50 protein-coding genes, 2 tRNA genes and 1 riboswitch (2 of these 53 only partly in view) are annotated in these 57,671 nt (G+C 39.0%); of the genes, 29 read left to right on the top strand and 23 right to left on the bottom strand.

The features are described 5' to 3' along the window. The 4 genes from GM921_RS10155 to GM921_RS10140 form a co-directional block, all read right to left on the bottom strand. On the bottom strand, positions 1-760 hold the 5' portion of the coding sequence (locus GM921_RS10155) for a beta-ketoacyl-ACP synthase III (RefSeq protein ID WP_182922534.1). It extends 236 nt beyond the left edge of the window; only the first 760 of its 996 coding nucleotides appear in the window; the start codon lies at positions 758-760; the stop codon falls past the left edge of the window. A 15-nt stretch (positions 761-775) separates the two neighbouring features. Continuing rightward, positions 776-1,714, bottom strand: a complete 939-nt coding sequence (plsX, locus tag GM921_RS10150) for a phosphate acyltransferase PlsX (RefSeq protein ID WP_182922533.1) — start codon at positions 1,712-1,714, stop codon at positions 776-778. Positions 1,715-1,811: 97 nt separating this feature from the next. After that, the gene (rpmF, locus tag GM921_RS10145; protein WP_173272963.1) at positions 1,812-2,003 is read right to left on the bottom strand and encodes a 50S ribosomal protein L32; all 192 of its coding nucleotides are present in this window, start codon (positions 2,001-2,003) and stop codon (positions 1,812-1,814) included. A 17-nt stretch (positions 2,004-2,020) separates the two neighbouring features. Then, on the bottom strand, positions 2,021-2,554 hold the full coding sequence (locus GM921_RS10140) for a YceD family protein (protein ID WP_182922532.1): 534 nt from the start codon (positions 2,552-2,554) through the stop codon (positions 2,021-2,023). 132 nt (positions 2,555-2,686) lie between these two features. On the opposite strand from GM921_RS10140, the gene GM921_RS10135 reads away from it, so the two are divergent. Then, positions 2,687-2,878, top strand: coding sequence for a hypothetical protein (locus GM921_RS10135; RefSeq protein WP_182922531.1), 192 nt, complete (start codon positions 2,687-2,689; stop codon positions 2,876-2,878). A 6-nt stretch (positions 2,879-2,884) separates the two neighbouring features. Here GM921_RS10135 and GM921_RS10130 read toward each other — a convergent pair whose 3' ends face one another. After that, complete coding sequence (locus GM921_RS10130) at positions 2,885-3,724, bottom strand: sulfurtransferase (RefSeq protein WP_182922530.1); 840 nt, start codon at positions 3,722-3,724, stop codon at positions 2,885-2,887. Between the two features lie 2 nt (positions 3,725-3,726). Next, entirely contained in the window at positions 3,727-4,806 is a 1,080-nt protein-coding gene (gene pdxA, locus GM921_RS10125) for a 4-hydroxythreonine-4-phosphate dehydrogenase PdxA (protein ID WP_182922529.1), read from the bottom strand. A gap of 165 nt (positions 4,807-4,971) precedes the next feature. Here pdxA and rsmA point away from each other — a divergent pair, with 165 nt between their 5' ends. From rsmA to GM921_RS10105, 4 genes are read left to right on the top strand one after another with little or no spacing between them, the layout of a single operon-like run. Continuing rightward, positions 4,972-5,757, top strand: coding sequence for a 16S rRNA (adenine(1518)-N(6)/adenine(1519)-N(6))-dimethyltransferase RsmA (gene rsmA / locus GM921_RS10120; protein ID WP_182922528.1), 786 nt, complete (start codon positions 4,972-4,974; stop codon positions 5,755-5,757). 2 nt (positions 5,758-5,759) lie between these two features. Beyond that, complete coding sequence (locus GM921_RS10115; protein WP_182922527.1) at positions 5,760-6,689, top strand: 2-hydroxyacid dehydrogenase; 930 nt, start codon at positions 5,760-5,762, stop codon at positions 6,687-6,689. A 40-nt stretch (positions 6,690-6,729) separates the two neighbouring features. Beyond that, on the top strand, positions 6,730-7,206 hold the full coding sequence (locus GM921_RS10110) for an OsmC family protein (protein ID WP_182922526.1): 477 nt from the start codon (positions 6,730-6,732) through the stop codon (positions 7,204-7,206). 6 nt (positions 7,207-7,212) lie between these two features. Beyond that, positions 7,213-7,743, top strand: coding sequence for a hypothetical protein (locus tag GM921_RS10105; RefSeq protein WP_182922525.1), 531 nt, complete (start codon positions 7,213-7,215; stop codon positions 7,741-7,743). A gap of 117 nt (positions 7,744-7,860) precedes the next feature. On the opposite strand, the gene GM921_RS10100 is transcribed toward GM921_RS10105, so the two are convergent. Next, positions 7,861-9,735 carry a M1 family metallopeptidase gene (locus GM921_RS10100; protein ID WP_182922524.1) on the bottom strand — a complete coding sequence of 625 codons (1,875 nt, stop codon included), beginning with the start codon at positions 9,733-9,735 and terminating at the stop codon, positions 7,861-7,863. 226 nt (positions 9,736-9,961) lie between these two features. On the opposite strand from GM921_RS10100, the gene greA reads away from it, so the two are divergent. Both greA and GM921_RS10090 read left to right on the top strand, forming a co-directional pair. Then, a complete protein-coding gene (gene greA / locus GM921_RS10095) occupies positions 9,962-10,435 on the top strand; it encodes a transcription elongation factor GreA (RefSeq protein WP_182922523.1) in 474 nt (157 codons plus the stop codon). An 81-nt stretch (positions 10,436-10,516) separates the two neighbouring features. Then, positions 10,517-10,906, top strand: coding sequence for an HIT family protein (locus GM921_RS10090; protein WP_182922522.1), 390 nt, complete (start codon positions 10,517-10,519; stop codon positions 10,904-10,906). A 60-nt stretch (positions 10,907-10,966) separates the two neighbouring features. Here the strand turns inward: GM921_RS10090 and GM921_RS10085 are convergent, their stop codons facing one another. The 3 genes from GM921_RS10085 to rsgA form a co-directional block, all read right to left on the bottom strand. Further along, positions 10,967-11,293, bottom strand: a complete 327-nt coding sequence (locus GM921_RS10085; RefSeq protein WP_182922521.1) for a nucleotide pyrophosphohydrolase — start codon at positions 11,291-11,293, stop codon at positions 10,967-10,969. Positions 11,294-11,303: 10 nt separating this feature from the next. Further along, positions 11,304-11,762 (bottom strand): D-aminoacyl-tRNA deacylase, encoded by a 459-nt coding sequence (dtd, locus tag GM921_RS10080; RefSeq protein WP_182922520.1) that lies wholly within the window; start codon positions 11,760-11,762, stop codon positions 11,304-11,306. 67 nt (positions 11,763-11,829) lie between these two features. Further along, positions 11,830-12,750, bottom strand: coding sequence for a ribosome small subunit-dependent GTPase A (rsgA, locus tag GM921_RS10075; RefSeq protein ID WP_182923908.1), 921 nt, complete (start codon positions 12,748-12,750; stop codon positions 11,830-11,832). A 1,447-nt stretch (positions 12,751-14,197) separates the two neighbouring features. Between rsgA and thrA the strand changes: the two genes are divergently transcribed. The 4 genes from thrA (at position 14,198) to thrC (ending at position 19,463) form a co-directional block, all read left to right on the top strand. Then, the gene (thrA, locus tag GM921_RS10070) at positions 14,198-16,654 is read left to right on the top strand and encodes a bifunctional aspartate kinase/homoserine dehydrogenase I (protein WP_182922519.1); all 2,457 of its coding nucleotides are present in this window, start codon (positions 14,198-14,200) and stop codon (positions 16,652-16,654) included. Positions 16,655-16,657: 3 nt separating this feature from the next. Continuing rightward, the gene (locus tag GM921_RS10065; RefSeq protein ID WP_182922518.1) at positions 16,658-17,131 is read left to right on the top strand and encodes a DinB family protein; all 474 of its coding nucleotides are present in this window, start codon (positions 16,658-16,660) and stop codon (positions 17,129-17,131) included. 3 nt (positions 17,132-17,134) lie between these two features. Beyond that, the gene (locus GM921_RS10060; RefSeq protein ID WP_182922517.1) at positions 17,135-18,064 is read left to right on the top strand and encodes a homoserine kinase; all 930 of its coding nucleotides are present in this window, start codon (positions 17,135-17,137) and stop codon (positions 18,062-18,064) included. A 91-nt stretch (positions 18,065-18,155) separates the two neighbouring features. Further along, positions 18,156-19,463, top strand: coding sequence for a threonine synthase (thrC, locus tag GM921_RS10055; protein WP_182922516.1), 1,308 nt, complete (start codon positions 18,156-18,158; stop codon positions 19,461-19,463). An 87-nt stretch (positions 19,464-19,550) separates the two neighbouring features. Here the strand turns inward: thrC and metF are convergent, their stop codons facing one another. From metF to murQ, 5 genes are all read right to left on the bottom strand, one after another. Further along, positions 19,551-20,504, bottom strand: a complete 954-nt coding sequence (gene metF, locus GM921_RS10050) for a methylenetetrahydrofolate reductase [NAD(P)H] (protein WP_182922515.1) — start codon at positions 20,502-20,504, stop codon at positions 19,551-19,553. Positions 20,505-20,559: 55 nt separating this feature from the next. Beyond that, complete coding sequence (metH, locus tag GM921_RS10045) at positions 20,560-24,264, bottom strand: methionine synthase (protein ID WP_182922514.1); 3,705 nt, start codon at positions 24,262-24,264, stop codon at positions 20,560-20,562. A gap of 126 nt (positions 24,265-24,390) precedes the next feature. After that, positions 24,391-24,494: riboswitch (SAM riboswitch) on the bottom strand. Positions 24,495-24,611: 117 nt separating this feature from the next. After that, entirely contained in the window at positions 24,612-25,349 is a 738-nt protein-coding gene (locus GM921_RS10040) for a Bax inhibitor-1/YccA family protein (protein WP_182922513.1), read from the bottom strand. Between the two features lie 37 nt (positions 25,350-25,386). Beyond that, a complete protein-coding gene (locus GM921_RS10035; RefSeq protein WP_182922512.1) occupies positions 25,387-25,953 on the bottom strand; it encodes a hypothetical protein in 567 nt (188 codons plus the stop codon). A 108-nt stretch (positions 25,954-26,061) separates the two neighbouring features. Further along, positions 26,062-26,868, bottom strand: coding sequence for an N-acetylmuramic acid 6-phosphate etherase (murQ, locus tag GM921_RS10030; RefSeq protein WP_182922511.1), 807 nt, complete (start codon positions 26,866-26,868; stop codon positions 26,062-26,064). A 272-nt stretch (positions 26,869-27,140) separates the two neighbouring features. Between murQ and GM921_RS10025 the strand changes: the two genes are divergently transcribed. Together GM921_RS10025 and GM921_RS10020 are read left to right on the top strand one after the other, a co-directional pair. Next, the gene (locus GM921_RS10025) at positions 27,141-28,745 is read left to right on the top strand and encodes a S41 family peptidase (RefSeq protein WP_182922510.1); all 1,605 of its coding nucleotides are present in this window, start codon (positions 27,141-27,143) and stop codon (positions 28,743-28,745) included. Between the two features lie 205 nt (positions 28,746-28,950). Then, a complete protein-coding gene (locus GM921_RS10020) occupies positions 28,951-30,081 on the top strand; it encodes a histidine decarboxylase (RefSeq protein WP_182922509.1) in 1,131 nt (376 codons plus the stop codon). 1 nt (position 30,082) lies between these two features. Here GM921_RS10020 and GM921_RS10015 read toward each other — a convergent pair whose 3' ends face one another. The 3 genes from GM921_RS10015 to era form a co-directional block, all read right to left on the bottom strand. Next, positions 30,083-30,601, bottom strand: a complete 519-nt coding sequence (locus tag GM921_RS10015) for a GNAT family N-acetyltransferase (protein WP_202985649.1) — start codon at positions 30,599-30,601, stop codon at positions 30,083-30,085. A gap of 267 nt (positions 30,602-30,868) precedes the next feature. Next, positions 30,869-32,170 (bottom strand): ribosome biogenesis GTPase Der, encoded by a 1,302-nt coding sequence (der, locus tag GM921_RS10010; protein WP_182922508.1) that lies wholly within the window; start codon positions 32,168-32,170, stop codon positions 30,869-30,871. A gap of 224 nt (positions 32,171-32,394) precedes the next feature. Then, on the bottom strand, positions 32,395-33,285 hold the full coding sequence (gene era / locus GM921_RS10005; protein WP_182922507.1) for a GTPase Era: 891 nt from the start codon (positions 33,283-33,285) through the stop codon (positions 32,395-32,397). A 109-nt stretch (positions 33,286-33,394) separates the two neighbouring features. Here era and GM921_RS10000 point away from each other — a divergent pair. From GM921_RS10000 to GM921_RS09950, 11 genes are all read left to right on the top strand, one after another. Next, positions 33,395-33,470: transfer RNA gene (locus GM921_RS10000), tRNA-Met, on the top strand. A 30-nt stretch (positions 33,471-33,500) separates the two neighbouring features. Further along, positions 33,501-33,572 (top strand) — tRNA-Glu (locus GM921_RS09995). A gap of 252 nt (positions 33,573-33,824) precedes the next feature. Beyond that, positions 33,825-35,054, top strand: coding sequence for a site-specific integrase (locus GM921_RS09990; protein WP_182922506.1), 1,230 nt, complete (start codon positions 33,825-33,827; stop codon positions 35,052-35,054). 122 nt (positions 35,055-35,176) lie between these two features. Further along, the gene (locus GM921_RS09985; RefSeq protein ID WP_182922505.1) at positions 35,177-35,473 is read left to right on the top strand and encodes a helix-turn-helix domain-containing protein; all 297 of its coding nucleotides are present in this window, start codon (positions 35,177-35,179) and stop codon (positions 35,471-35,473) included. Beyond that, positions 35,466-35,735, top strand: coding sequence for a hypothetical protein (locus GM921_RS09980; protein WP_182922504.1), 270 nt, complete (start codon positions 35,466-35,468; stop codon positions 35,733-35,735). Before GM921_RS09985 ends, GM921_RS09980 begins: the two co-directional genes overlap by 8 nt. A 130-nt stretch (positions 35,736-35,865) precedes the next feature. After that, on the top strand, positions 35,866-36,270 hold the full coding sequence (locus tag GM921_RS09975) for a mobilization protein (protein ID WP_182922503.1): 405 nt from the start codon (positions 35,866-35,868) through the stop codon (positions 36,268-36,270). Beyond that, positions 36,255-37,445 carry a relaxase/mobilization nuclease domain-containing protein gene (locus GM921_RS09970; protein WP_182922502.1) on the top strand — a complete coding sequence of 397 codons (1,191 nt, stop codon included), beginning with the start codon at positions 36,255-36,257 and terminating at the stop codon, positions 37,443-37,445. The genes GM921_RS09975 and GM921_RS09970 overlap by 16 nt, the downstream gene beginning before the upstream one ends. Positions 37,446-37,447: 2 nt before the next feature. Beyond that, on the top strand, positions 37,448-39,466 hold the full coding sequence (mobC, locus tag GM921_RS09965) for a conjugal transfer protein MobC (RefSeq protein ID WP_182922501.1): 2,019 nt from the start codon (positions 37,448-37,450) through the stop codon (positions 39,464-39,466). A 664-nt stretch (positions 39,467-40,130) separates the two neighbouring features. Continuing rightward, the gene (locus GM921_RS09960) at positions 40,131-43,526 is read left to right on the top strand and encodes a hypothetical protein (protein ID WP_182922500.1); all 3,396 of its coding nucleotides are present in this window, start codon (positions 40,131-40,133) and stop codon (positions 43,524-43,526) included. Positions 43,527-43,536: 10 nt separating this feature from the next. Next, complete coding sequence (locus GM921_RS09955) at positions 43,537-46,782, top strand: DUF6443 domain-containing protein (protein WP_182922499.1); 3,246 nt, start codon at positions 43,537-43,539, stop codon at positions 46,780-46,782. Position 46,783: 1 nt separating this feature from the next. Continuing rightward, positions 46,784-47,236, top strand: a complete 453-nt coding sequence (locus tag GM921_RS09950; protein WP_182922498.1) for a hypothetical protein — start codon at positions 46,784-46,786, stop codon at positions 47,234-47,236. A 90-nt stretch (positions 47,237-47,326) separates the two neighbouring features. Here GM921_RS09950 and GM921_RS09945 read toward each other — a convergent pair whose 3' ends face one another. Then, positions 47,327-47,836, bottom strand: a complete 510-nt coding sequence (locus tag GM921_RS09945; protein ID WP_182922497.1) for a helix-turn-helix domain-containing protein — start codon at positions 47,834-47,836, stop codon at positions 47,327-47,329. A gap of 656 nt (positions 47,837-48,492) precedes the next feature. On the opposite strand from GM921_RS09945, the gene GM921_RS09940 reads away from it, so the two are divergent. From GM921_RS09940 to GM921_RS09930, 3 genes are read left to right on the top strand one after another with little or no spacing between them, the layout of a single operon-like run. Further along, positions 48,493-49,548, top strand: a complete 1,056-nt coding sequence (locus GM921_RS09940; protein WP_182922496.1) for a TlpA family protein disulfide reductase — start codon at positions 48,493-48,495, stop codon at positions 49,546-49,548. Next, a complete protein-coding gene (locus tag GM921_RS09935; protein ID WP_235969818.1) occupies positions 49,541-52,759 on the top strand; it encodes a SusC/RagA family TonB-linked outer membrane protein in 3,219 nt (1,072 codons plus the stop codon). Before GM921_RS09940 ends, GM921_RS09935 begins: the two co-directional genes overlap by 8 nt. A gap of 17 nt (positions 52,760-52,776) precedes the next feature. Continuing rightward, positions 52,777-54,126, top strand: a complete 1,350-nt coding sequence (locus tag GM921_RS09930) for a RagB/SusD family nutrient uptake outer membrane protein (RefSeq protein WP_182922494.1) — start codon at positions 52,777-52,779, stop codon at positions 54,124-54,126. Between the two features lie 31 nt (positions 54,127-54,157). Here GM921_RS09930 and GM921_RS09925 read toward each other — a convergent pair whose 3' ends face one another. From GM921_RS09925 to GM921_RS09910, 4 genes are all read right to left on the bottom strand, one after another. After that, positions 54,158-54,520, bottom strand: coding sequence for a hypothetical protein (locus GM921_RS09925; RefSeq protein WP_182922493.1), 363 nt, complete (start codon positions 54,518-54,520; stop codon positions 54,158-54,160). A 128-nt stretch (positions 54,521-54,648) separates the two neighbouring features. After that, positions 54,649-55,083, bottom strand: coding sequence for a MauE/DoxX family redox-associated membrane protein (locus GM921_RS09920; protein WP_182922492.1), 435 nt, complete (start codon positions 55,081-55,083; stop codon positions 54,649-54,651). An 86-nt stretch (positions 55,084-55,169) separates the two neighbouring features. Then, on the bottom strand, positions 55,170-55,730 hold the full coding sequence (locus tag GM921_RS09915) for a Crp/Fnr family transcriptional regulator (protein WP_182922491.1): 561 nt from the start codon (positions 55,728-55,730) through the stop codon (positions 55,170-55,172). Between the two features lie 62 nt (positions 55,731-55,792). Beyond that, complete coding sequence (locus GM921_RS09910; RefSeq protein WP_182922490.1) at positions 55,793-56,200, bottom strand: hypothetical protein; 408 nt, start codon at positions 56,198-56,200, stop codon at positions 55,793-55,795. A gap of 208 nt (positions 56,201-56,408) precedes the next feature. Here GM921_RS09910 and GM921_RS09905 point away from each other — a divergent pair, with 208 nt between their 5' ends. Together GM921_RS09905 and GM921_RS09900 are read left to right on the top strand one after the other, a co-directional pair. After that, the gene (locus GM921_RS09905; RefSeq protein WP_182922489.1) at positions 56,409-57,314 is read left to right on the top strand and encodes a LytTR family DNA-binding domain-containing protein; all 906 of its coding nucleotides are present in this window, start codon (positions 56,409-56,411) and stop codon (positions 57,312-57,314) included. 225 nt (positions 57,315-57,539) lie between these two features. Beyond that, positions 57,540-57,671: the 5' end (the start) of a helix-turn-helix domain-containing protein gene (locus tag GM921_RS09900; RefSeq protein WP_182922488.1), read on the top strand. Its footprint extends 204 nt past the window's final position; only the first 132 of its 336 coding nucleotides appear in the window; the start codon lies at positions 57,540-57,542; its stop codon lies beyond the right edge, outside the window.

Below are 57,671 nucleotides of genomic sequence, written 5' to 3'. Positions count from 1 at the left end.
CTAACCATGCAACATCATCAGAAGTTAAGTTATTACGCTCCATAATTTCTGCAGCAACATCTGCCATGTTAGTAACAGCAAATTTAAATACCGCTGGTCCTTCTTGATGAACCACATGCTCATTATTAGTAACAGTCTCTACAGTAGCAGGACGAGCTGAACCACCAGCTTTTTGGCCTAAATAATTTCTTCCAGAACCATCGCTGCGTAAAATAGAATCCTGAACACCTAATCCTTCTTCATTTGGCTCTAATAATACTGCACCACAACCATCACCAAAAATAATACAAGTAGTACGATCTTGGTAATTGATAATAGATGACATTTTATCGCCACCAACAACTAATACTTTTTTGTGTTTACCTGATTCTATAAATTGAGATCCGGTTGATAAACCGAAAATAAAACCAGAGCAAGCTGCTTGTAAATCATATCCCCAAGCATTTTTTGCGCCTATTTTATCAGCTAAAACATTTGCAGAGGCTGGAAAAGGGTAATCTGGAGTAGTTGTACAAAAGATAATTAATTCAATTTCTTCTGCTCCAATTCCTCTCTTTTTAAGTAATCCGTTTACTGCTTCAACAGCCATATCAGATGTGCCTAAACCTTCTCCTTTTAATATTCTTCGCTCTTTAATGCCTGTTCTTGATGTAATCCATTCGTCTGATGTTTCAACAATGGTTTCCAGTTCCTTATTTGTCATTATGTAATCTGGAACGTAACCATGAACGGCAGTAATAGCAGCGTGAATTTTGTTCATTTTATTTGATTTTAATTATTGGAATGCGGCTTGTATTTTTCCGACCAAGTTAGATGTAATCATATCTCTCGATTGGAAAATCATATTTTTTATCGCTTCAGGACTAGAAATTCCATGACCAATTAATACTGGTGCATTTACTCCTAAAACTGGACTTCCACCATAGTTTTCGTAATTAAAACGATCAAAAAACTCATCTTTTAATCCTTTTTTAATGGTTAGTACATAGAATGATTCTGCTAATTTAAGCATTATATTTCCTGTAAAACCATCACATACAATTACATCGGCTTTGTCATTAAATAAATCTCGACCTTCAACGTTTCCTACAAAATTAAATAATTTAGTTTCCTTCATTAATCGATGGCTAGATAAAGCAATCATGTTACCCTTCTCGTCTTCTTCGCCAATATTCATTAAAGCTACTTTTGGATTAGAGATTTGCATAACATTTTCAGCATACAAACTGCCTAATACACCAAAATCCATTAAGTTATCTGGCTTACAATCTGCATTAGCGCCTACATCTAATAATAATCCAGTACCACCTTTTAATTTGGGTACAATGGTACATAAGCAAGGTCTAGAAATTCCTGCTATTGGTTTTACACTAAATACAGCGCCAACTAGCATAGCACCAGAGTTTCCCGCACTTGCGAATGAATCTAATTTGCCTTCTTTTAATAGTTGAAAGCCTACAGAAATGCTTGAATTTGGCTTTTGAAGAATAGCCTTTGTGGGATGTTCGCCCATACCAATAACTTCTTCGGTATGTACGTATTCAAAGTGATCGGGGTTGAATCCGTTCTCTTGAAGTAGAGGTTTAATCTGCTGAGTATCTCCAATAAGCACTAAATGCTGATCGGGAGCTAGGGATTGATGAGCTGCTATTGCTCCCAAAACAATTGCTTTGGGAGCATAGTCTCCGCCCATAATATCGAGACCTATTTTCATAGTAAAAAAATCTTTTGTGTTTAAGCTAAATCGCTTTGCTATTATTAGTCTAAGTTAAACTTAAACCAATGTAAAACACAAAAATTTTCTTAGAAAATTAACCTATTGAAGTGTTTTCTATAACTAATTTACCGTTGTAGTACAAGTTACCATCAACATTGTAAGCATGGTGAGGAACGTGTATAGCACCAGTAGTTTGGCATGTTGCCAAAGAAGGAGCTACAGCTTTATAGTGAGTTCTTCTTTTATCTCTTCTTTGTTTAGAAATTTTGCGTTTTGGATGTGCCATTGTGCTTTATTTAAGTATTATTTTAATTTTTTTAATGCTTCCCAACGAGGGTCGTCATTTTGTTCTTCTTCTTTTTCTGCCGTTCCGCTTGCCAATTTATCTAAAGTTGCAATCATTTCTGGATCGCATTTTTGACCTTGACCTGCTTGTTCACAGTTATTTATATAAGGTACCGATACGTTGATGAATTCGTAAATCATTTCCGAAACATCTAACGCACTTTCCTTTTTATTTAGCATAATGATTTCTAAATCATCACTTTCTAAATCGTCTTCAGCAAACTTTACAATTTGCCTTTCATTAACTTCAATTGGTTGTGAAAACTCAGCTAAACATTTATCACAATTAAGTTGTATTGTTCCCAAAATATGGAAATGCAAAATCAACATTGTTTCTTGTTTATCTAATTCAACTTCAACTTTAAGTGCTCCATCTTTTACCAAAGAGTACTCAAATGCATCAAGAAAGCTTTTATCAACTTCAAATTCAAATTGATGTTTGCCCAATTTTAAGCCTGTAAACGGGATTGAAAATTGTTTTAATGCCTTCAATTGTAACTAAATTTTAGCCTGCAAAGGTAGAAAATATTTTTATTAAATGAAATGTTTTTTTAGAATTAAAACTTTGCAAGTCTTTACAACTTTATCGCTTTTTAGTTGTTTTATGTTAAAAATATATTCAAAATGGAAAAGCAAGAAAAAATCGATTTGTTGACAATTATTAATGAGCAAGTGAGTTCTTCTATTCTTGGTGGTGAAGAAGCAGATTACACCGCTCTAGAAAATGAAGGTTTAATTAAAATTGATAGAAGTTCCGTACAATGGTGGGCTGTTATAACGGCTTCTGGACGGCAATTTTTAGAGGAGAATTGGTAATAGACATTATTTTTCTGCCAAAACCATGTCTTTGTTATTTCTGCTCCATTCGCTCCAAGAGCCTATGTATAATTTCGGGATTTCTAATCCTGCGTAATCCATTGCTAAAAGCATATGGCAAGCTGTTACGCCCGAACCACAATGTACAATTACATCTTCTAACTTAACATTAGCTAGTGCGTGAGTGTATTTTTCTTTTAAAATAGATGGAGCTAAGAATAAACCGTTTTCGTCTAAATTTTCTGTAAATGGAATATTTATAGCATTTGGAATATGACCTGCAATTAAATCTATAGGCTCTGTTAAACCTGCAAATCGATTTGCATCTCTTACATCAACAATAGTTTTATTGCTAGTTTTACTTGCGATTTCAACTTCGTTAATATCTACTAATGGCAAATTCCAATTAGTTATTTTATAATCTTCTGCGTTTTTAGGTTCTTCTACTTTTGAACTTGTAGGAAAACCAGCATTAATCGCAGCATTAAATCCGCCATTTAAAACTTGAACTTTTTCATGTCTAATCGCTTTTAACATCCACCAAAAACGAGCGGCGGCGTTACTGCTATTTTTATCATCGTAAATAATAACATGAGTGGTTTTATCAATTCCGAAACATTTTAGAACATCAGCAAACTGTTCAACTGTTGGCAAAGGATGTCTTCCGCCAACGGCGAAATCTTGAATATTTGCTAAATCAGTATTTAAATCAATGTATAATGCACCAGCTAAATGATTTTCGTCGTATCTCGTTTTTGAGCCAGCGCTTGCATCAATCAATACAAAATCATTTGAATTTAAGTTGATTAATTCTCTTGGCTGTATGATTGGAGATAGCTTTTGCATTCTTAATTCGCATCATCCTTCACATCACTCGCTGTTTCTATTAATTTTCCGCCGGTGCGTAATTGGTTACTTAATAGGTTTTCTTGTTCTTTGCGATGTTTTACAATATGAACAGCAGCAAAAATGGCTTCCATAAATGAAGTTGGATCGGCTAAGTTTTTACCAGCAATATCATATCCAGTTCCATGATCTGGAGAAGTGCGCACAAATTTTAAACCTGCAGTATAATTTACGCCAGTACTAAATGCGATGGTTTTAAAAGGAATTAAACCTTGATCGTGGTACATGGCTAAAACCGCATCGAATTGTTTGTAAGTGCCATTGCCAAAAAAGCCATCAGCAGGGTATGGACCAAAACAAATGATGCCTTTATCAAATGCTTCTTGGATCGCTGGCGAAATAATTTCTGCTTCTTCTTTACCTAATAATCCGTTATCACTAGCATGAGGATTTAAACCTAAAACTGCAATTTTTGGCTTTTCAATCCAGAAATCTTTCTTCAAACTATCGTTAATGAGTTGAAGTTTTTTAACAATTTTTTCATGACTAATCGCCGTTGGTACTTCTAAAACAGGGATATGACCAGTAACTACACCGACACGTAAAGTTTCACTAATTAAAAACATTAGTACATCGTTACTTTCGCTGCGTTCTTGTAAATATTCGGTATGACCAGGAAAACTAAAATTCTCTGACTGTATATTATTTTTATTAATTGGCGCAGTAACTAAAGCATCAATTGCGCCGCTTACTAAATCATCAGTTGCTTTTTGTAGAGATAATAAAGCATATTTTCCGCCAATTTCATTAGCTATACCTAAGTCAATTTTTACATCTTCTTCCCAACAATTAATCATGTTTGCTTTACGTGGATTTGCATCTGCAGCTTTGTTGATTACATTAAAAACGAAATCACTCATTTGTAAAGCCTTTCTATGAAAAGACGCCACTTTTGTATGTCCGTAAACTATTGGAGTACAATAATCTAGCATTTTACTTTCGGCCAAAGTTTTTAAAATAACCTCTAGCCCAATGCCATTTATATCGCCAATACTTATACCTATTTTAACTTTATCGCTCATGCTGTATTAAAAGAATTTAGCGCAAATTAACGATTTTGAATTAAACAGTTATAAAAATAATAGAGAAGTTCAATAGTATCATTTGTTGGCTAGCTCATTAGGTATAGCGCAAATGACTAATTGCGAATGAACTGATGAACAGATAAAAACCTTAACTTTGCGGCAATGAGTTTAGTAAAAGCGAAAAAACATTTAGGTCAGCACTTTTTAACCGACAAAAAAATTGCCGAGAAAATTGTAAATGGCCTTATTCATACCGATCAGTACCATCAAGTTTTGGAAGTTGGACCTGGAATGGGTATTCTTTCCGATATCCTATTGGCGAGAGAAGATTTAGAAACTTTTTTGATTGATATTGATGTAGAATCTGTCGCTTTTTTAGCAGCTAAATATCCCCAGTTGGGAGAACGATTAATTAGCGGAGATTTTTTAAAACTAGACTTAACTTCAGTTTTCCCAGGTAAATTCGCTGTAATAGGCAACTTTCCGTATAATATTTCATCTCAGATTTTATTTAAAATTTTAGAGCATAAAGATAACGTAGTAGAAATGGTGGGGATGTTTCAAAAAGAAGTTGCAGAACGTTGTGCATCAAAATCTGGGACCAAAGAATACGGAATTTTAAGCGTTTTGATACAAGCTTATTACGATATCGAATATCTATTTACAGTAAAACCAGGCACTTTTAATCCGCCGCCAAAAGTAAATTCTGGTGTTATTCGCTTAAGTAGAAATAACATGGAAACTTTGCCATGTGATGAAAAGCTGTTTTGGCGTACGGTAAAAGGTGGATTTAATCAACGTCGTAAAACTTTACGTAACGCATTATCTGGCACAATTGCTAAAGATAAAATGGATAATCATCCGTTTTTTGATAAACGTGCTGAGCAATTAAGTGTGGAAGACTTCATAACCTTAACTCAACATCTTAGTTTTTTAACAGGTCAGTAACAATGAGCAAAAAGATTTTAATTATAGATGATCTCCACCCTATGTTTAAGGAACAAGCCATTGCTTTAGGTTTTGAAGTAGATGATTTGCCTCTAATTACGAGAGCTGAAACATTAGCTGTTATAAAAAATTATACGGGTATCGCTGTTCGTACTAAATTTAGAATTGATAAGGAATTATTTGATTTAGCGCCGAATTTAAAGTTTGTGGCCAGGGCAGGGGCGGGTTTAGATAATATTGATGAAGCTGATGCGGCCGAAAGAAATATCCAATTAATTAATGCGCCTGAAGGAAATAGAGATGCAGTTGGCGAACATGCTATTGGTCTTTTACTTTCGTTAATGAATAATTTTCGCAAAGCGGATACAGAAATTAGAAACGGAATTTGGGATAGAGAAGATAATCGTGGTTACGAATTAAAAGGCAAAACCATTGGAATTATTGGTTATGGCTTTATGGGGCGAAGTTTTGCTAAAAAACTTTCGGGTTTTGAAGTAAATGTAATTGCTTACGATAAATATAAAACTGGCTTTAGCGATGCTTATGCTCGAGAAGTGAGTATGGAAGAAATTGTAAAGCAAAGTGATGTTTTGAGCTTACATGTTCCGTTAACAAAGGAAACCAAGCAAATGGTTAACGAAGAATATTTATATCATTTCAAAAAACCAATCTTTTTTATCAATACGGCAAGGGGTGAAATTGTAAATACATCAGCTGTGCTGGATAAAATAAAAAACGGCAAAATTTTAGGCGCTGGTTTAGATGTATTAGAAACTGAAAAATTTCCAGCGTTGGGCGAGCAACCTTGGTTTGATGATTTGAAAAAATCGGGCAAGGTAATTTTAACTCCCCACGTTGGCGGATGGACCTTTGATTCGTATCGTAAAATTTCTGAAGTTTTGGCTCAAAAACTATCGGAAATCAAATTATAAATCCCTAAATTGCTCATAAGAACAAAACATCAAATATCTTATGGCAAAAGAACATCAATATAAAACCAATTTGGTTTGGGCAGGTAACAAAGGTTCGGGAACAATGGATTATCGCTCTTACGACCGCGATTTTGTAGTGTCTATTGAAAATAAAGCACCAATTTCTGGTTCGTCGGATTCAGTATTTCTAGGTGATAAAACAAAATACAATCCAGAAGATTTATTGCTTTCTTCAGTTTCTTCTTGTCACATGTTATGGTATTTACATTTATGTTCTAAAAACGACATCGTTGTAATGGAATATAAAGACAACGCGATTGGCATTATGGAAGAAAACGCCGATGGTAGTGGTCAGTTTAAAGAAGTTTTATTGCAGCCTGAAGTGGTGATTTCTAAAAAAGAGCAAAAAGATTTAGCCAACTCACTTCATGAAGAAGCGAATAAAATGTGCTTTATTGCTAATTCATTAAATTTTCCAGTTAAGCATAAGCCAAGCTGTACGGCTATTAACGAGTAATTTAGTATGACCATAAGAACCTTTTGGACAATCTTTATTAAGATTTTAGGTATTTGGTTAGTGATTGAAAGTATAACAGTTATACAACAATTCTTATCAACGCTTTCAACTTTGCGATTTAACAATGAGAATAATTTTTATGGAACCATAATAGCTCTTTTGTTGTTAACCATTATAATTTATATCCTTGTTTTGAGGTTACTTCTTTTCAAAACCTCATGGCTCATAGATAAAATGCATCTTGAAAACGGGTTTTTGGAAGAAAAGATTGAACTTAATATCAAAAGTACAACGGTTCTGTCTATTGCAACTATAGTTATTGGTGGGCTTATATTCGTTGATAGCTTACCACAGCTTTGCAAACAGATATTTATGTATTTTCAACAGAGAAATGTATTTGGAGAAAGCCCAACTTCTGGTTGGATCATATTTCAATTTGTAAAAACCAGTATCGGTTATTTACTTATGACTAACAGTAAACTTATAGCTAAGTTTATAGATAAACAAAGTAGGGAACAAAACGACTCAGTCGAATAGTTTTTATCAAAGTCGTTATTGAGAGTTTAGCGAAGCAATGACGGCAGGAAAAAGAAAGCCACAGATTAGCAGATTTAAGTTCATTAATCTGCTAATCTGTGGCTTATTATTTGATAACTATTTCCCTTGCCAAGTATTATCTTTAGGAGTAGCATCCATAAAAATGCCTCCATCAAGTGCAACAGATTGTACTTTTTTCTTGCTGCTAAAACTTACCGTAGCCATTTTCTGATTTGCTTTCCACACCGCTGGTGTTTGGTGCAACGTTTGTTTAGAGCCATCAGCGTAAGTAATATTTACATCAAAAGGAATGGCAAAACCACCTTCATTTTTAATGGAAACAACATTTTTTCCAGCAGTTGCTGATACTTTAGTTAAAGCTAAATCGATATAATTATTGCTGAAAAACCAATTGTTAAAAAACCAGTTTAAGTTTTGTTTAGCACCACTATTCATCGAGTTAAAGTAATCCCATGGAATTGGATGTTTGCCATTCCAATTATCCATATAAGTGTGTAAAGCAGTTTTAAATAAATCATCGCCTAACATATCTTTTAACGCTAAGTAAGATAAAGAAGCTTTTCCATATGAGTTATTGCCATAGCCAGCACCAGATAATTGGCTCGACATAGAAATTATAGGCTGATCTTCTTCGGCAGATTTATCGTTAATGTAACGCTGAACTCTAAAGGATTTATAGAACTTGTCAGCAGCATCTTTACCATGTTCGGCAATGCCGATTAAATATTCTAATGTAGTTGCCCAGCCTTCATCCATAAACGCATAACGAGTTTCGTTTATCCCCATATAAAATGGGAAGTAAGTATGTGCAATTTCATGATCTTGTACTAGCTGCGCAAAAGTTGCATCGCCAGTTTGTGAATCATTTACCATTCCAGGGTATTCCATGTCAGCAAAACCTTGGAAAGCAGTCATTTTAGAGAACGGATAAGGAACTCCTGGCCAGTTATTAGAGAACCAAGCCAATGCATAATTGTTGTTTTTTACAGAGTTGACAAAATCTGTTCCTTTAACATCGTATGCTGCCTGAGTACTTACTCTGCGGTTGGTTTTATTATCTACAATTACACTTCCAGCATCCCATAAATAGGTGCTACTTAAGCCAAAACAAACGTCAACGATGTTGTTTACAGAGAATTTCCAAGTATTCCAGTCGTTTTGTAACGTAACTTTACCGCTTTTCATTTCTTGTTCGGTAGCCACATGGATTACTTCATCACTGGTGTATGATTTTTTTAATCGAGCTGCAAATTCTGGTTGTAAAACCTCATCAGGATTTAATAAATCGCCTGTGGCATAAACTACAAAGTTTTTAGGGGCCTTTATAGAGAAAACATAATCGTTAAAATCGTTATAAAACTCTTGACGATCGGTGTGTGGCAATCTATCCCATCCATTATAATCATCGTAAACCGAAACACGAGGATAACTATATGCCACGTACATAGTTGTTGGATCTATTTGTCCCTCACGGCCGCTTTCTTTTGATAACGGATAATTCCAGTCGATATTTAATAATGCTTTTTGACCAGGTAATAGTGGAGATTTTAACCTCACATCTCCGGTTGTACCCCAACCTTTAGTGTTTACATTATATACTTCGCCGTTAATTTTTAGGGAAGTAATTGTTAATCCGGCAGATAAAAAATCTTCGCTCACTCCGCCGCCTCTTGGTGAAGTTGGCTTGTGTAAATTATTTACAAAACGAATAGTAATCGTCTTTAAGGTGTCTCTACTGTTGTTCGAATAATCAATACTTTCTGTTCCACTTACAATTTTTGTATCGGTATTAACGGTGATTTCCATGTTGTATTTACCATGGTTTTGCCAGTAATTTTTACCAGGTTTCCCATCCAAAGAACGAGTGCCTTTTTGATAGGCAGCCTTAATATTTCTGGGCATGTATAAGTCTTGCGCAAACAGCGTAGTCGCACAAATAAACAATACTAACGTGAGAATAAATTTTTTCATGAGATTTTATTTTAAGCTAAATTAATGAAAATAATAGGCAGCGTATAAACATCACCTTATTTTTACGCGAACTAACTATTGTTATGGAAATGTTTTTTAAACCAAAATATTTGCTTTTGTAAAAATTGCCTTATATCTTCGTTTTAATCAAAGCAAGACTATGTAGGCTAATGGCCGATGTAGTCTTGTTTGTTTTTTAGAGGATTTGATAAAAAAACAATTAAGTATGTCAGACGTAACTTATTATACTCAAGAGGGTTTAGATAAACTGAAAGAGGAATTACATAGATTAAAAACTTCAGACAGAGCTGCAATATCAAAAGCTATTGCAGAAGCTAGAGATAAAGGCGATTTGTCTGAAAACGCAGAATATGATGCAGCAAAAGAAGCACAAGGTTTACATGAGGCGAAAATTGCTAAAATGTCCGCTGCGCTATCTACAGCAAGGTTAATTGACGAAAGTAAGCTAGATTTATCTAAGGTTTTAGCTTTATCTATTGTTAAAATTAAAAATGTAAAGAACGGCGCAACCATGACTTATCAATTGGTTGCAGAAAGCGAAGCTGATTTAAAAACGGGAAAGATTTCAGTAAAATCTCCAATTGCGCAAGGTTTATTAGGTAAATCTGTTGGTGATACTACCGAAATTCAAGTGCCTGCTGGTAAAATGGAATTTGAAATACTAGAAATATCAAGATAAAATAGTGCTACGGGTTGCATGTTGTGGGTTACGGGTTTGGATTCGTAAAATAGCACACTCAACCCCACAATTCATAACTGCATGACTATATTTTCAAAAATTGTAAGCGGAGAAATTCCTGCACATATTGTAGCAGAAACGACGGATTTTATGGCGTTTTTAGATGTAAATCCATTAGTGATGGGGCATGTATTGGTTATTCCAAAAAAGGAAATTGATTATATTTTCGATATGGAAGATGAACTATATACTGGCTTAACGCTGTTTGCAAAACAAGTAGCAAAAGCTGTTAAAATTGCATTTCCATGTAAAAAAGTAGGTGTAGCAGTTATTGGATTGGAAGTTCCGCATACGCACATTCATTTAATACCAATGAATAATGTGAGCGATATGAATTTTGCTAAAGAAAAACTGAAACCAAGTCAAGAAGAACTTGCAGAAGCTGCGATTAAAATTAAAGCGAAGCTTTAATTTTGTTACGAGTTATGAGTTGCAAGTTGCCAGTTTGGATGTAGACCCAACAACCCATAACTATTTCAACTTCTCGTTATTCTCATGTCTATCTGCATCACGAATAGTTTTCTTCTCTAAATTTTTAATCAGTGCATCGTTTAAATCTATGCCAGTTTGGTTGGCAAGGCAGATTAAAACAAATAAAACATCAGCCATTTCATCTGCTAAGTTTACTTCTTCGTCGCTCTTTTTAAAAGACTGCTCACCATATTTTCTCGACATAATACGAGCAACTTCACCAACTTCTTCCATCAAAATAGCTGTATTCGTTAACTCATTAAAATAACGAATTCCAGTAGATTTAATCCAGTTGTCTACGGTTTCTTGTGCTTGTTCGATGGTCATATTATTTATGTTAGTGGTTATCTTTATCTTTCGTGTCCATTATAATTGTAACTGGCCCATCATTTACTAAGCTAATTTTCATATCGGCACCAAAAATGCCGCATGCTATTTCCTTATTTAGTAAAGCTGATAAAGTTCTAATCATTTCTTCATACATCGGAATAGCTTTATCAGGTCTGGCAGCCCTTGTAAATCCAGGTCTGTTTCCTTTTTTAGTAGCTGCAAATAATGTAAACTGACTAATTAATAAAATATTACCATCAATATCAGCTAATGCTTTATTCATCAATCCATTTTCATCTCCAAAAACTCGCATGTTAGCAATTTTTTGTGCCAACCATTCTAAATCTTCTTGTGTATCTGCATCCTCAATACCTAATAGCACTAAAAATCCAGTATCAATTGCTCCAGTAATTTTGTCATCTACTGTACAGCTTGCTTGTGTAACTCTTTGTAAAACTGCTCTCATATATAAAGTTCATTAGCTCATTATGTTCATTAGTTTGGATTTGATTCGAACTAACAACTCGCAATCTCTAGGCTCTCGTATCATTACCATGAAAAATGCTTAGATAACTTTCGTATCTGCTTATCTCAATTTCGCCATTTTCTACTGCTTTAATTACTGCGCAGCCTGGTTCGTTTACGTGTCTGCAATTGTTAAAACGACATTGGTTTAAACGTTCCCGCATCTCTACAAAATAATGGCTTAATTCTTCAGGTTTAATATCGAAAATACCTAATTCTCTAATTCCGGGGGTATCAATTAAATAACCGCCAAAAGGTAAGGTGTGCATTTCTGCAAAAGTTGTAGTGTGTTGACCTTTATCGCTCCAATCAGAAATTTCGCCTGTTTTAATGTCGAAGCCAGGGAGTAAGGCATTAATTAAACTCGATTTCCCAACGCCTGAATGCCCCGAAAATAAAGTGGTTTTATCTTTTAGTAAGTCTTTAATTTGTTCAACATTTGTACCCTTTAAGGCCGAAACCTCATAACATGGATATCCAATTCGTTCGTAAATTGCTTTGTACTCTGCTAAAATTTCTAAACCTTGTTTACTAAATAAATCGAGTTTGTTAAATATTAGGCAAGTTGGGATGCTGTATGCTTCGGAAGTAACTAAAAAGCGATCTATAAAACCTAAAGATGTGCGTGGGGATGCCAACGTAACAATTAGAAAGGCTTGATCTAAATTGGCGGCAATAATTTGTGCTTGCTTACTTAAATTAATGGATTTACGGATGATGTAGTTCTTCCGTTCTTCTAATTTATCAATCACGCCGGTTGCTGCATTGGGTTCTAATTCAAAGCCAACTTTATCGCCAACGGCAATTGGATTAGTGGTTTGTATGCCCTGTATCCTGAATTTACCTTTAATTCGGCAATCGTAATTTTTGCCATCCTCGGCATAAACTTGGTACCAACTCCCTGTAGATTTTATAACTAATCCTTGCATATTATGCCATAAAGGTAGTAATATCATTACATGCATAAAAATGATTATATAATATGTGTGTGAAATGGGAATGATGCAATGTATTTCTACTGTTGTTGGTTTTAGTTTAGACGAAATTGTGAAAGGAAATAAGGCTTGCTAAAGGAAATGTGGTGGTGCAGGTGTTAAAAGTGGGAGTAACTATGGTATAATAGGGAATGAAGTTGATATTATCGGAAGTACTGGTGATAAAAGACGGAGTACTATTGATATAAATGGGAGTAACATTGCTAAAAGATGGAGTTAAGTTGATCTTTGTAGAAGTGCAGGTGATAAAAGTCGGAGCAACTTAGATATAAGTGGGAGTGAAGTATGCATAAGACGGAGTAATGTTTATAAAAGCGGGAGTAATATTGGTTGTTCTATAGAAGTGGGTACTAGGTTTATTTTTCAGCTCGCCGCCGCTGTGGCTCTTTCGTTTTTCATGAGTGTTTATTTTAGGGGTATTCAAGAATGCTTCACAGTATCTCTTGATAGAAAAGAAACAAAAGATCAAGGCTTAGTATCATCTCTCGGATTAAGCTATCAAAACTTTTAGGGCAACAGAATAAGGTCCCGATGAAGGATCGGAACTGCATTCTGTTTTGGGTTGTGGTTTTTGGAAGGTATTGCGCAAGTTTAAACAAGTTGATTTATTGTTTTTAATTGTTTGTTTGAGCTCGTAGCGAAAAGCTACTCGGTTTAATGCTTTCTCCTTCGGGATGCTACAAGGCCGGTCCTCGTTCTTGGGAGTGGGTTGTAGTTTGGGATTGGTTGTTAGGCGGTCGTCTTTGCGAGGCTTGTTTTTTTTAAGCCGTGGCAATCTCCTTTATGTTATTTAATAAAATAAACGTCCTAACCGTCCTTCCCAACTTGATTGGGAATCGTAATGCAATAGGAGGTTTTTTACGCATTATGATTTCCATTTTCATGGAAAGGACGGGTAGGGTTTCTACTTGTGTTAGGTTTAGGTTTTTTGGGTAATGTCAGGAACAGGCTTTTGTTTTTAAACCCGATAGTAACGAAAATACTTTTTTGTGTTGCTGGTCCTTCGACTACGCTCAGGATGGCGGTACAAAAAAGATTGTAGTGCATAGCGGGGCAGAACTAATCCGATGGAATACTGTAAAACCTTTTCAAAAAGATATTGAAATCTGCTTATTGTTGCAAATTTTGCAACTCATTAATGGATTTCATAAAAAAATCAAATTATTTTAAAATAACACTTGACATTGTAAAAAATATTCCTCTACTTAGCGGTGTAGAAAATACACTAAGAAAGAAATGATTTTTAACAACACGATTATTACCATTATTACATCAACAACAGGCCAGTGCCTGATGGGGAAACGCTAGTGGTATAATTTAAACACTCAACATACAAAGCGCTCCCGACAAAATCGGGAGCGCTTTTTTTTTACTTATAATTATGAACATCTTAAAATTTGGCGGTACATCTGTAGGTTCGGTAGAAAGCATTACTGCTTTATTGAACATTTTAGCGAAAGAAAATGAGCAGCAAGAAAAACCGATAGTGGTTTTATCGGCAATGAGTGGCGTAACTAATTTGCTTACGGCAATGGCTGATAAAGCTGCTTTGGGGCAAGATTATAGTGAAGAGCTAAAGGCATTGGAGCAGCGCCATTTTGATGTGATTAGAGCTTTGTTGCCTGCATCGGCTCAGAACCCGGTTTTAACAAAGTTGAAATTGTATTTTAATGAGTTAGAAGAATTGTTGCAGGCTGTTTATAATTTGCAAGAATTGAGCTTACAGGCTAAAGATTTAGTGTTGAGTTATGGCGAACGCTGCTCGACCTTTATGGTTTGCCACATTGCAAAACAAAAGTTTCCGGAAGCGGTTTTTGCAGATGCAACTCAATTTGTGAAAACCGATGGCAATTTTGGGCAAGCAAAAGTAAATACGCAATTAACTGATTTCTTGGTTAAAGATTTTTATGAAACCAATGCGGGTAAGATGCTTTTTGTTACTGGTTTTATTGCGAGTAATGATGCAAATCGTGTAACTACTTTGGGTAGGGGTGGTAGCGATTATACGGCTGCAATTTTAGGTTCGGCGCTAAATGCTAGCGAAATACAAATTTGGACTGATGTAAATGGAATGATGACTGCCGACCCTAGAATGGTGAAAAAAGCATTTTCATTACCAGAATTAAGTTATATCGAAGCAATGGAGTTGTCGTACTTTGGGGCAAAAGTTATTTATCCGCCTACAATGACGCCTGCTTTTTTAAAGCAAATACCGATTGTAATTAAAAACACTTTTGATGTGGATTTTGAAGGAACTTACATTCGTCATGGTGCAAAAACATCGGCTTTGCCTATAAAAGGTATCTCATCTATTGATGAAATAAGTATTGTAAACTTGGCTGGAAGCGGCATGGTTGGTAAGGCAGGTTTTAGCGGCAGATTGTTTTCTTTGCTATCGCGAGAGCAGATTAATGTAGTGCTGATTACTCAATCATCGTCTGAACATAGTATCACTTTTGCTGTAAAACCTTCGGATGCTGTTAAGGCAGTAAAACTGATTTCGAAAGAGTTTGATTTGGAATTACAGGCTAAAAAGCTAGATAAACCTGAAGTAGAAAATGGTTTGGCGGTTTTAGCTATTGTTGGTGAAAACATGAAACATACACCTGGTATTTCGGGCAAATTGTTTCATGCATTGGGTAGAAATGGTGTGAATGTTCATGCGATTGCGCAAGGATCATCGGAATATAATATCTCGGTAATTATTGCGAAAGCGGATTTATCTAAAGCGGTAAATGCGGTGCATGATGCGTTTTATACTTCGCTGAATAAAACCCTGCATATATTCTGTTTGGGAACTGGAAATATTGGTAAAACATTATTTAAACAATTGCAGATTCAAATGCCTTTCTTGGCTAAAAACAACGATTTGCAGGTGAAAGTAATGGGTGTGAGTAATACTCGAAAAATGCTTTTATCGCCCAATGGCATAGCTTTAGAGAACTGGGAAGACACACTAAATACACAAGGTGAAACTGCTAATTTGGAAGGATTTATTGCACAAATGAAGGCTATGAACTTACCAAACTGTATGTTTGTAGATAATACTGCTAGTCCGCAACCTGTACCTTTTTACCAAGGTGTTTTCGAAGCCAGTATTTCTGTAGTTACGTGTAATAAAATTGGTAACTCGGCTAGTTTTGCGCAATACGAGACGTTTAAAAATACAGCTCGCAAATTTGGTGTAGACTTTTATTACGAAACCAATGTGGGTGCGGGCTTGCCTATCATCAGAACGCTAAAAGATTTGATGATGAGTGGCGATAAAATTGCTCGAATTGAAGCTATCCTTTCGGGAACAATTTCTTACATCTTTAATCACTTTAAAGGCGATGCAGTTTTCCATGAAATTGTAAAGGAAGCACAAGAAAAAGGCTATACTGAACCAGATCCTCGTGATGATTTGAATGGAAAAGATTTTATGCGGAAGATGTTAATTTTAGCTCGTGATGCAGGTTATGCTTTCGAAGAAGCCGATGTAAGTATTCAGAATATGTTGCCAGATGCTTGTTTACAAGCGCCAACTGTTGAAAAGTTTTACAAACAATTGGAATTAAATGCAGACTATTTTACAAAGTTGAAGGAAGAAGCGGAAGCGAGCAAAAAGGTATTGAGGTACATAGGCAAATTGGAAGATGGTAAAGCGTCTATCACTTTACAAATGGTAGATGAAAACCATCCATTTTATATGCTTTCTGGTAGTGATAATATTATCTCGTTTACTACTGATAGATATAAAGAACGTCCGTTGGTAGTGAAAGGTCCAGGTGCTGGTGCTGAAGTTACTGCGGCGGGAGTTTTTGCTGATATTATAAATGTTGGTGCTTTAAACGCATAAAATATGAGTTTAGTAGAAAAAGCAAAGGATGAAATATTGCTGATAGTTGATAAGGCTTTGCTTGATTTTGAAACTATTAGTGATGAAGATTGGAATGCTAAACCAAACCCAGTTAAATGGTCTCGAAAAGAATTGTTGGGACATTTGATTGATAGCGCTTCTAATAATTTAAGGAGATTGATAGTTGGTCAATATGAACAAGGAACAAAGATTGTTTATCAGCAAGATGAATGGGTAAGCTATCAGAATTATCAGGAGATGGATATTGAGGATATTAAAACGCTCTGGAAATTATTAAATGATCAAGTTGCGAGAGTGATTGGTAGAGTTCCTCAAAGTAAATTGGATAATACTTGCGATACGGGAAAAGGGAAGGTAGAGGTTCACTCACTGGTTTACTTTATTGAAGATTATATAGTTCATTTAAACTATCATTTAAAACAAATAAACGACGTCAATTTTAACGCTCACAAATAAAAAATGAAAGAAATAAAAGTATTTGCCCCTGCTACCGTTGCCAATGTGGTTTGTGGATTTGATGTTTTAGGTTTTGCCGTAAATGAACCTGGAGATGAAGTTGTAATGCGTTTGGTAGATGAGCCTGGGGTTCGTTTATTAAAAATTACTGGAGATGATGGTCGGTTGCCATTAGATTCTGCAAAAAACACGGTGAGTGCGAGTGTGCAACATTATCTAAAGCACTTAAATAGGGAAGATGTTGGCGTAGAAATCGAATTGCATAAAAAGATGCCAATTGGTAGCGGATTAGGTTCTAGTTCGGCGAGTACAGTTGCGGGATTGTATGCGATTAATCAGCTAATGGGTAATTTGCTAACTGCAAAAGAACTCGTTCCATTTGCAATGAAAGGTGAAGAATTGGCTTGTGGTTATGGTCATGCAGATAATGTAGCGCCTGCATTAATGGGTGGATTTGTTTTGGTTCGCAGTTACGAACCATTGGATTTAATCGCTTTGCCAACGCCTAAAAATTTATTTGCTGCTATTGTTTATCCAGAGGTAGAAGTGCCTACAAAAGATGCCCGACAAATGATACGTGCTAAGGTTTTATTAAAGGATGCAGTTACCCAATGGGGAAATGTGGCTGGTTTGGTAAGTGGATTGTTTTTGAATGATATCGATTTAGTTGGTAGAAGTATGAAAGATGTTTTAATAGAACCAACTCGTTCTATTTTAATTCCTGGATTTGAAACTTTGAGAGCATTAGCCATGGAAAACGGAGCGGTAGGTTTCGGTATTTCTGGCTCTGGTCCATCTGTTTTTGCTTTGGCTAAAGATGAGGCAACTGCCCGAAAAATAACTGACGCTCAACAAAAACATTTAACCCAATTAAATATTAATAGTAATGCTTATGTGTCTTCGGTTAATGCTGAAGGACCAAGAGTATTGTAATTGAGGTTGCGGGCTGAGGGTGTAAAGGTTGAGGGATAAAGCTCCCAAACCTTCCAACCTTCCAACCTTCCAATCTTCCAACCTTTTTAAAATGAAATTATACAGTACCAACAACAAAGATCTACGTGTTTCCTTTCAAGAAGCGGTTTTTAATAGTATGCCACAAGACAAAGGATTATACATGCCAGTGGAAATTCCTGAATTGGAAAAAGAGTTTATAGCTAATATCGAAAAATATTCGTTGCGAGAGATTGCTTATAAAATTGCATCAACTTTGTTAAAGGATGAAATACCAGCAGCTGATTTAAAAGCTTTAATTGAAGATGCGGCAAACTTTGATGCACCTGTTGTAAAATTGGCTGAACAAACTTTTGTGTTGGAATTATTTCATGGTCCATCTTTAGCTTTTAAAGATTTTGGCGCTCGATTTATGAGTCGGGTAATGGCATATTTCTTAAAGGATGGGGAACAGTTATTGGATGTTTTAGTTGCCACATCTGGCGATACTGGAGGTGCTGTTGCTTTAGGGTTTTTAGGTGTACCGAATACTAGAGTTACTATTTTATTCCCGAAAGGAAAAGTGAGCGAAGTACAACGATTACAGTTAACAACCAATGGTAAAAACATTAGAGCAATAGCTGTTGATGGAACGTTTGATGATTGTCAGGCTTTAGTGAAACAAGCTTTTGCTGATGAAGAATTGAACTTGAAATTCAGATTAACTTCTGCTAACTCGATTAATATTGCACGATTAATTCCGCAAACTTTTTATTATTTCAATGCGTATGCACAATTAAAAAGACAAGGTTTTAGTGATGTTGTTTTTTCTGTGCCTAGCGGAAACTTTGGGAACATTGGTGCGGGATTATTAGCCTACAAAATGGGCTTGCCAGTTCATCAATTTATTGCAGCAACCAATGCAAATGATACCGTTCCACGTTTTTTAGAAACAGGTGTTTACGAAACTAAACCATCTGTACAAACCTACGCCAACGCAATGGATGTTGGTGCGCCAAGTAATTGGGTACGCATTATGGATTTGTTTAAGGAAGATAGGAAAGTGCTTCAAGAATTGGTAAAAGCATATCGTTTTACGGACGATGAAACCTTAGCAGGAATAGCAGAGATCTTTGAGAAATTTAACTATGTTGCTTGTCCACATACGGCGATTGCTTATTTAGCGACTAAAGCTTACGCTGAAAAAAATCCAAATGATGAAAGCGCAAAAGTGTTTTTATCTACTGCTCATGTGTGTAAGTTTCCAGAAGTATTTTCAAAAGAAATGTTGGCGAAAATTGAATTGCCAGAACAAGTGAAATCACTTAAAAACAACCCGGAATTATATGATGAGTTGGGTAAGGATTTTGAAGGGTTTAAAGGGTATTTATTAGGGGAATAGGTTTTGTCTTGTCATTCAGAGCGTAGCGAAGAATCTCTTAACAACAAAGCTAGAGATTCTTCGCTACGCTCTGAATGACAAATTGAATTAAAACACTGCTTGCGCAATTCTTTTAGTTGGTTCTGGATTACTCATGGTATAAAAGTGCAATACCGGAGCGCCAATTTTAACTAACTCTTTGCATTGTTGAATCATAAATTCTATACCAACTTCTTTAACTTCAGCTTCGCTTTTACAAGCGTGAACAGCTTCGCTTAAATCTTCAGGTAAATCGATATGAAATACTTTTGGTAAACTGATTAATTGTTTAGAAGAAGTGATTGGTTTTAACCCTGGAATAATTGGTACGTTAATTCCATTCTCACGACATTTTTTCACGAACTCTACGTATTTAGAATTATCAAAGAACATTTGAGTTACAATAAATTCTGCACCCATATCTACTTTCTTTTTCAAATATTTGAAATCGGTTTTAAGGTTTGGTGCCTCAAAATGTTTCTCCGGATATCCAGCAACGCCGACACAAAAATCTGTTTTAAAAGCATCGTGATCTTCGTGTAAATATCGACCATTGTTCATATGCATTACCTGTTCTAAAAGATCTGTCGCGTAAGCATGACCACCAGGTGTTGGTATAAAACTTGAATCTGCATGACGAGCATCTCCACGTAAAACTAAAACATTGTCAATTCCTAAAAACTGCAAATCGATTAACGCATTCTCAGTTTCTTCTTTTGTAAAACCACCACAAATTAAGTGAGGAACGGCATCTACCTTGTATTTATTAATAATTGCAGCACAAATTGCAACTGTTCCAGGTCTTTTTCTGTAAGATATTTTCTCTAATAAACCAGTTTCATGTTGCTTATAAATGTAATCCTCACGGTGATAAGTAACATCAATAAATGGCGGATTGAATTCCATCAATGGATCAATAGCATTGTAGATAGCCTGAATACTTTTTCCTTTTACTGGTGGTAAAAGTTCAAATGAGAATAAGGTTTTACCCTTCGCGTTTTTTATATGGTCTGTAATCTTCATGCTGGTTGATTAGTTTGTTGGTTGTTGGTTTTTTGGATGGTTGAGCTAATGTATCTTAGTATGCCAAATTCGGACTTAACCATCTTTCCACTTCTTCTAAAGACATGTTTTTTCTGATGGCATAATCTTCTACTTGATCTTTGGTAATTTTTCCTAATCCGAAATAACGAGATTGTGGATGCGAGAAATAAAAACCACTTACTGCTGCGGTTGGATACATCGCATAACTTTCGGTAATGTTTAATCCAATCTTGTTTTCTGCATCTAAAAGCGCAAATAATGTTCCTTTTTCTGTATGCTCCGGACAAGCTGGATAACCTGGCGCAGGGCGAATACCTACATATTCTTCTTTGATCAATTCTTCGTTTGTAAACTTTTCTTCCTTGGCATAAGCCCAATATTCTTTACGAACCAATTCATGTAGCTTTTCTGCAAATGCTTCAGCTAATCTATCTGCTAGAGCTTTGGCCATAATGCTATTGTAATCATCGTAGTTTTTCTCAAATTCTGCTACTAATTCATCGCATCCAATACCTGTTGTTGCGGCAAAACCACCAAAATAGTCTTGTATGCCACTATCTTTTGGCGCAATAAAATCTGAAAGCGCATAATAAGGTTGGCCATCTGTTTTTTCGGCTTGTTGCCTTAAAGTATGGATAACTACTTTATCGGCATTGCCATTTTTAAGTTTGTCATCTGCTTTTAGCGTGCTACTTTCTATCGCCAATTCAATATCATCATCATTGATAGTTTGTGCTGGCCAAAAACCGATTACTGCTTTTGCTGTCAGTAATTTTTCAGTCACTATTCGTTTCAATAAAGCTTGCGCATCAGCAAATAGTTTTTTAGCTTCAATGCCAACAACTTTATCATCAAAAATTTTAGGATAACTGCCTCGTAACTCCCAAGTATGGAAAAAAGGCGTCCAATCGATATACGGCACCAATTCTTCTAAGGGATAATTTTCTATGACTTTAGTGCCGGTAAAAATTGGTGCTGGTGCAACTTGAGTTAAATCTAGTTGAAATTTATTTGCTCTAGCTTCTTCAATGGTTTTATAGCGTTTATCAGAACGTTTATTTAAGTGTGCTTCACGAGCTTTATCATATTCGGCTCTAATGCCAGCTACATATTCGTCTTTTGTTTCCGGATTCATTAACGTGCTGCAAACCGTAACACTTCTCGATGCATCTAAAACGTGAATTGCTGGCCCAGAATAATTTGGAGCAACCTTTACAGCTGCGTGAATGCGGGAAGTAGTAGCTCCACCAATAATTAATGGAATGGTAAAGTTTTCACGTTCCATTTCTTTGGCAAAGTGAACCATTTCGTCCAATGATGGTGTAATTAATCCACTTAATCCAATAATATCGGCATTAATTTCTTTGGCTTTTTTAATGATGTCCTGTGCAGGAACCATTACGCCCATATCCACAATTTCGAAGTTATTACAGGCTAAAACAACACCCACAATATTTTTTCCAATATCATGTACATCGCCTTTTACAGTTGCCATTAATACTCGTCCGGCAGATGAATTTTGGTCTTGATCTGGATTGTCTAACTTCTCTTGCGCAATAAAAGGTAGGAGATAAGCAACCGCCTTTTTCATTACCCTTGCAGATTTTACTACCTGCGGCAAAAACATTTTTCCAGCACCAAATAAATCACCTACAATGTTCATCCCATCCATCAACGGGCCTTCAATTACCTGAATTGGGCGAGGATATTTTTGTCGAGCTTCTTCAACATCATCGTCCAAATATTCTACAATTCCTTTTACCAAAGAATGAGATAATCGCTCTTCAACCGTTCCTTTGCGCCATTCTTCATCGCGAACAATTTCTTTTCCCTTACTTTTTATGGTATCGGCATATTCTACTAAACGTTCGGTTGCATCATCTCTACGGTTCAACAAAACATCTTCTACACGTTCTAATAATTCTGGCGGAATTTCTTGATACACCTCCAACATCCCTGCATTCACAATTCCCATATCTAAACCAGCCTGAATAGCGTGGTACAAAAATGCGGAGTGCATCGCTTCACGAACGGTATTATTTCCTCTAAATGAGAATGAAATATTAGAAACACCACCACTTACCTTGGCATAAGGCAAATTTTGTTTGATCCATCGTGTGGCATTTATAAAATCGACTGCGTAATTGTTGTGTTCTTCTAATCCTGTTGCTACGGTTAAAATGTTGGGGTCGAAAATAATATCTTGAGGAGGGAAACCAAGTTCATCAACCAAAATATCATAACTCCTTTTACAGATTTCCGTTCTACGTTCGTAATTATCAGCTTGTCCTTTTTCATCAAAAGCCATTACCACAACCGCAGCGCCATATTGCATAATTTTGCGGGCACTTTCTCTAAATTTTTCTTCTCCTTCTTTTAAGGATATAGAGTTTACAATTCCCTTTCCTTGCAAACATTTTAAGCCATCTTCGATTACTGTCCATTTAGATGAATCGACCATGATTGGCAATTTCGAAATATCAGGTTCTGATGCAATTAAATTCAAAAACTTGGTCATTGCAGCTTCCGAATCAATCATACCCTCATCCATGTTTACATCGATGATTTGCGCACCACCTTCAACTTGTTGCAAGGCAACAGCAAGGGCAGCTTCATAATCGCCCCCTAAAATTAACTTAGAAAACTTTGGAGATCCCGTGATGTTGGTTCTTTCACCAATGTTTACAAATATACTTTCGGGAGTGATAGTTACAGGTTCTAGTCCGCTTAAGCGCAGATATGGCTCAATAGTTGGAATTTTTCTTGGTTCAGCTTTTCTAGCTTTTTCGGCAATGCAACCAATATGTTCTGGCGTAGTACCACAACAACCACCTACAATATTTACAAATCCAGAGGCGATAAAATCATCCACCAAATGTGCAGTTTCATGAGGTAATTCATCGTAAGCGCCAAACTCATTTGGCAAACCAGCATTTGGATAAGCAGAAATATAACAACCTGCTTTTTCTGATAATTCTTCAATATGTGGGCGCATTTCTTTTGCTCCCAACGCACAGTTAAAACCAATGCTTAATGGATTGGCATGCATCACTGAGTTTAAAAAAGCTTCTGCGGTTTGACCAGATAAAGTTCTTCCCGAAGCATCGGTAATGGTGCCAGAAATCATAATTTCTAGTTTACGCCCAACTACTTCTTCATATTTTTTGATGGCAACAATTGCTGCTTTACAATTTAAGGTATCAAAAATGGTTTCAATTAATAATACATCAGATCCACCATCTACTAAACCACGAACTTGCTCGTAATAAGCAGCTTCTAATTCATCAAAATAAATTGCTCGATAACCTGGATCATTTACATCTGGCGACATAGAAAGCGTACGGTTGGTTGGACCAACAGCACCAGCTACAAAACATTTCCTATCAGGATTTGCAGCCATAAACTCTGTTACAGCTTCTTTAGCAACTCTCGCACCTTCAAAACTTAATTCGTACGACAAATCTTCCATTTGGTAATCGGCCATGGAAATACGTTGCGTACTAAAGGTGTTGGTTTCTATAATATCAGCGCCAGCTTTTAAATATTCTAGGTGAATGTCTTTAATAATATCAGGGCGTGTGATGTTCAGCAAATCGTTATTGCCTTTTACATCGCATGGATGATCCTTAAAACGCTCTCCTCTGAAATCTTCTTCAGTTAAAATATAGCGTTGAATCATGGTGCCCATTGCACCATCTATAATTAAAATACGTTTCTTTAGTTCTTCTCTAATACTCATTCTTTTTTTGAGATATGAGATGTGAGGTATGTGATGTGAGATTGGGTTAGACGCGTAGTCTCAAATCTCATATCTATTGTCTCAAATCTCCTAAAAGCTTACTCTAAAGTATGGAGTTGGTCCTTAAACTTATCTTCTCTCGCCACTGCTGAGATTAGAAATTAGCACCTTGTTGGCACAGGTTGCTAAGACTTCGTTGGGTCTAGTCCCTCCGTCTTTCTTAATAAGCGATACAAAAATGCAACAAACCATTATCAATTCCAAATAATTGAGGTGTTTGCCGAATTAAATAACAAAAGCCCTACAAATATGCGGGGCTTTTGAAATAATATTTTGAAAATCGATATTTACTTTCTTCCGCCAAAAATGCGAAGTAGTGAAAGAAATAGGTTGATAAATGTGATATACAATGATAATGCTCCCATTAATGCAAGCTTGTTACTGCTTTCTAAAGCTAGCTCATTGCCTTGTTCATCTAATCCCTCACCAATTCTTTTAATTTCTTGAACTTTATATGCAGTTAATGCAGTAAATATTGCTACTCCAACGAAACCCAAAACATAATTTAAGGTATCGCTACCAATAAACATATTAACGATACTGATAATGACTAAACCAATAACGCCTGCCATTAAAATAGATCTAAATTGACTTAAATCAACGTTTGTAGTATAACCCATTACAGCCATAACCGCAAAAATTGATGCTGCTGCAGCAAAACAAATTGCTATTGATGATAAGGTGTAGATGAGTAGAATGAAACTCAACATTACTCCTGTTAATATAGAATAGAGGATGAAAATCCCAACTAGAGCAGGAAATGAAAGCCTATTCATTGCTGCGCCCATTAAAATAACAAGTCCAAGTGGAGCAAATATAGCGATGTAACCAAAAATAGTAAATCCGCTTTCGCCTACTAAGTATTGTAATAATGATGGAGTACTAGCTAAAAAATAAGCAGCAACAGTAGATATGGCTAAAGCCACAAACATCCACAAGAAAACATTAGCAAAGAATTTTTTAGAAACAGAGCGTTCTTGTACGAAAACACTGTCGTTTTGATATTGATAATTTTGTTGTTCCATTTTGATTGATAAATAATTCTAGGTTAAAAATAAGCGTTTAATTTAATCTTTTTGTCAAGAGTTCTTCAACTTTTTTAAAGAACTGTCGTGGTTTTAGTTTTCTCCAATGCAATTCATCCAGCTCGCCACCAAAATTGATGTAATAATCTATGCTGTTATCACGAAACTCACGAATTACGTGTTCATTAAAATTAACACCCGCAATCCAGCCATCTTCTACATCTTGGAACCATTCTTCGTAATAACTATCATCAGAAGCATGAAAATTCAACACATTTTCTCCTATTAGGATAAATTTATTAATTCCTTCATCAACTATTAGTTCCAAAATTTCTCTTTTCAATAGCATGATGTCGTTATTAATGGCATCGTTCCATTCGCCCATCAATTCTATAATTGCATATTGTTTATCATAATCAACAAACAGTACTTTTATGTAAAGGGTATTGGAGCCAAAAGTATCCCATTGGGGATGAATTAAGAAGTTGTAAAGTTGTTTATCGTAATAAAACTCAGAATATTCGGTATTAAAAAATGGCGAACGCTCATCTTCTGCAGCAATATAATCGTCTCTCCAGAGATAAAAAGGTTCAATTTCGTGCATCAGATAAATTTTGGATTTTAGATTGACGATTTTAGATTTTGTGCAATTGCAAATTTAAAATCGTACTAATAATTAATGCAGGCGTAAATTGTAAATCTAAAATCGTAATTATAATTTGCTCGCCTCAACAGCTTTGCGCACACTTCCATATTTGTTTAACAAATCTGCAGCTTGGTCGTGGTCAATGTGTAATTCATCCATTACCATTTGGGTACCACGATCTACCAATTTATGGTTAGTTAATTGCATATCTACCATCTTATTGCCTTTAACGTGTCCCATTCTAATCATTACCGTAGTGCTCAACATGTTTAAAACCAATTTCTGAGCAGTTCCAGATTTCATTCTTGTAGAGCCGGTTAAAAACTCAGGACCTACAACAACTTCCACAGGAAAATCTGATTCGGCTACAATTGGTCCACCTTCATTACACACAACGCAACCAGTTAAAATCCCGTGTTTACGAGCAGTATTTAAACCTCCAACTACGTATGGCGTAGTTCCAGAAGCAGCTAAACCTACTAAAGAGTCATTTTCATTTATTTGATATTCTTGCAAATCTATCCAAGCCTGTGTGGTATGATCTTCTGCAAACTCAACTGCTTTGCGTATCGCAGTATCGCCGCCGGCAATAATACCAACCACAGTATCAAAAGAAACGCCAAAAGTAGGGGGGCATTCCGATGCATCAACAACTCCTAAACGACCACTTGTACCTGCGCCTATGTAAAACAATCTTCCGCCTTTTATCATTCTCTCGGCAACAGCCGATGCTAATTTTTCTATTTGAGGCAAAGCTTTTTCAACCGCTAACGGTACCGTTTTGTCTTCGTTATTCATGTTTGTCAAAATTTCTAAAACAGACATTTTATCAATGTCGTGGTATTTAGATTCTTGCTCGGTTACTCTATTCATGGATTTCGATTATATGTTAAAGTTCGTCAATTTATCAATTAACAGGAAATATTATGCATAAAACCCTGCAATTTTAGAGAGAAGATTACGCTCATCCAAATATTTGAGATAAAAAAATCAAAAAACTAAAAATTTTAATCTTTGTTATTTAATAACAGGCTTATTCTCATCTGTTTGTAATTTGTAATAAGGTGCCCATTATTTTGATATTCATATAGTTATGTGCTTGATATAATGATGGTGGTTTCATAACTTTGTAAAGTCGCTCCGTGATGAAAAAAAATACGCGTTTTAACATCCTTATTGCCTTAACCTATTCAGTCACTTTAATAGGTGGGATGTATTTGGGGTTTAAATTTTTAAAAGATCAAGGATTTAAAGTCGAAAAAAGCACTCGCTATGCTAATAATAACCAAAAGGTAGAAGATATTATCCATATCATTAACAAAAATTACGTTGATGATGTGAATGCGGATAGTCTACATCACTTACCCATAGATAGTTTATTGCACCAATTAGATCCGCATAGCATGTATTTGCCAGCGACTAAAGCATTTGAGCTTGCTGAAACTTTAGAAGGTAACTTTGAAGGAATTGGGGTAGAATATTATATTCTTAACGATACGTTGCTAGTAACCAATGTGCTTAAAGATGGCCCTGCGTTTTTTGCTGGTGTTAAGCAAGGCGATAAAATATTAAAAGTAGATAGCAACATTGTAAGTGGCAGAGGATTGCCACGTTCGGAAATGATTGGTAAAATTAGAGGTAAAAAAGGTACGCCAGTACAAATTACCTTATTGCATTATGGGGCTAGTTCGCCTGCTGTTTTAACTATAAAAAGAGGTAAGGTAGAGGTGAGTAGCATTGATGCTGCGTATATGTTAAATACAGAAACCGCCTACATTCGCATTAGTAAGTTTGGTGCAAATACCGATGAAGATTTTGTTGATGCAGTAAAATTGCTTAAAACCAAGGGGATGAAAAAGCTGGTGCTTGATCTTAGAGATAATGGTGGCGGATATTTGAATGCGGCAACGGGTTTAGCCAATCAGTTTTTGCCAGAAAATAAATTGATAGTTTACACACAAGGTAAGCACGAACCTCGTACAGATTATTTTGCAACTGGTGGTGGCGAATTTGAACAAGGAAAATTAGCAGTATTAATTAATGAGAACTCTGCTTCTGCAAGTGAAATTTTTGCAGGAGCGATACAAGATTTAGATAGGGGAGTTATTGTAGGTAGACGTTCATTTGGCAAAGGATTGGTACAAGAGCAATTCCCTTTTGAAGATGGTTCTGCCTTAAACTTAACCATTGCCAGATATTATACGCCACTTGGACGAAGCATACAGAAATCGTACAAAAAAGGATATGCTGCTTACCAACATGAGTTAGAAGATCGCTTAAATGATGGCGAGTTGACAGCTAAAAATGTAAAAACTAAAGATAGTTTACAGAAAACTGTTGCATTTGTAACACAAGGTGGAAAAAAGGTTTTTGGCGGCGGCGGTATACAGCCTGATGTGTATGTAAAATTGGATACAACAGGTTACAATAAATTTTATGCTACGCTAATTAATAAAAAGATATTAATTGATTTTGTATTCGATGTATTGTCCGATAGATATACACCTGCCTATTTAGCTCAAACGTTAAATACGTTTAGCATTAACGATAACGACTATAGAGATTTCTTGAAATACATTCAGTCTAAAAATGTTACCATTGATGTAAAACAGTTAATTGCATCAAAACCTATTATTTATAACGACCTAAAAGTGATGTTATGTAAATATCATTTAGGAGATGTTGGTTATTACAAAGCTCACAATTTAACCGATAACGTGGTTAAGCAAGCATTGGCGAGTCTACAATAGCCTAAATTGCTTGGATAATCTTCCTACTGGACTAATCTTCATCGTATTTTCTTACTATTTAATTTTAAACGGTAGCTTAAAATAGATTGAAATAGAAATATTATTTTTACATGTATTATGTAAACAACATTATATTCTTATTTAATTTATAATATTGGAATTTTATTTTATATAAGATAGTTTTGCAGCTCAATAATTTTAGATTATGGAATTGAATACACTATCTCCAAACGACAAGAAAACCTTAGATTTTTTATTAGCTCATGTTCAGTTAAACACGGCCAATTTTATGGGTTATCCTGTATCAAAAGATTTTGATTTTACGGAATTATTACCGTTTCTAAACTACCCAATGAATAACCTAGGTGATCCATTTGTAGCTTGTACCTATGATGTTGGTTCTAGAGAAATGGAAAAAGAAGTGATTGCATTTTTTGCTTCTTTATTTAGAGCAGAATTAGATGATTGGTGGGGTTATGTAACTAATGGTGGTTCGGAAGGTAATTTATACGGTTTGTATTTAGCTAGAGAGCTTCACCCAAAGGGGATGGTTTACTATTCTGAAGCTACACATTATAGTGTCCAAAAAAATCTGCATTTGTTAAATATGCCAAATATTGTAATCAGTACGCAGGAAAACGGAGAAATCAATTACGATGATTTAGAAGATACCATGCGCATGAACCGACATATGCCTGTAATTATTATGGCTAATATTGGTACAACAATGACGGAAGCGCGGGATGATATTGCAAAAATTAAAGTAATCTTAAAAAAACTGGCTATTAAAAACTATTATATCCATGCAGATGGAGCTTTATCTGGTAGTTATAGTGCTTTTATTGAACCTCGTCCTGCTTTTGATTTTGCCGATGGAGCGGATAGTATTGCGATTAGTGGTCATAAGTTCTTTGGCTCTCCAATGCCTTGTGGGGTTGTGGTAGTTAAAAAATCTAATAGAGATCGGATTGCACGTTCTGTAGCCTATATTGGAAGTGTAGATACAACGATAACTGGTTCAAGAAATGGGCATAGTCCTTTGTTTTTATGGTACACGCTTAAAAAATATGGAATTGAAGGATTGCGTAAAAGAGCATTGCATAGCCTGGATGTAGCTGCGTATGCGGAAGAAAAACTCAAGGGAATTGGTATTTCTGCATGGCGAAACCCTAATACCATTACAGTTAATTTTCCGGTGCCAAGTTTAGCAATTAGACAGAAGTTGCAACTGGCTTCAGAAAATGGTTGGTCGCATATTATTTGTATGCCAAATATAGAAAAGGTACAAATTGATCAATTAGTACTAGAAATGAAAGCAGAGTTAGTTGCTTTGTAGTTTATGCCTCTATTTCGAAAAGGTTTAAGCTAATGCCTTCGTAATGTTTAGGTAAACCACTGTTTGGAGCAATTTTAATTAGTCCAACATGGTTAAAACCACAGCCTGTATAATAGGCTAATAATTTTTCGTTATCTGCCCAAGTATCCATGCGTATGAATTGAATGTTGTTGGTTTTTGTATATTCCTTAGCCCAATCAATAATTACGTTTACAAAACCATATCCTCTAAAATCAGGATGGGTAACGATGCGATGAATGTAAATTGCAGAATCAGCATTTCGTTCTTCCCAAATTTGAGGATCGCTAAAAGTAACGGCAAAAATACAAGCAATCTGTCCATCAACCAAGATTTTGTATTGTCTGTTTTCTTCAACTTCTTGTGTAACCAATTCGAGACTAAAGCCTTGCCAATGGTGATGAAAAACTTTCTTTTGATGCGCAATAGCCATAGCGTAAAACTCGAAAATGGTATTGATATCTGCTGATGTGCTATGTATAACTTGTATGGAATTTTGCATGGTATAGTAGCTATGAAATGCAAATTTAGTTAATTAAACCTGATGGGAGTGAGCATGATCCCGATTTTTCATCGGGAGAATAAAACGGACAGCAGGGCTGAAGTAACGATGAAATACTGGCCTTGCTTTTCAAATGAGATTGCTTCGTCGTTCCTCCTCGCAAAGACGGCAAGGGGTTTAGATTTCTCAATAGCAAAAAGCTCATTTCGAAATGACGAAAGGTACTCCAGACTTCCGACTCCGGACTTTTCTGACTTTCCCGACTCTCTATTTCTGTCTAAAATAAATCTGTATCGGTACGCCAGAAAAATCGAAATGCTCACGTAATTTATTCTCTATAAAGCGCTTATACGGTTCTTTTATGTATTGCGGTAGGTTACAGAAAAAGGCAAACATAGGCGAAGAAGCGTTAATTTGCGTAATGTATTTTACCTTAATGTACTTTCCTTTTAACGCTGGTGGCGGATAATTTTCGATAATTGGCAACATTACATCATTCAGTTTTGATGTAGGGATTTTCTTACTACGATTTTTATGAACTTCTAAAGCTTTTTCAATTGCTTGGAAAATACGTTGCTTGTTCAATACCGAAATAAACACAATTGGCACATCGGTAAATGGTTGTAATTTGGTGCGAATTTGATTTTCGAATTCTTGAATGGTTTTATTGTTTTTCTCAATTAAATCCCATTTGTTTACCAAAATCACAATTCCTTTTTTGTTCTTTTCTGCTAAATGGAAAATGTTTACATCTTGAGCTTCTAATCCAGTTTCTGCATCAATCATCAACATCACTACATCTGCTTCTTCTAAAGCTTTAATGGTACGCATTACCGAATAAAATTCGATGTTCTCTTTAACCTTGGTTTTTTTACGTAAACCAGCGGTATCAATAAACATAAATTCATGACCAAATTGGTTGTAATGAATGTGAATTGAATCGCGAGTAGTACCTGCAATCGGCGTTACAATATTTCTATCTTTTCCAATTAAAGCATTAATTAAAGAAGATTTACCAACGTTAGGACGACCAACAATAGTAATTTTAGGCAAAGCATTTTCTTCTTCGACTACATCTTCAAAGTGAGTGATTACTTGATCTAACAATTCTCCAGTTCCAGAACCTGTCATTGAAGAAATGGTATAGATTTCGCCTAACCCAAAACCATAAAATACGGTCGCATCATTTTCTAGCTGATGATTATCAACTTTGTTTACAACAACAAATACTGGTTTTTTACTACGACGAAGTAATTGTGCAATCTCATCATCTAAATCAGTAATTCCTGTAGTTACATCAACCATGAATACAAGTACAGTTGCTTCTTCAATAGCAATAACAACCTGTTCGCGAATAGCTGCTTCAAAAACATCTTCAGAATTTGCAACATAACCACCGGTATCGATAACCGTAAATTCTCTGTTGGTCCATTCGGCTTTGCCGTAATGTCTATCGCGAGTTACACCGCTAAAATCATCTACAATAGCTTTGCGACTTTCTGTTAAGCGGTTAAAAAGGGTAGATTTGCCTACGTTTGGTCTTCCGACAATTGCGATAATGTTACTCATTTCTATTTATGATTGTAGATTTACGATTGTAGATTTGATCCTCACAAAGGTAAAAGGTATTATAAAATTTATCAATAGCCATTGACTATCAACTATTAACCCCATTTGAAAGGGAGTGCAAAGGTACGGTTTATTATCGTAACAAACCACCTAAATTAGTTTTTGTACTGTTGTGTTTAGTTATGGACTAATGAACTAATGATGTCATCGAGCTAATGAACTAATTAACTATCGTAGCCAAAGCTTTTTAAATAATTCTTTTTACTTCTCCAGTCTGGCAAAACCTTAACAAATGTTTCTAAAAATACTTTGCTGTCTAAAAACTTCTCAATGTCTTTTCTAGCTTCCATACCTACTTTTTTAAGCATTGCACCACCAGTACCAATCAATATGTTTTTTTGTGAATCTCTTTCTACTATAATTTCTGCAGTGATGCGAACCATAGGTCCACTTTTGCTTTGTTCTTCTTTAAAAGCAGTTACAATTACTTCTGTACTATAAGGAATTTCCTTTTTATAGTTAAAAAAGATTTTCTCACGAATAATTTCTGAAACAAAGAACCGCTGACTACGATCTGTTAGTTCTTCTTTATCGTAATAAGCAGGGTGTTCTGGAATATTTTCCAAAATCATTGGTAAAATTCCCTCTAAATTATATTGATGTAAGGCAGAAATAGCGTAGATATGTTTCGGATTTAATTTCTCTTGCCAATATGCAAACTTCTCATCTACTTGCTCTTGCGTAGCGTTATCTATTTTATTTAAAAGCACAACCAAAGGGATGGTTGTGTTGGTGATTTTTTCTAGCACATCATTTTCATCATGTTTTTCATGAATGTCAGTAACGAACAGAATTAAATCAGCATCGCTAAGCGCTCCGTTCACTGCACTCATCATCGAATCTTGCAGTCCATAAAGCGGTTTTATGATGCCGGGTGTGTCTGAAAATACAATTTGAAACTCATCTTCGTTCACAATTCCTAAAATACGGTGACGTGTAGTTTGCGCTTTTGGCGTAATGATAGAAAGCTTTTCACCCACTAGGGCATTCATGAGGGTGGATTTGCCCACATTGGGCTTACCGATTATACTTACAAAACCTGCTTTATGCGACATAAAAATATTTTTTAAAATAAATTTGCACCACAAAGAAACGAATTATATCTTTGCATTCCAATTCGGGGGAAGAGTTAAGGATTTAACGAAAACCTCAAATTGTATAGAGTGCGGGGTGGAGCAGTTGGTAGCTCGTCGGGCTCATAACCCGAAGGTCATCAGTTCGAGTCTGGTCCCCGCTACCAAAGAAGTTGAAATGACACTTCTTATTTAATGGCCCGTTCGTCTAGGGGTGAGGACGCCAGATTTTCATTCTGGAAACAGGGGTTCGATTCCCCTACGGGCTACGATTATTATTATCAAAATGTAAAAAAGGCTGCAAACGACATGTTTGCAGCCTTTTTTGTTTTTACAAATAGTCTATTTGGTTCATAAAATCGCAAATGAACAGTGAGTCATTCAGTGAGTCCATGCCCATTGAAAAAAGACTCACTACAAAGTGGTTTAATTATCTGATTATCAACTGGTTCGATTACCGAACATCTTGACTAAGTAGGGTTGCAGTGCTTAATTTTGTTTAACAATTTAAGACCAAAATCATGAGTCAAAATTATTCTCTTCACTTTTTTTTGAAGAAACCCAAAAATTATGTGGATGGTGAACCGAGGTTCATCTACATGCGCATTACTGTTCTTGGAACAACACCCAAAGAAGCGCCAACTGGTAGGAAGATCGATCCCAAACTTTGGGATTCAAAATCAAACAGCGCCATTGGAAGAACAGAGGCAATCAAAAATCTCAACAAATACCTCGAAACCATCTCAAGTCAATTCGATCAAATCCATACCGAATTCAAAAAAGAGGATCTTGAAATTAACGCCGACACGCTAATGAAAAAATATCTGGGAAAGGAAGAAAAACCAAAAAAACTCCTAGAAGTATTTTTTCAGCACAATGCCGACCTTGAAACGTTGATTGAAAAAAAGAAGGCAAAACCAAATACATTGAAAGGATATAAGGCTTCTGTCATTCATTTGACTGGTTATCTTGAAAAAATTTATAGGGCTGAAGATATTGAAATCCGGAAAATCGATTTTACATTTATCACAGGATATGATTTTTACTTGCAGACTGAAAAGTCTTTGAGCAAGATTTCGGTAGCCAAGTACATGAAGCATTTTAAAAAGATCATTTTATTGAGCATAGCACATCGCTACATTAGTTATAATCCTTTTTCCCTTTACAAAGTTTCCGCACCACCTAAAAAAGTTATTAAGCTTACAAAGCCCGAGGTTGCAAGGATTGCAGCCCTAGATATCAAAATTGACAGATTGGATCGTGTTCGTGATATTTTTCTGTTTAGTATCTATACTGGATTATCCTATGCAGATATCAAAAAACTCCACCGCTGGGAAATCGAAGATGGTGGCGATGGACGGCTCTGGATCAACACCAATCGGGAGAAAAACGACAATGCTTCCAACATACCATTAATGCCTACGCCATTAAGGCTAATTGAAAAATACAAAGACCATCCAGAATGTATAGCGAAAGAACTGGTCATGCCCGTTTTAAGCAATCAAAAAATGAACAGTTACCTTAAAGAAATCGCAGACCTTACGGGAATTAAAAAGAAAATGACCTTCCATCTTGCCAGGCACACTTTCGGTACAACCATTACGCTCGGTAATGGTGTACCTATCGAAACAGTTTCAAAAATGATGGGGCATTTGGATATCCGAACGACAATGCACTATGCAGAAGTGATGGAGGAAAAAATAAGCCAAGATATGGATAGCCTTCGTGAAAAGTTGTTAAAGGTGGTTTAGTAAAATAACTTAAACTTAAAAGTGCACCTCTATAAGGTGCGCTTTTTTTGTGGGTTATAACCTGGGTTATAGTCCAATATGTCTCTTCGGAACTTGGAGTTTTGGTCATCAATAATAAAGTTATGACCGCATTAGATTTGATTACAAGGGATGATTTGCAACAGTTCAAACTCGAATTGTTTCAGGAACTGGGCAGCATATTTGGCAAGGACAAAGCAGAGTCTCCTAAGAAATTTTTAAGGAGTAAAGAAGTAAGAAAACTATTGGATATTTCCTCTGGCACATTGCTGAACTTAAGAATTAATGGAACCCTGCCATTTACCATGATCGGCAAAATCCACTACTACAAAATTCAGGATATTAATAAGATTTTAGAGGCAAATAACTCCACCAACAAAATAGTTGCAACCCATGGATAGGCTAGCTGAATTTATGGAGAATGCTTCAAAAGACGATAGAATTTTGCCAACACATATCAGCCTTTTCGCAGCAATCTGTTGTATGAAAAAAGATGAAAATTCTGAGGGAATTAAGGTAACAAGAAGAGAACTTATGCGCTATGGTTGTATCAAGGCAATCTCTACTTATCATATTATACTTGCCGACCTTCAGGCTTTTGGCTATATAGTTTACAAGCCAAGCTTTCATCCTATTAAAGGAAGTTTAGTCTACCTCACTTAACGGCAACAAATGAAGTAATCTGGCAAACTTTAGTTTGCAGCAAGATGTACCAATGCATGCGCATTGGAAATCTTGCCGTCCTTGTGGCCGGAGAATTACTCGGAACTCGTAATTCTAAAAGTAGTAGAAAATGTCAAAGAAAAAGACCAGCGAAGATGAACTGTTAAAGCACAATCTGATTATTCGGGTAAACGATTCGCTTCATCAAAAGCTGAACAAACTGCTCGCTGAAAGCGACTGCCAGAGCATTGCCGAAGTGGCTAGAAAAATCCTGACCAGCCAAAAGATCAACTGCTTTTATAAGGATTCTAGCATGAATGCGCCGATGGAAGAAATGGCACTGATCCGAAAGGAACTCAAAGCGATCGGGGTAAACATCAACCAGCAGACAAGGTACTTCAACGCCTGTAAAACAGATGCCGAAAAGAAGTTCCATAGCGACCAGACTTTAGTGCTTTTTACCAAGGTCGAGGGCAAAGTAGAAAGGCTGTTCGAGCTCATATCCAAACTGGCAGAGCGATGGTTGCAAAAATAAAATTTGGCAAGAGTATGCGAGGAATTTTGATCTACAATGAAACCAAAGTTGAGAAAGGTGAAGCGAAAATTATTTTGGCGAGTGGGCTTGCGGTGGACATCGACAGATTAAACCTTAATCAAAAAATCCAGCGTTTTAAAAACCTCACCGATCTGAACCCAACTGTCAAAACCAATGCGATGCACATCAGCCTAAACTTTGATGCCTCCGACAAATTGGACCCAGCAAAACTACAGCAAATTGCCCAAGTCTATATGGAACAGATCGGATTTGGCGACCAACCCTATATTGCCTATCAACATCTGGATGCTGCCCATCCCCACATCCATATTGCCACGACCCTAATGCAGAAAGACGGCAAACGAAAATACACCCATAATATGGGCAGGCTGGTTTCCGAGCCAGCGAGAAAGAAAATCGAAATCGAGTTTAACCTTGTCAAAGCCGAGGGCAGAAAGCAGGGCAATAACCTAAATATTCAACCTGCGGTCTATGGTCAGAAGCCAACCAAACAGACCATCAATTCCATCGTATTATCGGTGAGACAAAATTATGCATTTACTTCCCTTGCCGAATTCAATGCCATCCTCGGGCAGTTCAATATCAGGGCAGACAGGGGAAATGATGAGACGACCATGTTTGAGAAAAAGGGCTTGCTGTATTCCATACTTGATGAAAAACGAAACCCGATTGGCGTACCGATCAAGGCAAGCAGTTTTTATGACCAGCCGACGCTAAAGAATTTGGAGAAGGATTTTCAGGCAGGTATGGAAAAGAGAAAACCTTTAAAGGAAAACCTGAATAAACGCATCGATTGGGTATTGCAGAAATACAATGCCGTTACCAGAAATACGCTTGTAAATGAACTTGCCAAACAGCAGATTGGGATAGTGTTTCGCCAGAACGAAAAGGGAATGATCTACGGATTGACCTTTGTTGACCATAAGCTCAAAACCGTTTTTAACGGCAGTGATCTTGGAAAGGATTATAGCGCAAGGGCGATCACCCAAAAGTTTTCGGCACAAGACCAGATCAGAACCTATCTCAAACCAAATCAAGCAACCCATTTTATCGGAAACCCATTAGAGCCTTTACTTGAAAAAGCGGACTACGATGCGCCAACTGTCATCGGCAAAAAGAAGAAAAAGAAAAAAGCTAACCAGCAAAGCCTATAATCATGAATACAGGTGAAGACATACAAGGGCTACGGAAGATCATTGATTTTACAAGGCTTATCAGTTTATTTATACTATCCATCCATTTCTATTTGTGCTGTTACCAGGCATTTGCTGGTTGGGGTTTTACGGCAAACATCACTGATCGGATCATCGAAAATATTTCTAGGACTGGGCTCTTTACAGGAATTTGGCGGGCAAAACTTGCTTGTTTGTTATTACTACTTATTTCACTCATTGGTGTACAGGGCAAAAAAGATGAAAAGACAGAGGTTAGAAGCATCATTGCTTTTTTACTGACTGGGTTGCTCCTGTATTTTATTGCCGTGCTTGTTTTCTATCTGCCAGCGGGTTCTTCGGTCATTGCGATTTGTTATGTCGGTATTACTTCAGTTGGTTATATGCTCATTCTAACTGGTGGCGGACAATTAAGTAGGCTGATAAAGGATAAACTGAACAAGGATATTTTTAATGAGGAGAATGAAACCTTTCCGCAGGAAGAGCGCCTGCTGGAAAATGAATATTCGATCAACTTACCGACAAAATACAGATTGGGAAAACAGATTCGTGATAGTTTTATAAATGTGATCAATCCATTTAGGGGGCTGTTAATTGCTGGAACACCGGGAGCAGGTAAGAGTTATTTTGTAATCAGGCACATCATTGATCAGCACATCAAAAAGGGGTTTTCGATGTTTTTGTATGATTTCAAGTTTGATGACCTCAGTAAACTAGCCTATAACAAACTGTTGAGATACGCCAAGAATTATCACATCAAGCCAAAATTCTTTGTCATCAATTTTGATGACCTCAACCGTACCCATAGGTGCAATCCCCTGCATCCAGAAAGTATGGAGGATATTACCGATGCAACCGAAGCTTCTAGAACGATTATGATGGGGCTAAATAGGGATTGGATCAAAAAGCAGGGTGATTTCTTTGTGGAGAGTCCGATCAATTTTTTAACGGCATGCATTTGGTATTTGAAGAAATATGAAAATGGAAAATATTGTACGCTTCCTCATGTGATCGAACTTATGCAGTCAGACTATGACCAGCTTTTTGCGGTTCTGGAAACCCAAGATGAAATCAAGGTATTAATGAACCCGTTTATTTCTGCTTATCAAAGGGACGCCATGCCGCAATTGGAGGGGCAGATCGCTTCGGCAAAAATTGGACTTGCTAGGCTAGCATCACCCCAGCTTTATTATGTGTTGAGCGGTAATGACTTTACGCTCGATGTGAATAATCCTGAAGAGCCAAAAATTATCTGCGTGGGTAATAATCCGCAGAAACTACAGGTTTATGGGGCGGTACTTTCACTCTATATCTCTACGATGATCAAACTGGTCAACAGAAAAGGGCAACTCAAAAGCAGCCTGATCTTTGATGAGTTCCCGACCATTTATTTTAATAATATGGATAGTCTGATCGCAACGGCCAGGAGCAACAAGGTTTCTACGGCACTGGCGGTTCAGGATTTCAGCCAGCTCAAAAAGGATTATGGCACAGAACAGGCAGACGTAATCACGGGTATAGTTGGAAATGTGATTTCTGGGCAGGTTACTAATTCGACCGCCAAAACTTTGTCGGAGAATTTCGGCAAGATTTCCCAGCAAAAGGATTCGATGAGCATCAATAGTTCAGACACTTCGATTACCAAGGCAACGCAAATGGATTATGCTATTCCTGCCAGTAAGATTGCCATGCTTTCTTCAGGTGAATTTGTGGGAGTTGTTGCAGATAATCCCGAGCAAAAAATCAAACTGAAAATGTTCCACTGTGAGATACAGAATGATCATAAAGCAATCGCCAAGGAGGAAGCAGGTTACAGGGATATTCCAACTATTAAAAGTGTTTCATCTGAAGATGTGACGGCAAACTATAACAGGATTAAAGAGGAGATTGCTGATTTGCTAGCTGATGAACTCAATAAGCTCCCAATGATAAAAAACAAGATGGAAGAACCTACGAAAGCAAAAGGCGATAATCCTCAAAAAGAAAAAGCGGTTTCTTTTTAACAAAATTAAACTTAAATGCATTCTGATGCCCGAAATCATAAAAAAGCTTGCTTTAGCTAGTTATCACTAATAGTATTAATTAAATATTACGATGATTTAGAATCTACTTCAATTCGTTTCGCCAATTTTTTTTAAAATCATGGGTTAGCTTTTGCTCTTCGCCAGAAACGGTATTTTTTAATATTTAGCCACAAACGAAACGTTTTCGCCAGCGTGGGGTTATATGTTAAACTGCTAAACGGTAATGCAATTACCGAAGAACGAAATAAGGCTACATTGCTGCTTTAGTTGATGTTCCCTTATCCCTTCCTTATTTTGTAACCGATTAATCAATCGAAAAACAAATGTTCTATTTTCTATTTTTTAGTTTTTACGCAGAAATCCGCTAAAAAACCTAATTTTTTTGTTTAAAATCCCTCTTTTTTTAAAAAAGTCATCACTCTAAAATGAACGTTCGTCAACAGGTTTGATTTGTTGGTCGCTGGAAAACAGGAGTTGGTAAATAGATATTCTTTTACAAGATATGCTCCTTAATTTGTGTGGTAATAAATAGGCTGATTTGTTGCCCAAGAGGTAGTTACGCATTTTCAACCCAACATGTCGTCAAATACAGGACATTTCCATTTCAGCTGGTTATAAATCAATTTTAATCCAAGTTAACCTTATGCGCAAGTTAAGATTTTTGTTTTCACTTTCTATTTTAGTACTGGTCCTTAGCGTGTGGGCAAAGGCCCAAACTCCAGCAAAGGCACCCGAGCTTCCAAAAGTGCTCCCTCCATCTCCAAATGCAGCAGCATTGGGTGTTATCGGTAATATACCTGTAGGGCTAAGTACCGGAACGCTCAATTTTGGTCTGCCCTTGTTGCAACTGTCATCTGGGAATATTAAACTCAATATTGCTGCATCATATAGCGCAAGTGGGATAAAAGTAGATCAACTTGCCTCCAGATTGGGAATGGGCTGGATTATAGATGCAGGCGGAATGATCAATAGGACCGTGCATGGAGATGCGGATGAGAATGCGGTATACCCGACCCCAGTAGCTAATATCAACCTCAATACACTCCCCGTAAAGGAATATCTTGAAAGGGTATCGCTGAACAAAGATGGTTATGATGCCGAACCCGATGTTTTCAGTTTTAACTTTAACGGCTATTCGGGCAGGTTTGTGCTCAGGCCAACCAATAAGACACAGGTTGTTTTTTTAACCCAGTCTACCCTTAAGATAGAAACCGATTTCAGTACAAATAGTTTAAAGCCCTATACACTAAAGGTAACCGATCCTGATGGGGTAGTATATTATTTCGGAGGGGCCAGTGCTACCGAAAAATCAAGAAGTAGCAGTGGAGGGGGCAGTAACTGTGGAAAAACATATGATACAGGGATAGAAACTGCTTGGTATTTAACCAAGATCATAGACTTGAACGGCGACTACATCACATTTAGTTATCTGCCTTGTGAAATAACATATGACATCAGTGCTTCCCAGAGCATTCTGGCCATGGATGCCATTACGGCCGGACAAAGTTTGTATGATGGGGCAACAGGACAGGTTTTGTATCCTGCCCCTGGCTATTCGTCTACCTGCATTAGCGGTATTGTAAACGGTGGCGTATACCTCGATGAGATCCTTTCATCGAAAGGCACAAAGATAAAGTTTAGTTATGTGGGAAGGAGCGACTTAGATGGGGATAAACTGGTCAGCAAGATCGAATATGGACTGAGCGGCGCAACGCCATTAAAGACATTTGACTTTGGGTACACCTATGGCATCAGTGGCAGCGGTTTTAATGTAGCATACGACACGAGTTATGACCCCACAATATTTAGTAACCGTCCCTATCTGAGCCATATTTACGAAAGCGATAAAAACCTGGCCGAAAGCAAAAAACATAATTTCAGTTATTATAACATTAACGGATTGCCGCCAAGACTGGCTTTTGCACAAGATAAATATGGCTATTTTAACGGGCAAAATAATGTAGGGTTCATTCCGGGGCCGGTCAGTTCAATTTTTTCTTATATACCGGCCAACCGGGATTCGTATGGCGCCTATGCCAACTACGGCATGTTGAGTAAGATCTATTATCCAACGGGAGGTACCGATAGCCTGCAGTACGAGCCCCATGGTGTCGCCTCTGAAATGGGCTCTGGTCCGCTGCCTGGTGCTGCTTATGTTGGTACTGTTGGAGGGGTCAGGATTGCCAGGATCATCAGCCATGATCCGGTTTCCAATACCGATAAAATCAAAGCCTATCGCTATAACCAGTTTAGCAGCCCTACTTTATCCTCTGCATTTGTATTCAGCCTACTGCCCAACTATTTTACAGCGGTAGAAAGGCGGGTAACGAATTCTACTGTTACGGCGGCCATGTTCAATACCTACACGCTAGCCAGTGCAGGGGGTGACGTAGCCTCTGGACAATTTGATGGCAGCCATCTTTTCTATACTGATGTATGGGAAAGTGATGGTGCCGATCTTACAAATGGTGGAACACTGCACCAATATGAAATTTTAACAGGGAGACCGGGTCCCAGTTTGATGCGGGGTTATGATTATGCGGGGATGCCCTCGGGACTGAGTGGGGCAACAGCCATACATGAAAAATATCAACAGGTGTTCAGGGTCGATAATCTTGGGCAAAAAATAAAATTGAAAGAAGTGTTCATGACCCAAAAGAGTATACCTATTGACACGGTTATCAGCATTACCGGTAGACAGAATTATGACATCGATGCTGTAGGTGGTCCGGATCCATTCGATATCTGCTTCTACACGTTTGAAAGCTATTGGAATTATAACGATTCAACTACGGTGATTACCTATGATAGCGATGGACTGAACCCTGTAACCGAAGTAACGGCTACAAGCTATGGCAATATTGCACATCTTTTACCCACACAAAGCGTAACAGAGGATAGTTATGGCAGGAAAATCTATAGAACGATGGAATATCCGCATGAAATGGTTGCAACCTCAAGTGATCCTACTGGAGTATATGCGGCCATGATTGCCAAGAATAAAATTAACCCACTGATTAGGGAAACACAAACAGTTGCCAGCACTGTAATTGCAAAAAAACAGACTAATTACTTTGAGTCCAGTACTGGTATTTTTGTTCCTAAAACCATTAGTACATACAATACCAGTAACAGTAGTTTCGAAGACCGCATCCGATTTCACCAATATGATGCTTTCGGCAACCTACAGAGTGTTTCCCAACAGGATGGTTCGAAGATTTCTTATTTATACAGTTATCATAATAACTATCCTGTACTAGAGATCAAAGATTTAGACTATGGTACGATCGCCAGCACACTAACCCCATCAAATATTGCCAGTTTCGGATTGTCGACTCCAACTAGGTCAGGAATAGCCAGTTTTATTGCACCTCTTGTTGCCGCCTATCCAAAAGCACACATTACACAATTGAGCTATGAAGATCCCATTGGTTTGAGCAGTATCACCGATGCCAAAGGGATGACCAGTTTTTACGAGTATGATGATTTTCAGCGTTTGAAAAACATCAAGGACCAGAACGGCGATATCGTAAAGAATTTCAGCTACAACTATGGCATTAACGTGAATACAGCCGCAAACTGGACTGATACCAATGTAAAAACCTGCGAGACGGTTGGTGGCTCTTATACCGGAGTAGAGCTAATGCAACAGGTTGATAACAATCCATATAGTGCGACCTACAATACCTATCGTACGCGTAGCCTGGGCAACACGGGCAATTGTACATCAACTGTTTATGCAAAGGTTTTTTACGAGAACCAGGCCGTTGCACTGCGCAGGACAAAGGCCGATATCGTGGTCAGGTTCTTCAGCGATGCGGCATGTACGCTTCCCTATTCGGTAAGTGGCCTGAATGTGGCCTATGAGGAGGTCGATGACATGTACAACCTGATCAGTTCCTCTTCGATCACGGCGAACGGAACATCATCACTGATTGCAACACAGGCCATTATCCAGGAGAACGACCCTTCGGGGAACCCCGTGGCCTTCTATGAATTTCTGCTTAGCTCATCTATCTATTATACAGTTGTTTATTAATATAACGTTCATGAAAAAGACCTATACATTGACCCTTGGACTATTGTGTTTAAGTGCAGTTGTGACAAAGGCCCAGTTGCCCACGCTGAACAGGAATTTTGTGATGGAGACGGTGGTTAAGCACCAGGGCCACCAGACAGCCGGGAGCCTGGCCTTGCTTCCCGTTGACAGTGCCAACCGGAGCATCCAGTACCTGGACGGCCTGGGCAGGCCATTGCAGAGTGTGCAGTGGCAGGGGAGCCCCTTAAAGAAGGACATCGTGCAGGCGGTGGTGTACGACGCGTTGGGCAGGGAGGAGCTGAAGTATTTGCCCTATGCCGAGCAGAGTGGCAATGATGGGAGCTTCAGGGCCTCGCCCCTGACCAACCAGTCGAGCTTTTACGGCAGCGGAAGCTGGGATGCGAACGTGGCCAAGACGGCCTATCCCTTCAGCCGCACGGTCTTTGAGGCCAGTCCGCTGAACCGCGTACTGGAGCAGGGCGCCCCGGGAGCGGTGTGGCAGCCCTACAGTGGCTCGATTGGCGGTTCCGGCCATACGGTACGGATGGTGCAGGGAGCAAACACGACGGGCGAGGTGGCCCTGTGGAAGGTGACCTCAAGTGGTGCGGAAACCTTGGCTCCCTATGGAGCGGGCAAGCTGTACAAGGGCATCAGCAGGGACGAGAACTGGAGCAGTGGGAAGTCGGGCACGACCGAGGAGTTCAGGGACTTGGAGGGCAGGGTGGTGCTGAAAAGGATCTGGGAAACGGAAAGCGTATCGCTTTCGACCTATTACATCTATGATGATTACGGGAACCTGCGCTATGTGGTGCCGCCTGCGGTAACGGCCACGAGTTTTACCGAGGCAGATGCGAACTTTAACGGCTACATCTACGGTTACCATTATGACGGTAGAAAACGGCTGATCGAGAAGAAGGTTCCCGGCAAGGGCTGGGAGTACATGGTGTACAACAAACTGGACCAACTGGTACTGAGCCAGGACAGCGTACAACGAACAAATAACCAATGGTTGTTTACCAAATACGATGCACTGGGCAGGGTGGTGATGACGGGGCTCTATACGAACGCTGGTACATGGGCGTCGGTACAGGCACTGGTGGACGCACATGTGGTGCTCTGGGAGGAAAGGGACAACCTGGGTACGACCTACGGCTCGGGCTATACGAACCTGGCATTCCCGGTATCCATCGCCTACTTCCATTCGCTGAGCTACTATGACGACTATGATTTCTTTGCGAACACCTTCGGACAGCCCAACGGCACCACGCAGGTGACCGCCGCAAGGACAATGGGACTGCCGACCGGCACCAGGACAACGGTGCTCGGCACCGGCACGATGCTGCTTACGGTAAACTACTATGACAAGGACGGAAGGGTCGTTACCACCAAGGGCGAGAACCACCTTGGCGGAACGGATGTGGTGGACAACAGCTACAACTTTGCCGGCGAACTGACTGCAAGTACCCGTACGCATACGGCAAACAGCACGACCACCACCATTGCCAACTCGTTCAGCTACGATCACATGGGCAGGAAGATCGGTACCAAAGAGAACATCAACTCCCAGGGAGAAATAACCCTGAACAAGTTGGAGTATAACGAGATCGGGCAGCTGAAACAGAAAAACCTGCACAGTACAGACGGGACGAGCTTTTACCAGAACACGAAATTGGCCTACAATGAGCGTGGTTGGATGAGGAACAGTACCAGTAATGAGTTCAGCATGAAGCTGGGCTACGATACATTGAGCACTCCACAGTATAACGGGAACATCAGCGCTCAGCTCTGGGGCAGTGGGGCAAGTTTTCCCAATGTCTTCAGCTACCAATACAACAGCCTGAACAGACTTACCAATGGTGCCAGCACGGGCATCAGTATGAGCGAGGTATTGACCTATGATGTGATGGGTAACATCGCAAGCCTGAGCAGGGACGGGGGAACGGCTGGGGTCTATGGCTATACTGGCAACAGGCTGAACTCGATCACCAGCGGACCACTGGTCACGGGGAACTATGGCTATGATGGTAATGGTAATGCTACCACCGATGGGCGCAATGGGGTAACACTGACCTATAACCATTTGAACCTACCAGCTACCGCTACAAAGAGCGGACTAAGTTTGACTTATACCTACGATGCCACGGGACAGAAGTTAAAAAAAGTAAGTAATATCACTGGGACGACGGACTATGTCGACGGCATCCAGTACACCAATGGCACGATCGATTTCATCCAAACGGAGGAAGGTAGGGCACTGAACCAGAGCGGTACTTACGCCTACCAGTACAACCTGAGTGACCATCTTGGAAATGTGCGATATAGTTTCGATATTTACGCTGGAGTTGTGAGGCCGCTGCAACAGGATAATTATTATGCTTTTGGATTGAGGCATAGCACAACGGCAGGGACGAATAACTATTTATATAACGGCAAGGAGCTGCAGGACGAACTGGGACAGTACGATTACGGGGCAAGGTTTTATGATCCGATCATCGGAAGATGGAACAGTATTGACCCGCTGGCGGATCATTCAGTAGATCTAACACCATATCATTTCTGCTCGAACAATCCGATGAACAGGATTGACCCCGATGGGATGTGCGACAAACCAGATTGCCCACATAAGAAAAATATCACCCTAGCATTACCTATTGCGGATCCAGATGGAGATCAAAAAGGTTATTTAAGAAATGCAACTGCAAGTTATAAAGAGGAGCATCCTTTCAAAGCATTCATAGTTGATTTAACGCAGGGTCTTTTGGATGGGCTTGGTGTAAATGCAGTTGATAACCTTTTTTTCTCAGGTGAAAAAATAACTACAGGTAAGGCAGTCTTTGCGGCAATAGCTGTAGTCCAAGGTATGGAGGCTGTAGAAGGTGGGGGAGGTGGAAGAGGGAAATCTTCAAGAGTAAAAGAATCTCTTACAGTAAACGAAGGGAATTCTACTCCTACTGCAAACACTAGTCGAGCAGCAAGAAGACAAGCTATGAGGGATGCGGGAATTCCTACGAGCCAGCAACCAACTTCGCAGTCAAGTAATGCATCGGGGCGTGAATATGGATATGAAACGTTTGTTCCCTATGGTACAACATCTACTAAGTCTGTTCAACAACAAACAATGGATAGCAGCCATCCAGGGCAGGCACATTGGGAGGCTGGGAAAGTTAAAGTTGATCCTACTACTGGCCAACCTAGAATGAACGATTATGGGCGACCAAAACTGGAAAATAAAGGTAAAGCAAAGGTAAATTATTAATATGGAGACAGCAGAACAAAAGCGGAGAAGGATAATTGGAAAGCAAAAGATATCAGATTACTTAATTGAGCTTAACAACATCCTAAAAATAAATGTTTCATCGAAAGATTTGTTGACAATAGAAGAAACAGATTTCATTCTTTCTAACCCATACAAACTGCAAACTTTTTTTAAGAAGACTATATTATTTGAGCATAAAGCCGAGTTGGAGAGTGCTATAGTTAATAACATTCTGGAAAGTGACTATGGCTATTTTATATTCATATCTGATGTTTTACAATGCGGCGCAATAAGGATATCATCACTTAATGATTTCAACTTCAACTTCAGTTATGACGACCTAAACACTGGAATAATATCAATAGTTAGAGAAGATTTATCAGAAAAAATCACATTGGATTTTTATGAAGAGAACTGGCTGAAATACATAGAGATAGAACTTTTTGGAAGGTAACTGTCTCGTCCTGAAATAGGTTTACACAAGGTCTAATACGGGTTTTGCTTTACAGATGGTGGTTTAATCGATTTAAATTACTCATTTTACTTACTTTCTAGAATAAACAAAAGTACCTTTCTTAGTTGGGTGGGGTTCAATTTTGATTAAATCAGGCATTCGCAACATCGCCATGGAGATTGCAGAACTGGTATAAGCCCATCCATATTGTAGAAGAAAGTGTTTAATCTCTTTAATTTCAACAGTTTTCTTAAAAAAATCATCTTTAATTAGAACATTTTTGACTGAATACACTATTGAAGGTTGCTCTTCAAGAAGTACAACAAGCTCTTTGTTTTTATGATGGAATTTCAATAATTTGTTCCTAAATCCGGCTTCCAAAGATAATTTTCTGGCTGTAATCTCTCTTAGAGAAACATTAAAGAATTGACTTACTGCTTCCAAATCTTTTAACTTTATTTCAGTTTTACCAGCTTTAATATACTTTAGCTTTCTAAGTGAAAAGCCCATTAAATTGGAAAAGGCCTCATCAGTTAAGCCAGAAGCTTCAATAAGCGTATTTATGTTTTGAACTAGTAATATGTTTTGAGTTAAAGCCATTTGGCTAATCTCAATCAATAATAATCTCAAAAAGTGCAATTATTTGCATTTATTGATATTGTTTTATATATTTGATTAACAGTTTTTTAGATTCAGCATCTAAGAAATTATTAAAAGCAAATTGGTATTAAAAAAGAGTCTCGCTTGCTAAATTCTGACAATTGCAACTGAACGGGACAATAGATTAATGCCCATGGCAATATTTTGCGTACTTTCGTGCGTACTATGGCGCTATGGGCTCTATTGTAAATCCGTTTCAAAAGGCCGTCAGAAGCCTAGCAAGGCGGTATTTAGAGCCCAGCTATAGTGCTTCTCTATACCCTATCGAAGACTCGTGTGACATATACGAGTAATGGGAACAAAAAATGCATTCAGCTTGATCATTGATTTTCAGCAATTGAGAAGTTGGTGTGTTGTGGTTGTTTTTTTCTCGGAAATTTTCTTTGTGTACAGTTTAGGGTTTAAGATCTTGATTAGTCTGGTGATCTGTAGTCCCGAGTAGTTGGGGCTATGGGGACGGGCGGTTTGTTTTGGATTTGGGTTAAATAGTTAATAACTGCCGTCCGTTTTTCCTTTGCTTTTCTTTCTTTTTTGGGGTGTGGTGTTTTTCTGCTGCATTTCTTTTAGTTCAACTTAAATTTTTTAGAACCATAAACATGAAAAAATTGATGATTTTATTCGTCCTGGGATTATTGCGCCTGAATTGCGGGGTGATGGCTCAAGGGGTTACGGGCGATGTGGTGCCACTGAAGGTGGGGAGTGTACTTCCGGAAAAGTTCTGGGAGCAGGGACTTTCAGTATATGCCGGTGGCAAGGTTTCGGTAAAGCAGCTTTCTTTTTATAAGGACAGGTTGCTGGTACTGGATTTTTGGGGCCGTTATTGTGCGCCTTGTATCAGATCCATGCCCAAGATGGATAGCCTGAATAAGGCTTTTGAGGGTAGGTTGACGGTATTGCCAGTTGGCGACTGCAAATCTGCAGTAGATCTAAAGGGGGTACTGACCAGGTACGGCCTGATGGGATTGGGGATGGAACAGGGACTGTATTCGCCTTACCTTGCCCTTACCTTTCCTTTTGGGATCCTACCGCATCTGGTTTGGATTTATCAAGGCAGGGTGGTGGCCATTACCGATGGGGAGTACTTGGATAAAGAGAATGTCGTTGCCATGCTTAGCCTTGATGCTGAGGGAGCTATTAAGCTGTTGCCCACAAAAGTGGATAAAGCGGTTCGTGGTGAGGTGGAGCTGATTGGCTTTGGGGACCTGCGGCTGGAAAAGCCAAAGGGATTTTTCTATTCTGCCTTTACGGGATACCTGGAAGGCGCCTCGCCGCCAGAAGGAAGAATAGTGGATAGTGCCTTGGCAACAACAAGGTTAAGACTGTTCAATAAGCCACTACTAGCCTATTGCCGCTTGGCTTATGATTTTAAATCGATTAGTGATACTTCCATGTTCGAGCTGCAGGTAGCCTCAAAGGATAGGTATTTCCAGCGGACAAGGTATTATGAGCCATGGGCCAGAGACAATACGTATTGCTATACGGTCAACTTGCCAATGGAAATGGGCAAGGAAGAACGGTCGGAGTTTATCAGACAGGATATCAGGCGCTGGTTGCTGCTGATGGGGATTTCACTGAGTTTTGAAAAAAGGAAGGCTGCCGATGGTTCGGAAAAGATCAAGATTGTGGTGAGCGAAAGGGGGCTGCATGGTTAGGTTAATTCGTGTTAGGTTAGTTTTTTTGGTGACTGTTTGTATAGGGCTTCCACTGTTGTCTTTGGCCCAGTCTGAGGCTAGGATCCAAATCAGTGGTAGCGTGGTGGAAGGAGAGAGCGGGAGCAATCTTGCTGGTGTTTCGGTTCGGTTGCAAAGTTCTGCTGTTTCGGTGATGACCGATAGTAAGGGGAGGTTTATGATACTGGTTCCTTTGGAAGGAGATACGCTTGTTTTTTCCATGACTGGATATGAAAGGCTTAAACTATTCTCTGGAAGGATGGCGTCTTCGATGCTGGTGGCAAAGCTGGAAAAATCAAAGGTGCTATTGGACCAAGTGGAGATTATCAATACGGGTTTCCAGCGCTTGCCCAAAGAACGGGCAACAGGTTCCTTTACGCTGGTAGATCGCGGTCAATACGATCAACAGATTGGTATTAATGCCCTTTCTAGGTTGGCAACCATCAGTAATGGAGTGGTAGGGGTAGCCTCACGTGTAGGGTTTTTTGCTAAGGATGCGCTGCTGGTCCGGGGAATGAGCACGTATACTTCGGGGCTGTCTAAGCCGCTAGTGGTGGTCGATAATTTTGAATATATGGGGGATATCAATAACATCAATCCCAACGACATAGAAAGCGTATCGATCCTAAAGGATGCTGCTGCGGGTTCGATATGGGGAGCCAAGGCTGCAAACGGGGTAATCGTAATCACCACCAAAAAGGGCAAGCTCGGGCAGCGGCTCAAAGTAACGGCCAGTTCTACAGTCAATATCGGTCAGGAACCAGATCTTTTCTTTCTCAGGGAGATCGGTTCATCGGATTTAATCGATCTGGAGCTTTTCCTGTTCGACAAAAAATATAGGTTTACCGATACGGCTCGTTCCACGCATCCTCCATTTTCAGCAGCTTACGAACTATTGTTCGCTAATCGTTCGGGCAAGCTTTCTACTCAGGACCTTCAGGTAAAACTGGCGGAGATGAGAGGCAGGGATGTGAGAAACGATTTCCAACGTTATTTCTATCAGCGTTCGCTGGATCAGCAATATGCGACTTCATTGAGCGGTGGTGCTGAAAGATACGCTTGGTCGTTTTCGGCCGGATTGGATCAGAACCAGGGAAACCTGCATGAAAGGTACACAAGAAACACCATTCGGTTCTCTAACCAGTTTGTATTTTCAAAAAAACTTTCTGTGTTGCTTGAGCTTTCTTATGCGGGAAGCAAGAGCACCAATGGGCGGCCATCCTACGGTAGCATTAGACCAGCAAATGCTACCTTACCCATGTATACCTCATTTGCCGACGAACAGGGGAATGCCTTGCCGCTCTATATACAGTACAGGCAAGGTTTTATCGACCAGTTGGGTGGGGGAAAGTTGTTGGACTGGAAGTACTATCCGCTTAACGATTATACCTTTATCAACAACACGTCTAGTACTAGTGACATGAACGTGAACGTTGGGCTGGATTATAAACTGTTGAACTGGCTGGCTGTTGGGTTGAAATACCGCTACCAGCGGCAGCTCCGCAGGATCCAAACCCTTTCCGATCAGCAGTCGTTCACGGTACGAAACCAGGTCAATAATTTTACGCAGATCAGTAGCGCTGGAGTGGTTACTAACAAGTTGCCAAAAGGTGCCATATTCGATTGGTCGGACAATGCGCTGAATGCCCAGAACTTCAGGGCGCAGCTGAATGCTGGTAAAAACTGGACTGACCATAGGCTGGATGTGATTGCTGGTGTAGAGGTCAGCCAGAACCTTCAAGAGATCATGCAGGACAGAACCTATGGCTATAACCCACAGACCCTTGGTTTTGTGAATGTAGATCTCACTAGCCAGTATCCGCTACTGGCCACCGGAGGCAATGCCATGATTTCCTCAAGCAAGGATTTCAATAGGTTCAACTATAGGTTCCTTTCCTTTTTTAGCAATGCCGCATATACGTATTTAGGGAGGTATACCTTATCGGCGAGCGCCAGAAGGGATGCCTCCAACCTGTTCGGACAGTTGACCAATGACAGGTGGAAGCCCTTATGGTCTGTGGGTGGGGCCTGGATTGTTTCTAAGGAACCGTTTTTCAACTTTAGTCCCTTGTCAGAGTTGAAGCTTAGGGGAAGTTATGGAGTACAGGGAAATGTAGATCCAAACAAGGTGGCGCTGACCACCCTTGCCTACAGTGGGCAAAATCCTTTCACCCAATTGCCGATTGCAAGGATTGGCAACTATGCCAATCCAGAGCTAAAATGGGAACAGGTTGGTATACTCAACCTAGGTGTCGATTTTTCGGTTTTCAAAGGTAGGATTAACGGATCTATCGAATATTATCATAAGCGGTTGAAAGATATGTATGCCGCGGTACCAGTTGATCTTACAACGGGCATAGGTAGCAGTGTGATCAGGAATATTGGTACGGGCACTGGACATGGGATGGATATCCAGCTTTCGGGAAACTATTTATTGGGGAAGGTCGTCATGCGTCACGATGTGGTGGTCAATACCTACTCGGACCGTATTGTTCGCCTGTATGCTCCACCAGCTCTTGCCAGTCAGGCCATGTCAAATGGACTGGCCATGTTTGAAGGATATTCACCCTCTGCGATTTTCGCCTACAGATGGGCCGGACTAGATCCACTTACAGGAGATCCCAGGGGTTATCTGGATGGGGCGGTGAGCAGCGATTATACTGCTGTGGTGAATAAGACCACCTTTGCCGATATCCGGTATATGGGTACGCTGCTGCCAAAAGTTTTTGGCTCGGTAGGGACTGGGATAAGTTGGAAGGGGATCTCGCTTTCGGCGAGACTGAGCTATAAACTTGGGTACTATTTCCGCAGGGAATCCATTTCCTATGTTCCGCTGATTGCTCAGCTTTCCGGAAATGGTGATTATGCGCAGCGCTGGCAGCATCCGGGAGATGAAGTCTTTACGAACGTTCCCTCCTTTGTTTATCCCGCTACTGCGGCAAGGGATGAACTCTATAGAAATTCGGAGATATTGGTCGAGCGGGCTGACCACATCAGGTTACAACTGCTGAGCCTGTCCTATGCCTTTGATAAGACGGGAATTAAAAAACTTCCCTTTGAGCGCCTCCAGGTATTTTCTACCCTGAGTAATGTAGGCATTATCTGGAGGGCCAACCATCTTGGACTTGATCCCGATTATGCTTCTTTGCCTAGTCAGCGACAATTCGCTTTTGGAATTAAATTAGATTTTTGACGATAAACCCACATGAAATGAAAAATAAAATATTTGCACTAATTGGCAGCGGTCTACTGTTTTTGACAAGCTGTGAAAAATACCTAGATAAAAAATCCGACCAAAAACTTGTTGTTCCGCAAACTGTTGCCGAGCTGCAGGCGGTTTTGGATGACAATACACTTTTTAACCAGAACGAGCCCAACGCCGTTATCGTGGCGGCTGACGAATACCAGCTATCCTATGCTGCTTGGCAGGGCTTGAACGAATTTTCAAGGAACATGTACATTTGGGCTCCAGCACTACAGTTCGCCTCGACGGCAAGTGATAACTGGTCGGTCCTTTATACACAGGTGTACCGTGCGAATGTCGTATTGACCAACCTGCCGAATGTCGCCGAACAGGGATTCCAAGAATGGCGAAATGTGAAGGGGCAGGCGCTGATGCTCAGATCCAAGGCATTTTTTCAAGCGCTAATGATCTGGACGGTCGGCTATCAGGCCTCGACCTCGGCAAATGAGCCAGGAATACCCATAAGGTTGGATGTCAATTTCAACACGACCTCCATTAGGAGCGCCCAAAAAGAATGCTTTCTAAAAGTGATCGACGATTTGAGGGAAAGTGCGGCATTGCTGCCCGATATTCCGGTGCACCCGATTAGACCATCTAAACCAGCCGCTTATGGATACCTCGCTAGGACATTTCTGGCCATGGGAATGGCCGATAGCTGTTTGAAATATACGAATCTTGCCCTTGCCCTTAAAGGCAGCTTGATGGACTACAACGGAGGGCCAGGTGTGAATCCAACTGCGGAATATCCCTTTGCAAGGTTTAATCCAGAAGTGATATACGATACCTACATGGGGCATCCCACCTCGGTCAGCAATGGGGTTATCGATCCAGAGCTGTACAATTCTTATGCAGCGGACGACTTGAGGAAGGTACGCTTTCATCGAAGTTCGACTTCTATAGGTTACTTTAAGGGATCCTACTATGGTACTTTTGATCTGTTCAATGGTATTGCCACTGATGAACTGTACCTAAATAGGGCAGAATGTTATGCCCGGCTTGGTGATAAGACTAGATCGATTGAAGCGCTGAATACCTTGCTGCTTAAAAGGTTCAAAACAGGAACCTTTCAACCTTATACCGCTATAGATTCTGAAGAAGCCCTTAAAAAGGTGCTCACGGAACGAAAGAAGGAACTTGTTTTTAGGGGGCTGAGGTGGATGGACTTGAAGAGATTGAATGCAGATGGGGCGGATATTACGCTGAAACGTGTGCTTTCAGGCAAAGAGTATATGCTATTGCCTAATGATAGGGGCTATGCGATGCCAATCCCAGAAAAGGTGATTTCTACATCGGGAATGGCACAGAATTTAAGATAAAAATAGCCCCAATGTCACTGGGGCTATTTATTTAGTCTTTGTCTGCTACTCTATGGTCGATGTCTTCGATATAGTCTGTTGCACCGTTGGTTCCTGGCTGGTTATCCAAGAATTCCACGAGTTGTTCTTCCATAGTACCGATGCCAGATAGTTCGAGCTCATCTACGCTTAACTTGCAGATGTTCCCAGAACCTGGGCATTGACTACCATCTTCAGTAACTTCCCAATTGGTATCTGTCAGATAGGCCCCTTCAGTGTAAGTAGACGAGTTATACTCGAAGATCACATCAGCTAGCTTACTGCTGCCAATGGGTCTAAAAGCACTTTGACTGACCACGATCGCAAGACCAAGAAGGAATGCAAAAAGTGGCAATTTGTTTTTTAGATTTTTCATGTTACTGACCGCTATTTTGCATTTGAAAAAACGGACGAAAAAGTTGGGTTTGGATTAGGACGATTTATCTGCCGCTCTGGTGGGCAGCTACCGGCACCTATAAGCTCCCAGAGCTCAGGGGTGCCATTTTAGATTCGAGTTTTTTGCCGATAAACAATCAGACTTGCATAGATAGATAAGGAAAGAAAGACGATATTGAACCATACGTGCTGTTTCCAGCTCAGACTTTTCAATACTCCGCCGCAGGAGCAGGGCACTTTTTCAAACACCCCTAAAAGTGCCATTGCGATATAAAAGGTGAAGATGGTTAACAACAGGGTGGAGAGGTAGAATCCTAGGGTTCTAGTCGCGCTAAAGATCAACAGCGCAGCTGCGGTAAGCTCGGATAGCGGTAGGGTCCAGAAAATGAAATCTGAAAAGGGCTTACTAAAGGGTTGTTTATACAGCGAAGACCTAAAAGAAGTAGGATCCGACCATTTGCTCAGAGCAGTATAGGTCCATAGAAGGATGAGCAGAAAGGTAATGCACTGAATAGCTGATGTAAAGTATTTTTTGGCTATCATGTTGGATTGGATTTAGTAAGCCAAACTAGCAACAACGTAATTTTTTATTTATGACTGTTTGCCCAACTTGATGGGAAATAATGTCGTCAAAGTAGATCACTGAGGGTTCGTCGAGTGATATTGAGGAAACTGGCTTGTTGTTCCCTAGTCAATTGGTTAAAGGAGTTGTGGAATTCCTTTTGAGCATAGACGAGTTTTTCTGCAGGACTGTGGTAGGTGAGCATAAAGCTGTGTCTAGTGGCTCGGATGAATGCTTCTGCCAGATAATAGGCGAGGATAAAGTGCATGTCATCGTATTTTGCACTAAGAGCGTTGACGGTTCGATGGTTGATGGAATAGGCCGTCGTGTCGGATAGAAACCAGATGTCTTGCTGGGAGGGTTGCTGGTGAAAGAAGCTTTCTCCAGAAAAAATGATATCATGAGCTGTCCATAGCATAGTGATGCAATTGGTTTGCCTATAATGCTGGCTGGAGGCCATTGCTCCTTGCTCGATCAATAGGATATCTCGTGACTGTTGTCCGCTTGCCAGCCATTGCTGCCCTTTTTTATAATGAACCTGTTCAGCTGATACGGTGAACTCCTGGAGGAAACGTCTGGAGATCATCCGAAGTTCATTTGGTCTTGCGAACAATGTGCTCTGGTCCATGGGTTTGTGTTTTTAACGGGCTGACTGATCTTTTCTTGCCAGCCCGTTAGGTGAGTATGGTGCTATACTGGGTTTTGGTAGCTGATGGTGAAGATTAATTCTTCGCTACTGGCGAAGCCATTTGCTGCTGAAAAGCTTGAACTGGTCTTTTTATCCAGGTCCAGCAATTTGCCACGATCTTCGCCTTCTTCAGGCTCAGCTCGCTGGGCTTGTGCTTCCTTAACTAAGGAAATGGGTAGGCGATTTCCCAGGAAATACTTGCAGTCAGTGGCGGCCCTAGCGATGAATCGTTCATCGATTGCGTGAAGAAAATTGATTTGACTTTCATCGAGAATAAAATGTTCGATGATCCAAGCGCTAAAGTCGTTTCCAATAGACTCGGCCTGCTGGCCAAGCTGGGCATCGGGAAGAGCATGCATTTCGCTGATGAGGTCCTGTAGACCGCTTGTCGATAAGGGGAATTTTTCCATGATATTGATTTTTAGGTGAATGATCCGTACTCGTATTAGCTACGGCTTGGGTCAAAACTAGCGGATGAAAAAGCGGTTTTTTAACAATTGAAGCCTGTTTTATGGTGAATGGTAGATTTAGGGTGTTCAATGGTAATTCTTGGGAGGTTAAGGTATCCTGGCGGAGGTGAAAGAAAAAAAATATATACTTTTGGCCTTACCTATGCCTATGAAAAATACACTACATCCTGAAGAAATTGGGCCTATTACTTACCTGAAATGGCCATTACGCCTATTACTTTCTATCATCGTTGCGCACCTGATTACCGTGGAGGGCCAGTCCAAGTCCTCTTGGCAGCTGTTCCATCAATTGAATTATTGGGTGGCATTGACCTTTAGTGTAGTGGCTTCCTTTCTACTGATTCAGATGGTTCACTGGATAACAAAATGGTTGGACCGTAAATACGATTGGGTGAGATCGTGGTTGCCAAGAGTATTGTTGCAATTTGTACTAGGAATCCTGCTGGTATTGGCGTTGGATATTCTTTTTATTAGAGGATATTTCTGGGTCTTCAATAATGATTTTGATAAGAGCGGTTACATGACCGTAGAATTTCCGATCATCAAATGGATGGTCTTGTCCTTGAATATACTGTATGTAGCGTGGTTTTTTGCCGCTCATTATTTCGCCAGTTCATTAGCCAATCATCAGTTGAGTAGCGAGCTTGATGGATTTTACCAGATGCGAGAAAAACAGGAAGGCTATCAGTATAATATTGAGGCCAAGTTGGGAAATAAGGTGGTTATGGTGCTACCACAAGAAGTATTGTGTTTCGAACGGGAGGAAAATGTCGGCTATGTTTGGATGAAAGATGGCAGGAAATACAACATCGACCTCAAGATGCAAGAGCTTGCCGAACTGCTGAATCCATTAGAGTTTTATCAAATCAGTCGCTCGCTGATGTTCTCCCTTTCGGCAATTAAGGGTTATGAAAAGGTAAAGAACAAACAGGCCAACTTGATTCTATTGGATGACTTTGAAATCCCTCTTCCGCTGTTAGTAAGCCGTTACCGTTTCGATGGGTTCAAGAAGGCTTTTGTGCTTTCTCGACAGGTAAAGGCTAAACCTCTTTAAATTTGGACAGCGATAATCCATAGATCGGTTTTTGTTTGAACAAAAATTAGGGATTTTGCAAGCCGAACTGGCTCTTGGGGCGGATAGGGAAAGGCTTTGCTTGTTGTTCTCATTGGTGATATTACGGCTTTTTGAAGATAGAGGGCAAGTCGGGTGTATGTTGACTGAAAAAATGGACTTTTTAGATGAATTCAGGGATATGCCGAAAAGGTATTTTCGCCTACAATGGTCGCTCGGTTCTATGCCCGAAAGCTAACTGTTTCTTCTAGGCATTTGAATAGGTTGTGTAGGGAATGGTATGGTGGAAAAGGTATATTTGAAGTAGTGACGGAACGGATCTGTATGGAAGCGGAAGTG

This window comes from Pedobacter planticolens (assembly GCF_014172375.1).
GTDB classification, from domain to species: domain Bacteria; phylum Bacteroidota; class Bacteroidia; order Sphingobacteriales; family Sphingobacteriaceae; genus Pedobacter; species Pedobacter planticolens.
This window is presented reverse-complemented; position numbering and strand designations above follow the sequence as displayed.

Coding starts and splice junctions, on each gene's coding strand:
- plsX (WP_182922533.1), bottom strand. CDS start 1,714: ATGAAAATAGGTCTCGATATTATGGGCGGAGACTATGCTCCCAAAGCA.
- rpmF (WP_173272963.1), bottom strand. CDS start 2,003: ATGGCACATCCAAAACGCAAAATTTCTAAACAAAGAAGAGATAAAAGA.
- GM921_RS10135 (WP_182922531.1), top strand. CDS start 2,687: ATGGAAAAGCAAGAAAAAATCGATTTGTTGACAATTATTAATGAGCAA.
- GM921_RS10130 (WP_182922530.1), bottom strand. CDS start 3,724: ATGCAAAAGCTATCTCCAATCATACAGCCAAGAGAATTAATCAACTTA.
- pdxA (WP_182922529.1), bottom strand. CDS start 4,806: ATGAGCGATAAAGTTAAAATAGGTATAAGTATTGGCGATATAAATGGC.
- rsmA (WP_182922528.1), top strand. CDS start 4,972: ATGAGTTTAGTAAAAGCGAAAAAACATTTAGGTCAGCACTTTTTAACC.
- GM921_RS10115 (WP_182922527.1), top strand. CDS start 5,760: ATGAGCAAAAAGATTTTAATTATAGATGATCTCCACCCTATGTTTAAG.
- GM921_RS10110 (WP_182922526.1), top strand. CDS start 6,730: ATGGCAAAAGAACATCAATATAAAACCAATTTGGTTTGGGCAGGTAAC.
- GM921_RS10105 (WP_182922525.1), top strand. CDS start 7,213: ATGACCATAAGAACCTTTTGGACAATCTTTATTAAGATTTTAGGTATT.
- GM921_RS10100 (WP_182922524.1), bottom strand. CDS start 9,735: ATGAAAAAATTTATTCTCACGTTAGTATTGTTTATTTGTGCGACTACG.
- greA (WP_182922523.1), top strand. CDS start 9,962: ATGTCAGACGTAACTTATTATACTCAAGAGGGTTTAGATAAACTGAAA.
- GM921_RS10090 (WP_182922522.1), top strand. CDS start 10,517: ATGACTATATTTTCAAAAATTGTAAGCGGAGAAATTCCTGCACATATT.
- GM921_RS10085 (WP_182922521.1), bottom strand. CDS start 11,293: ATGACCATCGAACAAGCACAAGAAACCGTAGACAACTGGATTAAATCT.
- dtd (WP_182922520.1), bottom strand. CDS start 11,762: ATGAGAGCAGTTTTACAAAGAGTTACACAAGCAAGCTGTACAGTAGAT.
- rsgA (WP_182923908.1), bottom strand. CDS start 12,750: ATGCAAGGATTAGTTATAAAATCTACAGGGAGTTGGTACCAAGTTTAT.
- thrA (WP_182922519.1), top strand. CDS start 14,198: ATGAACATCTTAAAATTTGGCGGTACATCTGTAGGTTCGGTAGAAAGC.
- GM921_RS10065 (WP_182922518.1), top strand. CDS start 16,658: ATGAGTTTAGTAGAAAAAGCAAAGGATGAAATATTGCTGATAGTTGAT.
- GM921_RS10060 (WP_182922517.1), top strand. CDS start 17,135: ATGAAAGAAATAAAAGTATTTGCCCCTGCTACCGTTGCCAATGTGGTT.
- thrC (WP_182922516.1), top strand. CDS start 18,156: ATGAAATTATACAGTACCAACAACAAAGATCTACGTGTTTCCTTTCAA.
- metF (WP_182922515.1), bottom strand. CDS start 20,504: ATGAAGATTACAGACCATATAAAAAACGCGAAGGGTAAAACCTTATTC.
- metH (WP_182922514.1), bottom strand. CDS start 24,264: ATGAGTATTAGAGAAGAACTAAAGAAACGTATTTTAATTATAGATGGT.
- GM921_RS10040 (WP_182922513.1), bottom strand. CDS start 25,349: ATGGAACAACAAAATTATCAATATCAAAACGACAGTGTTTTCGTACAA.
- GM921_RS10035 (WP_182922512.1), bottom strand. CDS start 25,953: ATGCACGAAATTGAACCTTTTTATCTCTGGAGAGACGATTATATTGCT.
- murQ (WP_182922511.1), bottom strand. CDS start 26,868: ATGAATAGAGTAACCGAGCAAGAATCTAAATACCACGACATTGATAAA.
- GM921_RS10025 (WP_182922510.1), top strand. CDS start 27,141: ATGAAAAAAAATACGCGTTTTAACATCCTTATTGCCTTAACCTATTCA.
- GM921_RS10020 (WP_182922509.1), top strand. CDS start 28,951: ATGGAATTGAATACACTATCTCCAAACGACAAGAAAACCTTAGATTTT.
- GM921_RS10015 (WP_202985649.1), bottom strand. CDS start 30,601: ATGCAAAATTCCATACAAGTTATACATAGCACATCAGCAGATATCAAT.
- der (WP_182922508.1), bottom strand. CDS start 32,170: ATGAGTAACATTATCGCAATTGTCGGAAGACCAAACGTAGGCAAATCT.
- era (WP_182922507.1), bottom strand. CDS start 33,285: ATGTCGCATAAAGCAGGTTTTGTAAGTATAATCGGTAAGCCCAATGTG.
- GM921_RS09990 (WP_182922506.1), top strand. CDS start 33,825: ATGAGTCAAAATTATTCTCTTCACTTTTTTTTGAAGAAACCCAAAAAT.
- GM921_RS09985 (WP_182922505.1), top strand. CDS start 35,177: ATGACCGCATTAGATTTGATTACAAGGGATGATTTGCAACAGTTCAAA.
- GM921_RS09980 (WP_182922504.1), top strand. CDS start 35,466: ATGGATAGGCTAGCTGAATTTATGGAGAATGCTTCAAAAGACGATAGA.
- GM921_RS09975 (WP_182922503.1), top strand. CDS start 35,866: ATGTCAAAGAAAAAGACCAGCGAAGATGAACTGTTAAAGCACAATCTG.
- GM921_RS09970 (WP_182922502.1), top strand. CDS start 36,255: ATGGTTGCAAAAATAAAATTTGGCAAGAGTATGCGAGGAATTTTGATC.
- mobC (WP_182922501.1), top strand. CDS start 37,448: ATGAATACAGGTGAAGACATACAAGGGCTACGGAAGATCATTGATTTT.
- GM921_RS09960 (WP_182922500.1), top strand. CDS start 40,131: ATGCGCAAGTTAAGATTTTTGTTTTCACTTTCTATTTTAGTACTGGTC.
- GM921_RS09955 (WP_182922499.1), top strand. CDS start 43,537: ATGAAAAAGACCTATACATTGACCCTTGGACTATTGTGTTTAAGTGCA.
- GM921_RS09950 (WP_182922498.1), top strand. CDS start 46,784: ATGGAGACAGCAGAACAAAAGCGGAGAAGGATAATTGGAAAGCAAAAG.
- GM921_RS09945 (WP_182922497.1), bottom strand. CDS start 47,836: ATGGCTTTAACTCAAAACATATTACTAGTTCAAAACATAAATACGCTT.
- GM921_RS09940 (WP_182922496.1), top strand. CDS start 48,493: ATGAAAAAATTGATGATTTTATTCGTCCTGGGATTATTGCGCCTGAAT.
- GM921_RS09935 (WP_235969818.1), top strand. CDS start 49,541: ATGGTTAGGTTAATTCGTGTTAGGTTAGTTTTTTTGGTGACTGTTTGT.
- GM921_RS09930 (WP_182922494.1), top strand. CDS start 52,777: ATGAAAAATAAAATATTTGCACTAATTGGCAGCGGTCTACTGTTTTTG.
- GM921_RS09925 (WP_182922493.1), bottom strand. CDS start 54,520: ATGAAAAATCTAAAAAACAAATTGCCACTTTTTGCATTCCTTCTTGGT.
- GM921_RS09920 (WP_182922492.1), bottom strand. CDS start 55,083: ATGATAGCCAAAAAATACTTTACATCAGCTATTCAGTGCATTACCTTT.
- GM921_RS09915 (WP_182922491.1), bottom strand. CDS start 55,730: ATGGACCAGAGCACATTGTTCGCAAGACCAAATGAACTTCGGATGATC.
- GM921_RS09910 (WP_182922490.1), bottom strand. CDS start 56,200: ATGGAAAAATTCCCCTTATCGACAAGCGGTCTACAGGACCTCATCAGC.
- GM921_RS09905 (WP_182922489.1), top strand. CDS start 56,409: ATGAAAAATACACTACATCCTGAAGAAATTGGGCCTATTACTTACCTG.